Source organism: Salegentibacter tibetensis, from assembly GCF_020164485.1.
GTDB lineage: Bacteria > Bacteroidota > Bacteroidia > Flavobacteriales > Flavobacteriaceae > Salegentibacter > Salegentibacter tibetensis.
In genome coordinates this window covers 1-57671 of record NZ_JAIQZA010000027.1, presented here as the reverse complement: position 1 = coordinate 57671, position 57671 = coordinate 1, and the positions used below count along the sequence as shown (strand labels likewise).

Below are 57671 nucleotides of genomic sequence, written 5' to 3'. Positions count from 1 at the left end.
TAAATAAAGTCTGAAAGAAAGAATCCGGAACAAAGGCGGCAACAACCCCCGCAACGGTAAATCCCAGGGTCACATCTTTCCAAACCATTTTCCATTCCATTGCGTATTGCTTTGAAACCTTGGCCCAACTGGTTTCAGATTTCACTTTCTTCTTCCAGGATTTATCAGAATCTTCTTCACCATCGTCTTTTTCATCGAGCCGTTCTCGTGCTTTTTTAATTAATTTCTGCGGATTGATAAGCCTAATCAATATCCAGCTGATAAGAATAAGCAATATTCCACCTACATATTCTCCTACTACAAATTGCCAGCCTAAAAAGATCGCAATTAAAATTCCCAGCTCTATAACCAGGTTGGTCGAAGCAAGAAGGAAAGCAATAGAGGAAGAAAAACTCGCACCTTTTTTAAACAGGCTTTTGGTAGACGCTAATGCAGAGAAACTACAGGAGCTACTTATAAAACCAAAGAAAGCTCCCAATAGAAGACTCTTAGACTCATCTTTCCCCATAGTTCTTTCCATGCGCTTTTCAGTTAGGAAAATCTGGATACAACTGCTTATTACATACCCCAGAATAAAGGCCCATAAAGCCATCCAAAAAAAACCGGCACTGGTGTATGCCGCTTCTCCCCACTTACTTAAAAAATCCTGCATTTAATTAATTTTTGGCTAGGTAGATTATAGTAGCTACTGTAATTTAGTATTTTTTAACCTCAGCGCATTAGCAATCACCGAAACCGAACTAAAACTCATTGCCAAGGCAGCAATCATCGGTGATAATAAAAGCCCGAAAACCGGGTATAAAATCCCGGCAGCAATCGGCACTCCAAGCGTATTATAAATCATAGCAAAAAACAGGTTCTGCTTAATATTTCGCATCACTTTCTTACTTAAGCTTTTTGCTTTTTTCACTGCTTTTAGATCACCCTTAACCAGAGTGATCTCCGCGCTTTCTATAGCAACATCGGTCCCGGTTCCCATCGCAATCCCAATATCGGCCTGTGCCAGCGCGGGCGCGTCGTTTATTCCGTCCCCCGCCATCGCTACTTTTTTGCCTTCCTGCTGAAGTTTTTTCACTTCGCTTTGCTTGTCTTCCGGAAGCATTCCTGCTTTGAATCCGGTTAACCCCAGTTCTTCAGCAACAGATTTAGCGGTCTTCTCATTGTCACCGGTAAACATATAAACCTCTACCCCGTCATCCATTAGAGATTTCAAAGCTTCCCTACTTGTTTTTTTAATGGGATCGGTAATTGTGAAATATCCTTCTATTTTCCCTTCTACAGAAACAAAGGAGACAGTTTTGCCTTTTTCCTGTTCAGCAGTTACCTTTTCGGTAATTTCTGAAGGAATTTCAACATTTTCCGCCTGCATCAGCTTGTCATTCCCGATGGCAATTTTTTTATTATCTACCATTCCAGTCACACCTTTCCCGGTAACCGAATTGAAATCTGAAGCTTCTGTATATTTCAGCTGTTTTTCTTTAGCAAAATCTACTGTGGCTTTTGCTAATGGGTGTTCGCTTTGTGAATTTACCGAGGCTATAAGTTTTATAATTTCATCTTTATTTCCTTCGGAAATCACTTCAACTTTTTCCACTTTGGGTTTGCCTTCGGTAATGGTTCCGGTTTTATCGATAATCAAGGTATCAATATCATCCATTTGCTCCAGGGCACGGGCGTTTTTGATCAGCACCCCGTTTTGCGCACCTTTCCCAACACCCACCATAACCGACATTGGTGTGGCAAGGCCAAGAGCACATGGACATGCAATAATCAATACCGCGATAGCATTCACCAGGGCATAAACATATTGAGGTTCGGGCCCGTAAATAGCCCAGACAATATAAGTGATCACTGCAATAATCACCACCACAGGAACGAAATAAGCTGAAATCCTATCGGCTAATTTCTGAATAGGGGCCTGCGACCTACTGGCATCATTCACCATTTTTATAATTTGTGAAAGCAGGGTTTCCTCTCCTACCTTTTCGGCTTTCATTGTAAAACTCCGGTTTCCGTTAATGGTTCCCGAACTCACTTTTTCGCCTTCAGCTTTATCAACCGGGATGGGTTCTCCGGTAATCATCGACTCGTCTATGCTGGAGTTTCCTTTTTCAATAATCCCATCTACCGGAATTTTATCGCCGGGCTTTACCCTTAAAATATCTCCTTTTTGAATTTCATCTATAGAAACTTCTTTTTCTTTGCCATCAACAACCTTTATCGCTTTGTTCGGAGCGAGTTTCAGCAACTCTTTTATCGCCGAATTTGTCTTACTATGTGCTCGGGCCTCTAAAACCTGGCCCAGTAATACAAGGGTCAGAATCACCGTTGCGGCCTCAAAATAGACGTGCACGGTACCCATTTCAGTTTTAAACTGTGGCGGAAAGAAATCTGGAAACAGCATACCAAAAACGCTAAAAAGCCAGGCCACCCCGGCACCAATGCCAATAAGCGTAAACATATTGAGGTTCCAGGTTTTTATAGATCGCCAGGCGCGTTCAAAAAACATCCAGGTAGCGTAGAATACCACGGGAATTGACAGTCCAAACTGTACCCAGTTCCAGTATTTCATTTCTAAAACATCATACAAGGGATTCTCCGGAATCATCTCAGACATTGCGATAATGAAAATAGGTAAGGTAAACGCAACCGCGATTTTAAACTTTTTCAGCAGCTTTTTGTAGGATTTGCTTTCTGAAGATTCTTCGGGTTCTTTAGGCACCAGGTCCATCCCACATTTTGGGCAGGAACCGGGACCATCCTGCACCACTTCAGGATGCATGGGACAAGTGTAGGTTGTCGATTGTGCTTTTAGACTTGCTTCTTCAACCAGATCCATTCCGCAAACCGGGCAATCTCCGGGTTCGTCATAAGTTTTATCCCCTTCGCAATGCATAGGGCAATAATAAACTCCGGTGCCACTTCCTTTAGTTTTTTGCTTTTTTGATTTCGGTTCTTTTCCCGGCTCATGAATTTGGTAGTTGTCACCATCATCCTTTAAGGTCTGCTGCAATTTCTTTAAAGGGACATTCTCTTTAGAAAAAATTTTTACTTCAGATTTTTCAAGATTTACTTTTGCACTTTTTACTCCCTCAACTTTTTTTAATGTTTCTTCAACATGAGCCTTACATCCCTTGCAGGTCATTCCACTAACGGAATAAGTTTGAGACATCTCATCCTCTCGATAAATTTCATAATTACTATCCTGCAGTGTTTTCTGAAATTCTTCAATTTTAATAGGTTTCTTCATCTCAATTTCGGCCAAGGCCTTTTCGAGATTTACCTGGGCATTGGTCACCCCTTCCACATTTTTTAAGGTATTTTCAACGTGGGCCCTGCAACCCATACAGGTCATTCCGGAAATTTGATAGCTGTGTTTCATAGATTTTATTGGAGAGAAAAGGCTGTTTGAATTATTTAATTTCGTCACCCTGAATTTATTTTAGGGTCTAATATCTTTCAACTTAGATGCTGAAACAAGTTCAGCATGACGTCGAAAACAAATTCAAACAGCCTTTAAAAATTTAAATTTTAAGCCAAATATGCTTCGCAAGCTTTTGCACATTCACGGCAGGCTTTGGCGCATTCCTGGCAGTGATCGTGATCGTGCTGGCCGCATTCATCGGCACAGGCATTACAAACTTCGATACAATATTTTACGAGTCCGTCTACATTTTTGTAACCGGTAACCAACACCTGGTTAAGCGTGCTACAAACCTCTGCACAAACCCTATCGGTTCTAATGCAGTTTTTCATCATTTTCACATTGTCTTCATCCAGACAGGCATCAGCACAATAATTGCAGTGGTTAATGCAATTCCCTAGGGTGCTTAGCAATTTTTCGTTTCTCATAATATTGGTTTTTAATGGTTTAACCCAAAGTTAAGCACAATAAACCGTAATGAGTTTTAAAATTATGGTAAGAAGTTATAAGAAAACGGGGAAATATGGAGCCTGAAAATTTCCTTACAGACTTAAACTCAAAAGATATTAGATACTGAAACAAGCATGACGATTTTAATATAAATTTCGGAAAGTAAACTACCTTGGGGGCAGGCCAAGAGGCATTAATGAAAAAAATATCCTGATTTCGAGGCAAGCCCGCCTGAATGATTCGGGAAGGCCTCGGAGCATTTAAATCTCGATTATCGAGTAAACTCTCTAAAACAGAAAGAAACTAATCAATCAAACCACCATTTTCTAAAAAATGATTCGAGAATTCGTGGCAAAAAAACTAATTATAATTTATCCAGAGACTTTCGTTCTGAATGCTTGAGTTTATATTGTGAAGGATTTAAGCCCGTTTCTTTTTTAAAGAAAGTAGAAAGATAAGCAGCACTGCCAAAATCCATTTTATCGGCAATTTCTGAAATATTCAATTCATCATATTCCAGTAATTCCTTAATACGCTCTGCTCTTATTTTATTCTGAAAACTTTGAATGCTTTGTCCTTCGGCTTTGGTGAAGATACTGGTAAGATGGCTATAATCGTAATGCAGCTCTTCGCTTAAAACTTCTGAAAGCTTATAATTTCCAAAATCTTTATGTTCGTAGACCAATGCTATAATCAAAGACTTTATGTCGGTCACGATTTTGTCGTTTCTTTCGGCTACGATTTCAAATCCATTGGCCTTTAGCTCTTTTTCCAAAAGATGGAATTGATCTTTTGAAAGTTCTTTTTTAAACTCGATCCTGCCTAAACTTATGTGTTCATATTTAAGGTTTTGTTGCTCTAAAGTGTTCTTAACACTCCCAAGGCAGCGATCGCAAACCATATTTTTTATATGCAGGATGTTTTCTTTCAAAATAGTTTTTCAGTTAAAAGACCTACAGGGTTTTGAAAACCCTGTAGGATTAAATTAGTTATTGAATAGTAGCTTCTACCCTACCACATTTCAGCATTTTATCACCGTAATACGGGTTAAAAATATCTTTGGAATTAGAATACCAATAATCACCTTTTCCTTCAAAAGCCATTGGGCAATATTGCTTATAAATTTCGCCAGATTCTAAAGCATCTGTCAAAACAGGCTCCATAGCTACGGTAAGTTTAGAGAATTCTTCTCGCTGCTTTTTTACATCGTCACTCTCTGCAATAGTAGTTGCAATAGCGGCAATTTCTTCATTTTCACCGGCCTTTTCAGCAAGTTCGGCTGCTTTTTCACCTGCAGCTTCAGCATCGGTATTTACAAAAGCATCTTTAATTTCTACGTATAAATTATAGATTTCGGCAGTATTCTCATCCTTAAATTCTGCTTCTAATTTGTCACCCCCATATTCTCCAGTTGTAGTCTGGTCATCCGGCTGGTGCATTTCATTCTGCATAGGCTGCGGCGCATCATCTTTATTTTCTTCATTTTTACAGGAAAATATCACTAAACTTCCTGCGATAAGACTAAGCATTGTTAAGCTTCTAAGATTTCTTTTCATTGTTTCTGTTTTTAATCTGATTTGTGTTTAAAATTATTCTTATTTAAAATCGTTTTTGAAGTTTTCTTACTGATGGTGACGAAATATACCAAAGCACGAAACCGCTCAAAACCGTAATTAGTCCCATCAGGGAAAAGATTCGAAGTACCAGATTATTAAAATCATCCCTGCCTTCATAATCCATCGTGTGGGTCATCCATAGAAAGTCGAACCATCGCCAGTCACGATGACGCACTGACCTGAATGTGGCATCCTGAACCGAGACATAAGCTTTAAGATCGGTAGGTTCCTTATAGGAGATTACATAAGCCGGTAAAGCGCCACTTCTATATTCGTGATGGTCTCCGGTTTCTTTGATTAGTTTAATACCTGCTACCTGCAGATCTTCCCGCATGTGTTTTTTAGCAATTTTCAGGGCTTCTTCCTGGGTTATTCCCTGCCTGTTTTCTCCCGTTCTGGGATTGATCAAGCTATTACCATTAATCAGGTAAAAGGCTTCACCTCCAATATCTTTGAGCTCTAATGAACTAACCGGAGTGACAGGTAGTATTTTTCCTGGCCACTGGAGATTGGAAAAAGATGGATTTTCTACAAATTCTTTCTTAAAATGGTCTCCATGAATCTCATCAAGATCGGTCCAGCTAAAATACATACCGCTAATGGTCCACATGATGAACTGAATTCCTATAAAAAGCCCAAGGTACCTGTGAGCCTGTCTTAATTTGAGCGCTGTTTTTCGTTTAACCACTTTTAGGCTTTTAATTCAACAAACTTATATAAATTTTATTTTTCCAGCTTCTCAATCAATTTCTTCATTAGCGCGATCTCTTCTCTTTGCGCTTTAATAATATCTTCAGCTAGTTTTTTAACCTCCGGATCCTCAATATCGGCACGTTCACTTGTTAAAATAGCAATTGAGTGATGAGGAATCATGGCTTTCATCCATAGCACATCGCCTATCACCGGGCTTTGGGCCCTCACCAGACCTAAGGCACTTAAAAACAACACCAGACTGCCTATATAAATTGCAATATTTTTCTTTTTATTTTGGTACATTTTCAGCATTAGTGAAAGCATAATAACCGCCATAGCAGCAATCCCTAAACACGTCATATAAAACCGGGTTAGGCTAAAATACACATGGTCTATTTGATAAGTATTCAGGTACATTGTAATGTACATAGCTATAAAGGAAAGCCCCAGCATTAAAAAAAATCGCCCGTAATTATTTCCTTTCATTTGATCTTCCTTTGCTCCTGATTTCATAAGTGTTGGTTTTTAATTGGTTTTAGTTTTATTATTTTCTAATGATCTAATGATCTTCCAATCCACTATAAAGTTAACTTATCGGTTTCCCTAAAATGTTAAACATCAGCTAAACTTCCCATAAACCTGTTTGTAATCATAAATTATTCAATACTTTCCTGCACTTCTCCACAACTTAACATCGCACTACCGTAATAAGGATTCCTAATTTCTCTAGAAAGACTCAACCAATCGGCGCCCTTATCATTGTTGGCCATAGGGCAATGTTGCACATACAGTGTCCCTTCCCCCAATTGAAATGTTTTTACCATTCCTATCATAGTTTCAGATAATTCGTCAAAGCCGCTCCTGATATTCTGAATATTTTCTGCGGAAGAAATTCCTTGTGCAGCGGTGCTTAGCTCCTCTCTAAAGCTTTCCCATATATTTTCTTCAGCTGAAGGAAGAGTTATATTGAAAGAACCAAGGAGTGAATTTAATTCTGAAACTTTTTGTTTTGCATCGGCATAATCATCATTTACAAGGGCATCTTTTAAAGTCATGTAAGAGTTGAGAACTTTTTCCAGTTCCTTTTTAGCTTCATTTCCCACCTTAACTTCCAGATGTGACTCCTGCATATTAACCCCATGATCGTGTCTTGATCCTGCTGGCCGCCCCTGCTGTTGATCTGGATTCATCATACTGGGCCTTCCGGAAAGCTGTACTGCAGCATCTACCGTAAAGGTTCCGTTTACCACAATTTCCTCGCCTTCACTTATACCTTCTTCCACTACATAAGAATCGCCTAAAGAAGAACCTAAAACCACTTCTCTAAGCTTAAATCCTGCACCGCTTTGTACATCTTCTTTTACATAAACCACAGAGCGTTTTCCCGTCCATAAAACAGCAGATTGTGGGATTACAATTCCCTCATTTTCCGAGTCGAGCTTATTTTCTATAATTCCTGTGGCAAACATTCCCGGTTTTAAACGCCTGTTTTGATTATCAACCTCCACTCTGGCAGTGGCAACCCGGGTATTGCTGTTTAACAGAGGATCTACAAACTTCACCTCACCTTCAAAAGTTTCACCCGGTATAGATTGAATAGTATATTTAATCGTATTGCCTTCTTTAATCCAGGACATATTGCTCTCGTAGACATCAAAAAGCACCCAAAGTTTATCCAGGTTCGCGATTTCGTAAATAGGCATTCCCCGTTCCAGGTAATCGCCCTGCTCGGCCATTAAGTCGGTCACTACACCACCTACATCTGCGGTAATGGGAAAACGATCTATGGTCTCACCCCTGCTTAGCATACTGGTAATTTGAGCCTCGCTAATTTTCCAGTTTCTAAGCTTTTGTTTTGCGGCTTCAAAAAGCTCCGGCTGACTTTCCTTTATCTCGGCTGCCTGCAATAATTCTTCCTGCGCAGTTACCAGATCTGGCGAATAAACGCTGGCCAAAACCTGACCCCTATTCACTTTTTCACCCGTAAAATTCACACGCAATTGTTCAATTCTCCCCGGAATATGAGTAGACTGTGTGTAAGTGTTGCGTTCGTCTACCTCAACTTTGCCGTTAAGCCGAATTTCTTTTGAAGTTTCCCCTGTTCCAACAACCATGGTCTCTACATTTGCAAGCTTCAGTGCGTTTTCACTCATCACAAACATGTCTAAATCCAGTTGGCTTTCATCTACCGAAACCGGAATAAGATCCATTCCACAAATTGGGCAATCTCCCGGTTCATTTTGTCGTACTGAAGGGTGCATAGAACAGGTCCAGATTTGATCTTCGCTCATTTCAGAGTGATCGTGATCTTCAGCTTCTTCAACATCATTTCCACCTCCAAAAAACAGGTATCCAAGTAAAATTCCCACAATAAGAATTCCGGCAGCTTTCCATATATAATTAGTTCGTTTCATCGTAATTTTCAGTTTTAGCTGATAAATAATCCATTTTTGCCTGAGCCGTAAATCCGGCTTTCAAGGCTTCTATCTGCTGAGTTTTCAGCATTAAAATATCCTGGTTCATTCGAAGTACTTCTTCAAAATCACCATCGTTGTTACTAAAGGCTGAAATCAAAAGTCTATTTGCCTGGCCAGAACTTTCTATTTGCCTTTCATAAAGCTTTAGCAGTTTAGCAGCTTTATTTAAATCGTACACAGTTTTCTCATATTCACTTTGCAACTGATTCTCTCGCGCTTCTTTATTTTGAATTGCTGCTTCCTGCATTAATTCGGCCTCCTGTACGGCGGCTTTATATTTTTTTCTGAAAATTGGCAAACTCACAGAAAACATCGGCATTATTGCGTCCTGGCCATTCATAGGCGGATTTGCATCTGTGCGCTTTGAAATAATCGAGTAATCCACTCCAATCCCAAAATTAGGTAAACCCGATTTTTGAGCTGTTTCTGCGCGACTTTCGTAAGCCTCCCGTTCCCTATCGAATTTGGTAAGTTCAGGATGCATTTTAAAAGCTTCTTCAGGATTAATTATTTTATTCTGCATTTCAGAATTAAAAATCAAAGTATCCTGGAGTGTAACCTCAGCTTCTCGCTCTCTATTCAGTAAAAGATTAAACTGTTTCTTTAAACTTTGCAATTGTTCTTCCTCAAGTTCAATTTCGGTTAAAGCTTCTTCCCGTTCAATATCTACCCGCACTACATTAACCATTTTTGAACTTCCGCTTCTAAACTTACTAAGGGAAAGTTCGCGATATGAATCTAAAACATCCAGATTTTCCTCCTTTAGAGTAATAGTCTTCTCGATGGCAAAAAGCTCAGCATAAGCCTTTTTGATTTCGAAAAACAAATCGGCCCGCGTCGCCAGATACTCCTGAAATCGAGCTTCTGCCAGTAAATCTGCGGCTTCCCTTTTTGTTCTTAAAGTGCCAAACCACGGAAACATTTGCATAAAGCTAAACCGGGCTTCCTGGGCACCCAACCGGGTTTCTATCATCCTGCCAAATGCGCTTACCGTAAGCGTGGGATCGGGCAAAGAAGAAACCTGTGGAGATTGCTGCAATGCTGCCTCAAACTGTGTATAAGCCGATTGTAGCTTCGGGTTATTTTCTGCTGCGATTTGGAGATAATTCTCTAAATCTTGGGCAAATCCCACCGCCCCCCAAAGCGGAATTAAAAGCAAGCTTATAATTATTTTTTTTGTGTCTATTTTCATTATCTGATTCTTATTTCATTCAGAAATTCTAAGCCTGAATTGTTGTTGGTTCTTCTCCATTTTCTTCTGTGGAATTAGAAGAAGCATTTTCCCTCCAAATGGCCTGTAAAACCGGCACCACAAAAATCGTCATAATCTGAATCACCATTCCGCCCACAATTGGGATGGCCATAGGCACCATGATATCGGAACCTTTTCCGGTTGAAGTCAATACGGGGAAAAGCGCAATTATAGTTACCGCAGTGGTCATCATTGCGGGGCGCACCCTTTTTAAACCGGCTTCCATTACCGCATCACGAACTTCTGAAACTGTTTTTGGGTTTTTACGTTCAAAAACCTGGTGAATATAAGTTCCCATTAAAACGCCATCATCTGTAGCAATACCAAATAAAGCGATAAAACCTACCCAAACCGCCACACTTAAATTAATCTCGTGCATCTGGAATAGATTACGCATATTGGTACCGAACATATCAAAATCCATAAACCAGCCCTGCCCGTAAAGCCAGATCATAATAAAACCACCAGCAAAGGCAACAAACACCCCTGAAAAGTGAATTGTTGATGCAATAATGCTTTTAAACTGGAAATAGAGCAACAGGAAAATGATAAGCAAACAGATAGGAATCAGGATTGCGAGGCGCTTTACGGCCCTAACCTGGTTTTCATAATTCCCGGAGAATTTATAACTCACTCCCTGCGGCACCTGTAGTTCACCGGCATCAATTTTATCCTGAATATGCTGTTGCGCATCGTTTACCACGTTTACTTCTGCAAAACCGTCGCGTTTATCAAAAAGCACATAAGCGGTTAAAAAAGTTTCTTCACTTTTTATCATTTGCGGTCCGCGCTCATAGTTAAGCTCAGCGAGTTCTCCTAAGGGAATTTGAGCCCCATCTGAGGTCGGTATCAGAATGTTTTTAATACTTTCCGGGTCGTTCCTTAATTCGCGAGGATACCTTACCCTAACCGGAAATCGCTCCCGGCCTTCAACCGTAGAAGTAATTTCCATTCCGCCAATAGCGGTTTCAATGGTCTGCTGCACATCTTCAATGCTAAGTCCATAACGAGCAATCGCATTTCGATCTATATCGATTTCCAGATAAGGTTTTCCAACAACCCGATCGGCAAAAACAGCTTCCGATTTAACCGAAGGAACTTCTTTTAGTAAATCTTCCAGTTCCATTCCAAAATCCTGAATGGTTCTCAAATCAGGTCCGTAAACTTTTATTCCCATTGGCGCCCGCATCCCGGTTTGCAACATCACCAGACGGGTTTCTATGGGTTGTAATTTTGGTGCCGAAGTTACCCCGGGAAGTTTGGTGCGTTTGGTAATTTCGTTCCAAATATCGTCGGGACTATTAATATGCTCCCGCCAGTTTCGGTAAAACTTGCCATCTTCATCTTCTATTAAATTTACTGCCGTAACATCTCGCTGAATAGCTTCAGAATTGGTTAAAGTATCCCCGGATTTCAGAATAAAACGGTTGTCATCATCAACCTTAAAACGTTGCATTGAACCGTCTTCAGAATGAATATATTCCGGTTTGTAATTAATTATATTCTCAAACATAGAAATTGGCGCCGGATCTAAAGCGGTTTCTGCCCTTCCTAATTTACCAACGGCAACATCAACTTCCGGAATACTGGTTACTGCCATATCCAGTTGCCTCAGGGTTTTGGTGGTTTCTTCCATCCCCGCATGTGGCATTGTGGTTGGCATCAATAAAAAGCTTCCTTCGCTTAGCGAGGGCATAAACTCTTTGCCCACCCCGGGGAAAGTGTGTGTCAGCCCACTCCAAACCTGGGTTGTTCTCACATTCCAGCCTACTTTATCAAATCCGTTGGCTACAAATCCGAATAATTTTGGAAAGCCAAACCAGATCATCGCACCAAAAAATATAGTAATTATGGGCAGGCTTAGAAATTTCCCTTTATTGGTTAGACACCAATTTAAGATGGGTTCGTAGAATTTTACAACCATCATTAATATCACCAAAGTGATACTAAGCAACAGGATCACAAAGATATAATTGACAAAAGCCGATTTCTGAAAGCCAAGTGGCATCCATTCTTCAGCAAGGAAAAATATGGTAACCGCCAAAATTAAACCCGGAATCACCAAATTTGTATATTTCCCAAAAAACTGTGGATTCCTGTCTTCAACAATTTTTACAATTCCGATTAGCGTTAAGGCTAAAGGCAACCAGAAACTAAAGGCAATGGCCAAAGCGATTCCTGAAACGATCAGGATAATATTCCAAATTCGTTTGGTTTTACTTTTATCGATTTTAATGTTGAAAAAGAAATACGACAGCATTGGCAACACAAAAACACCGATAAGAAAAGCCGCTACCAATGCAAAAGTTTTGGTAAAAGCAAGTGGGCGAAATAATTTACCCTCAGCGTTTTCCATAAAGAAAACCGGGATAAAACTCACAATAGTGGTGGCAAGGGCTGTGGTTACGGCGGGAGCTACTTCAGCAGTTGCTTTGTAGATTACTCCTGCCAGTTTATTGCCACGGAGATTTTTATTTTCGGGCATTTCGAGCCATCGAATGGTATTTTCAACAAACACGATCCCAACATCTACCATAATCCCAATTGCAATAGCAATTCCCGAAAGTGCCACCACATTGGCATCTACCCCAAAATATCGCATCGCGATAAACGTCATAAGCACCGCCACCGGCAATAAACTGGAAATTAAAATAGAAGCCCGCAGGTTTAAAACCAATACAATAATTACAATGATACTGATTAACACCTCGTGGGAAAGCGCCCTCTCCAGTGTATTTATGGTTTCATTGATCAGTTGAGTTCTATCGTAGAATGGCACGATGGTTAGTTGACTTTCGGTACCATCAGAAAGCGTTTTAGAAGGTAAGCCCGATGATATTTCCTGAATTTTATCTTTAGTATTTTGAATAACCGCCAGCGGATTTGAGCCATAGCGTGCTACAACCACACCGCCAACGACCTCAGCGCCGCCTTTATCCAAAACACCACGTCGCTGAGCCGGGCCCAGACTTACCCGGCCAAGATCTTTAATAAGTACAGGTGTGTTATCATTTTCGGCAACAACGGTATTTTCAATATCTTCAATAGATTTAATATACCCGAGACCGCGAACAAGGTATTCTACCTTGTTTACTTCTAATGTTTTCGCACCTGCATCGCGGTTGGAATTCTTAACCGCCATCATTACCTGGTTGATGCCAATTCCGTAAGCTTTAAGGGCATCGGGATTTACATCAATTTGATATTCCTGCACAAATCCGCCAATAGAAGCTACTTCAGAAACTCCTTTGGCACCGCTTAAGCCAAGCTTAACATAATAATCCTGAACTTTACGTAATTCGTGCAGGTCCCAGCCACCGGTAACATTTCCGTCTTTATCGCGACCTTCTAAGGTGTACCAAAATACCTGGCCCAAGCCGGTAGCATCCGGTCCTAAAGTAGGTTGGGCATCGTTTGGCAGTAAGCCGGCAGGAAGCGAATTCAATTTTTCTAAAACCCTGCTTCTGGACCAGTAAAACTCCACATCTTCTTCAAAAATGATGTAAATACTGGAAAATCCGAACATAGAAGAACTACGAATAGATTTTACTCCGGGAATTCCCAAAAGCGAACTGGTAAGCGGATAGGTGATTTGATCCTCTATATCCTGTGGAGAACGGCCGGGCCAATCGGTAAAAACAATTTGCTGATTTTCCCCAATATCGGGAATGGCGTCTACCGGAACGGGATCACTTGGTAAAAAACCCGTATCCCAGTTAAAAGGCGCGGTTACCAATCCCCAGCCTATTAGAAGAGCCAATAACAGGACGGAAACGAGCCGATTATAAAGAAAATATTTGATAATCTTATTGAACATGAATGTGGATATACATTGTGAATTATTTGGTTTTTGCGGTCAAAAAACAGAAGATAACAATCTGATTTTGAACTATCACACAGCGTCAAGTTGAGTTTAATCTTGCGAGAATCTTTGGAGCTAAAATTGTTATTTTATTTGAAAAGATTCTCGATACAATTCCAATTTCATCGGAATCACTCGAATTGACAAATAATTAGAAAAATGTATATCAAATAAGGAAAACCTGGTCTTCGAGCTGTATGTCTTTGACCAAAAGTGGTGGGGAATAATCTTTAAACGGAATAATTTCTTTTGAAGAATCTTCAAAAATAAATATGTAAGAATAGGCAAAACCGGTAAGAAAAAGCTGCTGGCTGAGGTCTAGAGAATCAAACTGATGTTTTAACTCATCCTGGCCTTCAACCGCTATTTTTTCGTTGGTACAGCAGGAATCTTCAGTTGAAGTTTCCATTTCCATCCCGCAGGTTTTAGCTTCAGCAAAAATGGCTTTATCTACTAAAAAGCTTCCACAGAAATGTTTATCAACCGTAAAAGAAAAGGTTGAAAACAGCACTAAAAATGCCATTGCTACAGAAATGCTATGTTGAAAAGCGTTTTTCATCCGCTACAAAAATAGGTAAAATTTTGAAATAAAGCACTTTCCGGTTTTTGGGAATAACTTTCGAGATTATGGGTTTTCCCGTTTTTTCAATCGATAATAGTAAAAAGCGGGCAGCAAAATGAGAATAAATAGTGGATGAATTAAAAACCGTCGAACATAAAACAAGCCCATTACATTGTCCGAATTCAAATTAAAGTAAAGTACGCTAAAAGTGGCAATACTAATTCCAAAAAGCAGGGCAAAAAGTAAAGCTGCGAATTTCACTATATTTCTATCACGAAAAGCTACAAAAAGGATTACCAGCGAAATTAGGGTGTTGAGCCAGTAGCGTAAACTTACATTCAGCAATAATTTGGGAACGTGAATTGGAGGAACTTCCATAGCTAAATGCCCTCCGTAACGATAAAAATCTATAAATGGATCATAAAATAGCTGGTGCTCAAACAGCCTTACCAAAACCAGCAAAACAACCAAAATTCCAATTCCCGAAAGTCTTAATAGCTGTTTCATACCTTATGTTTTCGGCTGTAAATACGCACCCAAATTACCCAGAGGATAAATACAGTGCCGTAAATAATCAATGGAAAAATGATGCTATGTAGAAAATCGGTGTAATATGGGTATTCATAAATCCCGACCGCGAGAATAGCGATTCTAATAATATTCATCGCGTAAATTATTACGGTGCCTGCCAGGAAATAGAGTAAGGTTAATTTTAACCTTCCAAAAAATGAGAGAACAAAAGCCGCAAACAGAATGATTATACTAATAGCATTACACCCCTCTATAATTCTTGCCAGGTAGACTTCATTGACTATAAGTTTCATAGAAAGTTCTGATTGATGTGGCAGAATTTGGGCATTATAACCAAAACTAGTAATAAGAGCTTCACTTTGTTTTGCTACGAGATGGGTGAAATAATCAGGGAAATAAACCGGAGACCTAAAGAACTCTAAATAGAGATTATAGATTAGAGTGAAAACCAGGTAGCTTCCCAAAAACATAAAGATGAAACGAAGTACCGATTTGTATTTAACGAATAACTTAAGCAAGTTCCGAGTGGGTTTTTAACAAATTTATATAAATATGAGCCTGCGCTTACTATTATTTTTAAATACTTTTGCACCAAAATATCAACTATGCCATTTCAGAAACTAAAACCGGAAATTAAAACTATTCTTGAAAACGAACATCTATCGGTAGACCACAGGTTATTGCAGGTTTGTGAAGTTTTAAAAGAGAATATCCCCTATTATAACTGGGTAGGTTTTTATTTTAAAAATGGTGATAAAGACGAATTGAAATTACGCTCTTTCGCCGGTGAACCTACAGATCATACCATTATTCCCTTCGGAAAAGGGATTTGCGGGCAGGTAGCGGTTTCTAATAAAAACTTTGTTGTTCCCGATGTAAAAGCACAAACTAACTATATAGCCTGTAGTATTAATGTTAAAGCTGAAATTGTTGTGCCGCTATTTCTAAACGGCGAGAACATTGGCCAGATTGATATTGATTCCCACACACCAAATCCTTTTTCTAAGGAAGATGAAGAATTTCTGGAATGGGTTAATGAGAAAGTGGCTGAAGTTTTAAAGGCATAAAAAAGAAAAGAGAATAGAGAGAATAGAGAGAATAGAGAGAATAGAGAGAATAGAGAGAATAGAAAGAATAGAAAAAAGATGCAAGAATCAAGATCAGAAAAGTCTTTGTTCTAAAATCTATTTTCTATTTTCTTGAATTTTACATTCCCGTTCTAATCGCTTCTACAGGATCTAATTTTGAAGCCGAAATTGCGGGAATTATTCCCGAGATCAATCCGATTACCGCTGAAACCGCAGTACCTATAAACATATTCCAGGGTGAAAGTACAAACTGAAAATCACCTGTAAACTGTGAAGCCGCCAGCGAAACCAACCAAACCAGTCCTAATCCCACGAGTCCACCAATTATGGCCAGGATAATCGCTTCAAATAAAAACTGGAATAGGATAAATTTGTTTTTAGCCCCTAATGATTTCTGGATCCCAATAAGATTGGTTCGCTCTTTAACGCTCACAAACATAATATTAGCAATTCCAAAGCCACCAACCAGTAATGAAAACCCGCTAATAATCAGACCTATAAAATTCAGCTGCCCGGTAATATTATCTATAAAATCGGCAAAACCCTGTAACTGGTTCACAAAGAAATTATTGATATCGCCGGGTTTTATTCCGCGATAATTTCTAAGCTGTTGTTCTAAAACCGCTATATATTCAGCATTATCTACGCCCTCTTCAGGTTTTAAGATTAACTGAGGAAAAACGCCTTTGTTATTATCGCCGTAAACCCTTCTGGCTATATTAGCCGGAAGAAATACCTGGCCATCCCTCGAGCCATCAAATAAACTGGCTCCTTGTTTTTTTAGCACGCCAATAACAGTAAGCTTACGGCCATACAGCCGTACTTCTTTCCCAAGTGAGCTGAAGCCACCAAAGAGATTATTTGCAATTTCGTGTCCTAAAACAATTACCGGTGAACCACTAACCGATTCAGATTCATTGAAAAATCTACCCTCTTCCAATTCAAGGGCTTCAATATCATAATATTCGTGGGTAATCGCAGCAACACCAACGCCGGTGCTGGTTACATCCTGGTGTTTTATAGATTCATCTGGAACACCAATGCTAAAACTTATAGCTTCGGTATTAGGAAGATTTCTTTTCAGGAATTGATATTCATCATAAGAGACATCGGGAAACTGCTGGCGCTTCCATTGAGGAACTTCAGTAGGACCAAAAGAAAAACGCATTACAATTATAGTGCTGTTATCTAAAGCACTTAAACTTCCTTTAATTTCGCGTTCTAAAGAATCTACCGCGGCAAGCACCCCAATAATGGAAAAAATTCCAATAGTAACCCCAAGCAAAGACAAAAATGTTCTTAACTTGTTGTTTTTAAGTGCGTTTATCGCAAAATTAAAACTTTCTTTAAGTACGCGTAAATATATAAGCATAATTAATAAAGCCCGGGACAGAACCGCAAAGCATTTGATTGAAAAATAAAACATTTTGACTCCAGCCCGGTACATTTCAAATCTCACTTAGTGAGTAAGTAAAGCCGGGATTTTGATGTGTTTACTGGTATGACGCCAGGGTTTAAAATTCGTTACAAAATTTCTGGATAAATAAAGTAAATGCCTTTTATGTTTTTGGGTTAAATACTTACTTTTGCCACTTTAACAAACACAACACAATGAGCGACTTAAAAAAAGCAAAATCTGCTTTAATTTCTGTATTTAGTAAAGAAGGCCTGGAACCTATCGTAAAAAAACTTAACGATCTGGGAATCACTATTTATTCTACCGGAGGCACCGAAAAATTTATCAAAGATCTTGGAATTGACGTAGTACCTGTAGAAGATGTAACTTCTTATCCTTCAATTTTAGGCGGAAGGGTGAAAACGCTCCACCCAAAAGTCTTCGGCGGAATTTTAAATCGCCAGGATAATGAAGGTGATGTAAAAGAACTTGCAGAATACAAAATTCCGCAAATAGACATTGTGATTGTAGACCTTTATCCATTTGAAAAAACCGTAGCCTCGGGAGCTTCAGAGCAGGATATTGTTGAAAAAATAGATATTGGCGGGATTTCGCTAATTCGCGCCGCAGCAAAAAACTTTAAAGATGTGCTATGCGTTTCTTCGGTAGAGGATTATAAAGGTCTTAAAAATTTACTGGAAGAAAAAAATGGCGAAACCAGCCTAACCGATCGTAAACTTTTTGCCGGGAAAGCATTTAATATTTCCTCGCATTATGATACTGCAATTTTTAATTATTTTAATGCTGAAGGGGAAGTAAAAGCTTATAAAGAAAGCATCCAAACCGGAAAAGAATTGCGATATGGTGAGAACCCACATCAGCAGGGAACTTTCTACGGGGATTTTGATGCGTTTTTCGATAAACTTCATGGGAAAGAGCTTTCATACAACAATCTTTTAGATGTTGATGCAGCGGTAAACCTCATCAATGAATTTAAAGGTGAAGCACCAACTTTCGCTATCTTAAAACATAATAATGCTTGTGGCTTAGCTCAACGCGACACGATTCACCGGGCTTACGTAGATGCATTAGCAGGAGATCCTGTTTCAGCTTTTGGAGGAGTTTTGATCAGTAATGTTGAAATTGATAAAACCACGGCTGAAGAAATTCATAAACTTTTTTGTGAGGTTGTGATTGCTCCTTCATTCTCTGGTGAAGCTGAAGAAATATTGAAGGGAAAAAAGAACAGGATTTTATTAATTCAGAAGGAAACTGAGCTCCCACAGAAACAGGTTAGAACCTGTCTAAACGGGATCTTGGTTCAGGATAAAGACAATAAAACAGATGCGCTTGAAGATTTAAAAGAAGCTACAAACAATAAACCAACAGATGCCGAGTTATCTGACCTGTTGTTTGCTTCCAAAATTTGCAAACACACAAAATCTAACACTATTGTTTTGGCTAAGAACAAGCAATTGTGCGCCAGCGGAACCGGACAAACATCTCGTGTAGATGCTTTAACCCATAGCATAGAGAAAGCAAGATCTTTTAAATTCGATTTAAATGGAGCGGTAATGGCCAGTGATGCATTTTTCCCGTTTCCTGATTGTGTAGAAATTGCCGGAAACGAAGGAATTTCAGCAGTAATCCAACCTGGCGGATCTATAAAAGATCAGCTTAGTATAGATTATTGCAACGAAAATAATATAGCTATGGTGATGACGGGAACACGCCATTTTAAACATTAATTTTATTACATTTACCAAACCTCAATACCAAACAAAGCATGGGATTTTTTGACTTTCTCATTGAAGAAATAGCAATAGATTTAGGAACTGCCAATACACTAATAATCCACAACGATAAAGTAGTTGTAGACAGCCCCTCTATTGTTGCACGAGACCGCACTACGGGAAAAATAACCGCAGTAGGGAAAGAAGCTGCTATGATGCAGGGAAAAACCCATGAAAACATAAAAACCATTCGCCCTTTGAAAGACGGGGTAATTGCCGATTTTGACGCCAGTGAAAAGATGCTCACGATGTTCATTAAGGAAATTCCCGCGCTTAAAAAGAAAATGTTTACTCCGGCGCTTAGAATGGTAATTTGTATACCTTCAGGAATTACAGAAGTTGAAATGCGTGCAGTAAAAGAAAGTGCGGAGCGTGTTAACGGGAAAGAGGTTTACCTTATTCACGAACCTATGGCTGCGGCGATTGGTATTGGGGTAGATATTATGCAGCCAAAAGGAAATATGATCGTAGATATAGGTGGTGGTACTACCGAAATTGCGGTGATTGCCCTTGGCGGAATTGTATGTGATAAATCGGTTAAAATTGCGGGTGATGTATTCACTAACGATATTGTTTACTATATGCGTACCCAGCATAACCTTTATGTGGGAGAGCGTACTGCTGAAAAAATAAAAATCCAGATTGGTGCAGCGACTGAAGATTTAGAAGTTCCACCAGAAGAAATGAGCGTGCAGGGGCGTGACCTTTTAACAGGAAAACCCAAGCAGGTGAATATTTCTTATCGTGAAATTGCCAAAGCTTTGGATAAGTCGATTTTAAGGATCGAAGACGCAGTGATGGAAACCTTATCGCAAACTCCGCCTGAACTTGCTGCCGATATTTATAATACCGGTATTTACCTTGCCGGCGGTGGATCTATGTTACGGGGACTGGACAAAAGGTTATCCCAAAAAACCGATCTTCCGGTTTATATCGCTGAAGATCCACTAAGGGCAGTGGTAAGAGGAACTGGAATATGCTTAAAAACCCTAAATCGTTATAAGGGAATTTTGATAAAGTAGGAGAAGTAGTTTTATGCAGCAAATTTTCAATTTTCTTATTCGGAATAAGAATAATATTCTATTCTTGTTTCTGCTTGCTTTAGCTGTATTTTTCACGATTCAAACCCACTCTTTTCACAAGAGCAGCTTTATAAGTTCGGCCAATGTGCTTACCGGTGGTATTTATTCCTGGGCCAACGATTTCGACAAGTATATGCATTTGGATGAGTACAACGAGCGCTTAATGGAAGAAAACAAGCAGCTACGCAACGTGCTCACAAACTTAAACGATACTATTTCTGTAGAAAATTATACCGATACTACCAGCTTTGATGGGACTTATTATTTTAGAACGGCAAGGGTTATTAATAACAACTACGCCAAACCTAATAACTTTCTCACCCTGAACCAGGGGAAAGAGGCAGGAATAAAATCTGAATTCGGAGTAATTACCAGCAAAGGAGTAATTGGAATTGTGGACAGGGTTAACAACAGGTTCTCACGGGTAATTTCTATATTAAATTCAGATTCTAAAATTAATGCGCAGTTAAATAAAACCAACCATTTTGGGAGTTTGATCTGGAATGGCAAAAACCCTAATATCGTCCAATTAATAGACGTACCCAGGCAAGCTCCTGTAAAAAAAGGAGACACCATAGTTACGGGAGGTCGATCCTTAATTTTTCCGGAAGGAATTCCTATAGGTAGTATTGAAGATTTTAAACTGGATCAAAGCGAGAGTTATTACACTATTAATGTTAAGCTCTTTAATGATATGACCAATATTGGCTATGTATATGTTATTGAAAACCTGGATAAGGAAGAAATACAGGAATTAGAGCGGGAAGATGAACAATAGTATTCTAAAAAATATCATTAGATTTGTAGGATTTGTGTTTATACAGGTGCTTATCCTAAATAACATTAATTTCCTGGGTTACATAAACCCATATTTATATGTGTTATTTATTTTGCTTTACCCGTTTAACGGCAATCAAAGTGTTTTTTTAATACTGGCTTTTCTCCTGGGTTTCAGCATAGACCTTTTTGAAGATAGCGGCGGGGTTCATGCCGCGGCCTGTGTAGTGATTGCTTTTATAAGACCTAATTTGCTGCGTTTTTCTTTCGGAATAAGCTATGACCATCAAAATCTAAGACTTTCCACAACCCCATTTGGTGCAAGGTTGAGCTATATTTTTATCAGTATTATAATTCATCATTTTATATTATTTTTCTTGGAAATGTTCAGCTTAAGTCATATAATAATAGTCCTTAAAAAAACGTTATTTTCAGGGATTTTCAGTGTTATTATGATCATACTAAGTCTGGCAGTTTTCAGCAAAAAATATAGATGAGAAAATTACTCCTTTACATTATTATCCTTACCACCGGCATTATTTTTCTTGCCCGGTTATTCTATTTGCAAATAATGGACGATTCTTTTACGGTAAGATCTCAGGATAATGCTATAGAAGTGGTTTACGATTATCCGCAGCGCGGTTATATTTCAGACCGAAACGGGAAGTTAATGGTTTCTAACCAACCATCTTATGATGTCATGGCTATTCCGCGAAACCTGAAGCCTTTTGATACTACAGAATTCTGTGAAATTCTAAGCATAGAACCTGAAGAATTGGGTCGCCGATTAGATAAGGCCAAAATCTATTCCCCTATTCTTCCATCGGTAATTATTCCCCAGCTCACCAAATCAGAATACGCCTATCTACAGGAAAAAATGCGCAAATATGAAGGTTTTTATATCCAAAAGCGTTCTTTAAGGGATTACCAGGTAGACCATAGCGCAAATGTGCTGGGATATATTACTCAGGTAAATCAGAAGAAAGTTAATGAGGATCCTTATTATATTTCCGGGGATCTTATTGGGCGAAGTGGAGTAGAATCAGTCTACGAAGAACTATTACGTGGCGAAAAAGGCGTGAAATATATTCAGAAAGATAGATTTAACCGGAATATTGGTCCGTATAAAGACGGTATTTACGATACACTCCCTACCAAAGGGAAAGATATTAGCATAACCATAGATGCCGAACTTCAGGCCTATGGAGAAAAATTGATGAAAAACAAACGAGGAGGTATTGTTGCTATAGAACCCGGAAGCGGTGAAATTTTATCGTTGGTAACTGCCCCCAATTACGATCCTGCATTACTGGTAGGGCGAAAAAGATCCCCTAATTACACCAGACTTTATTACGATTCTATTGCCCAGCCACTTTACGACCGGGGACTCTTAGCTGAGTATCCTCCAGGATCTCCTTTTAAAGCTTTAACCGCCTTAATCGGGCTTCAGGAAGGGGTGGTAGATACCGATGACAGGTTTTCCTGCAATAACGGATATAACTACGGAGCAAGACGTCCTTTAGGTTGCCATGCACATCCCAGTCCACTGGATATGGTTCCGGGAATAGCACATTCCTGCAACGCGTATTTTGCCCAGGTTTACCGCAAAACTATTGAAAAGCACCCAACTCCACAGGAAGGAATCGATACCTGGAACAAACATTTAAAAAGTTTTGGACTTGGACAGTTTATGGGGAATGACCTCAGTACAGGAAGACCGGGAAAAATACCTGATGCCGAATACTATAACCGAATTTACAATTACCCAACTTATAAGTGGTACTCTACCGCAACGATTTCTAATGCCATTGGCCAGGGTGAGGTTTTGATGACGCCCATTCAGTTAGCAAATATGACCGCTACTATAGCGAATCGCGGCTGGTATTATACGCCCCATATTTTGAAGAAAGTTGAAGGTGATCCTATTAAGGAAGAAAAGTTTACTGTCAAGAACAAAACCACTGTAGATACAAAACATTTTGACCCGGTAGTTGAAGGAATGCACCAGGTTTATAAAAGTGGTACTGCTAGAAGCCTTCAAATACCAGGTATTGAAATCGCCGGGAAAACGGGAACTGCAGAAAACTTTACAAAAATAGACGGAAAACGAACCCAACTTACCGACCACTCGATCTTTGTAGCTTTTGCACCTGTAGACAATCCCAAAATAGCAATAGCAGTATTTGTTGAAAATGGATATTGGGGAAGCCGGTATGCAGGAAGAATTGCAAGCCTGATGGTAGAAAAATATATTAAAAGAGAAATAACCCGAACAGATATGGAAGACTGGATTTTAAATCACAGTCTTGAAGATGAATATGCAAAACCATTAAGCGGAGAACCTTTTATAATAAATCGATAAATGGGGAAAGGCGTAACAGGTTTCGATTGGATTACTATTTTAATTTATCTCTTATTAGTAGGTTTTGGTTGGGCTAATATTTACTCAGCTTCCTTAACAGAAAGTCATACCAGTTTTCTGGAATTCAATCAAATATACAGCAAACAGGGACTTTGGATAATCTTAAGCTTCCTTCTAATAATTATATTGTTATCTATTGAAGCGAAATTTTATCAGCGTTTCTCCAGTGTTATTTATGCAATAAGCCTCTTAAGCCTGGCAGGCCTATTTATTTTTGGAAGTACTATTGCAGGGCAAACGGCATGGTATCAAATAGGCTCTATTAGTATTCAACCTGCAGAATTTGCCAAGGCCGCCACTGCACTAGCTGTGGCAAAATACCTTAGCGGCATACAAACCAATATCAAGGATTTTAAGCATCAATTAAGGGTTTTTCTAATTATCGCCCTTCCACTGATCTTAGTACTATTGCAGCCGGACGCAGGAAGTGCTGTGGTGTATTTTTCATTTGCTTTTGCGCTGTACCGGGAGGGACTTCATTTTGCTTATTTATTATTGGGCTTTTTTGCAGCAACCTTATTTGTGGCTACCCTGGCTTTTGGTCCTTTATGGGTAATTGGCGGTGTTTTATTAATTGCAATATTAGTTTATCTTAAAAACCTTAAAAGAAGGCCTAATATTCTTAAATACCTCTTCTTTGCCGCAGTGGCCATCGGGTTTTCGCTTTCGGTAAATTATGTATTTGAAAATGTCTTTAAACAACATCACCGGGATAGGTTCAATATCGTGTTAGGGAAGGAAGTGGATGCCCGTGGAATAGGCTATAATACTAATCAGAGTGAAATTGCCATAGGCAGCGGCGGATTATTCGGAAAAGGCTGGACTGAAGGCACCCAAACCAAAGGACATTTTGTACCAGAACAGCACACTGATTATATTTTTAGCACGGTTGGTGAAGAATGGGGCTTTCTAGGTAGCACCTTTATTCTTGCCCTTTTTGTCCTGCTGATGCTACGTTTACTCTACCTTGCAGAAAGGCAACGATCCACTTTTAACAGGGTATATGGTTACGGCGTAATTGGAATTATCTTTATGCACTTCCTGGTGAATATTGGGATGGTAATTGGTGTTTTTCCCACCGTGGGTATCCCCCTACCCTTTTTAAGCTACGGTGGCTCCGGGCTTTGGGCCTTTACAATCCTCCTCTTTATTTTTATTAAGTTGGATTCAGATAGGATGTCATTTTAATTACAGCCTTCTACTACTAACAAGAATGCTGCAACAACCAGAATAATTAACGGATAAATATATTTTCTTTTAAGCATACGGCAAATTTATGTTTTTTCTGAATTAAAATTCTTTCTATAAAAATTCAAAATAATTAAATTGAAAAATTAGAGCTTCATGATAAGCATTTCTTAGGACAAATAAATCTAAAGGATTTTGTGAATCTTGCAAGTGCAAATTTCTGTTTGGTTCAATAAGACTTCAAGATAAATTAATTTTATTACGCATAAAAAAAGCGCTCCATTAACTGAAGCGCTTTTCTATTTTCTATAGAGTTATTAGTCTCTCACTTTTGCCAGCTTATCCTCTCTAATATTATTCTTACGCATATCAGATAGTACGTGAATTGCTTCCTCAACGTAAACATCCTTACTTAGATTAGTATGCCAACGATCTCTTTTCTCCTTTAGGATTGTATCGTTCTTAAACATTTCCTCTTCATAAGGTAAAGAGGTAAAAGTAAGGTTTGTCTTGTAGTTATTTATAGAATCAAAACTTTTTGCCATTTCCTGGTTTCGCTCTGCCGTTGCAGCATACTCTTCAAAATTCAGGGAGTGAAAATTATTTTCACTCTGGTCTTTAATCCATTTTGCATGTTGCTCTATAAGCTTTAATTGCTCATTAGAGCTCATTCGTTCTTTACTTTCAGAAATAGTTTTTTCAAAATCTACGTAGCCATCCCAAACATCATATTTAGCTGGATCGATTTTATCCCAGGGTAAAGGATTGTCCTGGTCTTTCTCCCCGATATCAACAAAACTGTAACGATCTGGCACCACTACATCACTTTTAACGCCTTCTAATTGGGTAGACCCCCCATTTACCCTGTAAAACTTTTGGGTAGTTAATTTAAGGGCTCCAACATCTCCAAATTCATTGCTTCTTAACCATCTATTCAGATCTATTACATTTTGAACAGTACCTTTTCCATAGGTTTGTTTACTTCCAATAATAATGGCTCGTTTATAATCCTGCATTGCAGCAGCCAGAATTTCTGAAGCCGAAGCTGAAAGTTCGTTTACCAATATCACAAGAGGTCCATCCCAAAGTACAGATGGATCTTCGTCTGAAAGGATCTCTTTCCTTTGTCCGCTAGACTTGACCTGAACAATTGGCCCTTCTTCAATAAAAAGACCTGCAATATCAACCACTGTTTTCAAAGATCCTCCTCCATTATTTCTAAGGTCGAGGACAAGACCGTCCATATCTTTTTCCTTTAAACGAATAATATCTTTCTTGATATCTGAAGCAGCATTTCGCTCTTCATAATCTTCCATATTAAAATAGAACTTAGGTAAATTAATTACACCAAAATTCTTTCCTTCCTGCTCTACCATGGCGGTTTTAGCATAGGTTTCTTCAATTTCAACAATATCCCTGGTTATAGTGATTTCCTGAATGTTACCCATTAATTTTTTACGAACCGTTAAGGTAACTTTAGAGTCTTTTGGACCTTTAATTAGATCTACCGCATCTTCCAGACGCATACCTACAATACTCACCGCATCATCTTCATCTTCCTGTTGTACTTTTAGAATCTCATCCCCTTCAGATAGCTCTTCACTTCTCCAGGCAGGTCCGCCAGAGATTACTTCGGTAACTGTAATATTGTCGCTCTTCTTTTGCAGTCGTGCGCCAATTCCTTCCAATTTCCCAGACATAGCGATATCAAACCTATCTTTGTCCTGAGGTGCAAAATAAAAGGTGTGAGGATCAAAAGCCTCCACGATTGAATTTAAATAAACTGAAAAGTAATCTTTACGCTCCAGATCATCGGTAAAATCATAATATTCATCTAAAGAATTTAAAGTAACCTCGCGAGCTTCTTTTTCAAGCTCTTCTTTAGACTTCATTTCGTAATCTGGATCTTCTTCTTTTTTCTGTTCTTCTTCTTCCACTTTATCGTGATAAGTGATTAGTGCAGAAAATTTAAGCTGTTTTCTCCAACGCTCTTTTAATTCCTTTTTCGAAGTAACATATTCAGCTTCAGAAAAATCTGTATCGATGTCTTCAACTTCAGAAAAATCAAAGGGTTTTTCAAGGATTTCTTTGTAGATATCCCGCGCTTCACCAGAACGTTTTAAAAGTCGGTTATACGTAAGATCAAAAAAGTCAATTTCCTTGTCTTTAATCTGATCGTCTATCTTATCCCTGTATTCATTAAACTCTTTAATATCACTGGCATAAAAGAAACGCTTAGACCCGTCTAAACCTTCAAGATATTTATCATAGACTCCTTCAGAAAATTCGTCATTAATATCTCTGGCATCATAGTGTCCTTCATTAAGAACATAGGTAATAAGATCTATAAGAAGCTTATCTTTATTAGGGTCGTCGAATTTTTTAGTAGTAAAACTACAGGATGTGGCGGCCATTAAAAGCATCACCACTAAGATTTTCAAATTCCTTTTCATAAATAGCATAAATTTCATCATTAACAGCTCTCCAAAATACATTAAAAATTGTGCCAATAAAGCTAACAGGTAATAATAATTTGTTAAACTACTAAGATAAGGTTTCTTACTGAAATTACTATTTTAGCTTATATAAAAAATATACTATGACGAAGAAAAAACCTTTAATCTTAGTAACCAACGACGATGGTATAACCGCACCCGGAATTAGAACTTTAATTGAAGTGATGAAAGAGCTGGGTGATGTGGTGGTGGTAGCGCCAGACAGTCCACAAAGCGGAATGGGTCACGCCATTACCATTAGCGACACTTTATTTTGTGAGCGGGTTACTATTAAAGAGAATTATAAACATAAAGAATACAGCTGCTCTGGCACCCCGGCAGATTGCGTGAAAATTGCCACGCAGGAAATCCTGCACCGCAAACCAGATTTATGTGTGAGCGGCATCAACCATGGCTCTAATTCTTCTATTAACGTGATCTACTCGGGAACAATGAGCGCAGCGGTAGAAGCCGGTGTAGAAGGAATTCCCGCCATAGGATTTTCATTATTAGATTATTCATTAAATGCCAATTTTGAACCTGCCCGAAAATATGTGAAGGAAATTACCCGAAATGTTATTAAAAACGGCCTTCCAAAAGGAGTAGTTTTAAATGTAAATATCCCGAAACTTCCTGCTTCCGAAATTAAAGGAATGAGAGTTTGCAGGCAGGCAAATGCGCATTGGGAAGAAGAATTCGACAAAAGAACAAATCCTCAGGGACGCGAATATTACTGGCTTACCGGAAAATTCGTAAATAAAGATAAAGGTGAAGACACAGATGAATGGGCCCTGGAAAAAGGTTATGTATCGGTTGTACCTGTTCAATTTGATTTAACGGCACATCACTTTTTAGACGATCTAAATAATTGGGAACTTAATGATTAAGCAAAACATCTTTATAGGATTCTTAACCGGAATTTCTGCCAATATAGGCGGCATTTTCCTTTATATCCTGCTTTTTTCTGAAATGGGAATAGACGAAACCCTGGACGATGCAATGGCTGAAGCTTATATCGGGAAGCTAATTGCCCTCGGAGCTATTTTAAACTTTTTGCCTTTCTTTGTCTTTCTTCGGAAGAAACAAATTTATCACGCAAGAGGTGTACTATTGGCTACCATTATTGCCGCCATTACCATTTTTATCTCAAAAATAGTTTAAAATGAAATATTACATAATAGCAGGTGAAGCTTCTGGAGATCTTCACGCATCTAACCTGATGCGTGCTTTGAAAAAAAACGATTCCCAGGCTGAATTCAGGTTTTGGGGTGGCGACCTTATGCAGGAACAAGGCGGACAGCTGGTAAAACATTACCGGGAACTGGCTTTTATGGGATTTGTTGAAGTGCTTTTTAACCTGAAAACCATTCTTCAGAATATTTCATTTTGCAAAGATGATATTACCGAATTTAAGCCCGATGCCATTATTTTTATAGATTATCCCGGCTTTAATTTAAGGATTGCCAAGTGGGCTAAAGAAGAAGGCTATCAAACACATTATTACATTTCCCCGCAAATTTGGGCCTGGAAAGAAAACAGGATTGATTCGATAAAGCGGGACATAGACCATATGTACGTGATCCTGCCATTTGAAAAGGAATTTTATGAAGAAAAACATAACTTTCCGGTACATTTTGTAGGGCATCCCCTTATAGATGCTATTGGCCAAAAAGGGCTACCTAATGTGGCGGCTATTAAAAAAGAAAACCAGCTAGACCACAGGCCCATAATTGCAGTGCTGCCCGGAAGCCGTAAACAGGAGATTTCAAAAATGCTGGAAGTAATGCTGAGCATTACACCAGATTTCCCCGAATATCAGTTTGTGATTGCAGGCGCACCTAGCCAGGACGCTGAGTTTTATGCTCCCTTTATCAAGCATAAAAACATCAAACTGGTAATGAACAAAACTTATGATGTGCTAAGCCTTTCCCACGCGGCGATGGTAACCTCGGGGACTGCAACTTTAGAAACCGCATTGTTTAAAATCCCCGAAGTGGTTTGCTATAAAGGCAGTTATGTTTCTTACCAAATTGCCAGGCGGGTTGTGAACCTGGATTATATTTCTTTGGTAAATCTTATTATGGACCGGGAGGTAGTAAAAGAGCTAATTCAGAACGATTTTAATACGAAAACGCTCAAAAAAGAGTTTAAGAAGATACTGGAAGAGGAAAATCGCACCAGGATTTTTAAAGACTATTTTGAATTGGAAAGAAAACTGGGTGGAAAAGGAGCCAGTGAAAAAACGGCTCAGCTTATTGTGAATGCGATTAAAAATTGATCTATGCAGCAGGTTTTTAAATTACTTTTTTTAGGCTTTTTTATGCTAAGTCTTATTTCCTGCGGAAGCTCGCGTTCAAAGGTGATTACCACTAAAAGTGACGATAAACGCTCTGAAAGGGTTTCTCATTCAAGAAATGCTGAAATTGAACCCACCGATAAAAAAGTCTATAACATTATTTCTAAAGCCAAAAGTTTTGAAGGCACGCGTTACAAATATGGCGGGACTACCAGGCGGGGGATGGATTGCTCCGGACTTATTTACACCGCATTTTTAGAAGAAGATATCGCTATTCCCAGAACTTCCCGCGCATTGTCTTTAGAGGGGGAACGCCTGTACTTAAAAAAGGTAGCTCCGGGTGATCTCCTATTTTTTGAAACTAACAAAAACCGAAAAGTGATTAACCACGTAGGTTTAGTGGTAGAAATAGAACCCGAAAATATTTATTTTATCCACTCCTCTACCTCCCGGGGTGTGATAATTTCTTCTCTTTCTGAACCTTACTGGAATGGATCTTTTGTAATGGCCCGCAGAATTTTATAATTTTTAGTATCTTCAATTTTGCCGCCCCAGTAATTAATATAAAGGGGATGCAATTTCTTAATTTAACGATCATCAAACTTTCTATATTCCTGATTCTGGGAATAATCACCGGTTTTTGCCTGGAAATTCCCGGCTTCCCACTTTTTATATTCTTAGGCTTTCTATTTGTTATTTTCTGTCTAGGTTATTTGAGAGCACGTGAACAATTATTTGACGATATTTTCTTCGGAATATGCACCTGGAGTTTAATTTTTACCCTGGGAGTTGCCACAGCATATCTTCAGCAGCCAAAGAACCAGCCAAAACATTATGTAAATCTTGAAAATACTGAAGCTGAACTAATGCAACTTCGCATTAAAGAAAGCCTGAAACCTAACCTTTACACCCGCCCCTTCATAGCTGAAGTTGAAAAGATTCTTTCAAAAGAAAATTCCATACCGGTAACTGGAAAAGTCTTACTAAATATCTCAAAAGATTCCCTTGGTAAAGAGTTAGCACCCGGAATGAAACTGCTTGTTCCATATAAACTCACCAATATTACTGAACCGCTAAATCCATATCGCTTTAATTACCGAAACTATATGCAAAAACAGCGGGTAGAAAAGCAGTTACAAATCAGTAATTCTGAATTCTATCTTTTACCTGTAAAAGCAGAATCCCCTATTAGCATGGCTTCAAATTTTAGGGAAAGGATTATTAGAAAACTTTCAGATACTAAGATTGAGAAAAACGAACTAGCTATAATGCAGGCTTTATTGCTGGGACAAAGGCAGGATATTTCAAAAGAGATTTATGAAGAATATGCCGCCGCGGGAGCTATTCATATTCTGGCCGTATCCGGACTTCACGTGGGTATTATTTTACTCATTTTAAACTGGCTTTTTAAACCGCTTAATTATTTTAAAAATGGACTTATATTAAAAACCCTGCTGTTAATTTTATTAATGTGGGGTTTTGCAATCTTAGCAGGGCTTTCTCCCTCGGTGGTGCGAGCGGTGACTATGTTTTCTTTTATCGCTATTGGGATGCAAATGCGAAGAAAAACGAGTATTTTAAACAGTTTATTTATTTCGCTGTTCATTTTACTTCTTGTAAATCCGTATTTCATTTTTCAGGTAGGTTTTCAGCTAAGTTACCTCGCAGTCTTTGCCATTGTTACCATTCAGCCTAAATTATTTAAGCTATGGGAACCCCGATTTAAAATCACAAAATACTTTTGGGGACTATTAAGCGTAAGTATTTCTGCACAAATTGGGGTTTTACCTTTAAGTTTATTCTATTTTCATCAATTTCCGGGCTTGTTCTTTATTTCAAACCTGGTGGTTTTACCGGCTTTGGGACTTATTTTGGGACTGGGGTTTTTAGTAATTTTATTCACCTTACTAAATTTTCTCCCAGATTTTTTAGCAGAAACCTACGGAAAGCTTATAGCTTATATGAATCAATTCATCGGTTGGGTTGCGGGACAAGAAGAGTTTGTTTTTACTGACATCCATTTTAATATATGGCAAAATTTAAGTGCGTATTTATTGATTTTCTTTTTCATTCTTTTAATCTATCAGAAAAGCTTCAGAAACCTGGTTTTCTTTCTCTGCGGAATTGTTTTATTTCAGTGGAGTATGCTTTACAGCAAAGTGCAAAATTGCTCTTCAGAAAGTATTGTATTTCATAAACCCAGGAAGACTATGATTGGTATCCAGAAAGATGAAAAGCTAATGCTTTATCATAATTTAGAAGATGATTTTTATAAGGAAATAAGGGTCAAAGATTACAAAACGGGCAGGAATATTAATCAAATCGAAGATAAAAAACTACCCGATGTTTTAGCTTTAACTGAAGCCAGTATATTAATTGTAGACAGCAGCGCAGTTTACCAGCTTAAAGATTTTCGACCTGACCTGGTATTACTTCGGGATTCACCTAAAGTTAACTTAGAGAGGCTTATTCAGCATTTAAACCCTGAAATAATTATTGCCGATGGCAGCAATTATCATACTTATGTAGCGCGCTGGGCAGAAACAGCCAGAAAACAAAAAACCCGTTTTCACCATACTGGCAAAAACGGAGCTTTCCGCATCTCTACTGAACCTTAGGATCCACTATCAACTAAAACTTAAATTTTACTCGATAATCAAGATTAAATACACTACCGATGGTCTCGAAACTGAAGTTTTTCATTCTCAACTTCGTCAAATTTTGCTAAGGTATTTTATTTAAAAGAACCTTTAAAATTCTCCTGGTATTCTGAAAAGGCTTCTTTTGAAGTCATTTTTTTATATTCATCTTCAGCAAAAAGTTTTAGATATAATTCCAGCTGCTGAGGCGTTCTATATCCCGGAATAGGCGCTAATAAATTAGCTTCCTCATCAAAGAAAACAAGGCTGGGATAACCCGTGATTTTTAAAGCCCTGGCCAGCTGGTGCGAAGAGTTTCTACCAGTCTTATCAGGATCATATTGCGGGTTTGTAAACACCTGCCCCTTAAAGTCAATTTCCTCGGGACCTTCAGCATTAAATTTTACCGGATAGTAATTCTCATTTAAAAATTCAATCACATCACCGTTTGTAAAGGTATTCTTATCGAGCATCTTACAGGGACCACACCAAACGGTGTAGGCATCCATAAAAATCTTTTTAGGCTCTTCTTTTTGAGCCGCCAAAGCCTCATTCATACTCATCCATTTAATTTCCTGAGCCTGAGTGCTTATTCCTACAAATAGAAAAACTATGGTAATTATTCGAATCATTTATTCCTTTTAGGGTTTTAAAACAAAAAACGTTCCTAAAATTAAAGAACGTTTTTTGTTTTAAATACTTTTTTTAGATTATTTACTATCCCTTTCAGTATCTGCAATTTCATATTGCTCTGTCTCCAGCATTTCCCGTTCTTCATCTTCAACCCCGTGGGTAAGTCGTTTTAGAGGTTTCAGCATTATTAAAACAATAATAGAAAAAGCTATGGTAAATATGGTTATCCCCGAAAATATTGCCAGGTCACCCGCATCTGCCGCAAATTCTCCTAAAACTCCAGCTAATTTATTTCCTAAACCTGTTGCAGCAAAGTAAACTCCCATCATTAAAGAGGCATATTTCACAGGCGCTAATTTTGTGATAAAAGAAAGCGCCACCGGCGAAGAACTTAATTCTCCAATGGTATGGAATAAGTAAGCTAATACCAGCCAATACATCGCTGAAGATCCATTAGCTTCAAACTGAACCGAAGCTGCGGCCATAAACACAAAACCAAGCCCCATAATTATAACTCCTATTGCCATTTTAAAAATAGAAGAAGCTTCTTTGTTTTTTAATTTTCTACGTGCCCAAAAATTAGCTACCAGCACCCCAAAAGAGATGATAAATAAAGCATTTAGAGATTGAAACCAGGAAGCCGGAACTTCATCTCCAATAAAAGGAATTGCAAAAGGCAAAGACCTATTGGTTTTATCTAATGCATAGATATTCATCAAACCGCCGGCTTGCTCGAAGGCTCCCCAGAAAACGATTACAAGAATAAAGGATAACAGCATTACAACATAACGATCTTTCATTACTTGCGTAGTAAGGTCCTTATAAACCATGAGCATCATAGCGATCACCAGGGTTAAAAAGATACATAAAAAGCCATAAGGAATAGATTCAGCAATAAGTACATAAATAGAGCCTATCATTAAGATTGCAGATACGACTAATTGAATAGGAGAGTTAAATAAATCACCAAACAGCCCGCTTAAAGATGCTCCTTCGCTTCGCTCTACTTTAGATAGTAAGTTACCTACGTTCACCAGGTATTTTTGTCCCCATAAATAAACAATAAGCCCAAAAGCCATGGCTATTCCAGCAAGCCCAAAGCCCCAATGCCAACCTATAAACTCTCCAACTCCGCCTACGATAAGGCTGGAAAGAAAAGCACCAAGGTTAATTCCAATATAAAAAATGGTAAATCCTTTATCTCTTCTTATATCGCCGGGCTTATAGAGACCTCCTACCATTGTGGAAATATTGGGCTTAAGCATCCCTACCCCAATAATAATTAATCCCAGTCCTGTATAAAAAGCCCACATTTCTTCTACAGCCAAAATACCGTGACCTGCTACAAGGATAATCCCACCCCATAACACCGTTTTCTTCTGGCCTAATAATTTATCGGCTATAATCCCTCCCGGAATCGAAGCCACATAAACTAACATGGTATACCAACCGTAAAGGGCTAAAGCTTCACCTTGTGTCCATCCAAGTCCGGCATTACCATCTGTAGTGGCACTTACTAAATATAAAACCAGGATAGCACGCATTCCATAATAAGAAAAGCGTTCCCACATCTCAGTGAAAAATAAAATATATAAGCCTACCGGATGCCCAAATAATTCCTTTTGAGGAGCTCTGTTAGTTGCTGTTGCCATCTAGATTATAGTTTTTCTTTTATAAAATCTGTCATCATTGTATAAAGGTGCAATCTTGTATTACCACCGTAAATTCCATGGTTCCTGTCAGGATAAATCGCCCAGTCAAATTGCTTATTGGCCTGCACCAAAGCTTCAACCATTCTCATAGTATTCTGTAGGTGTACATTGTCATCTCCTCCACCGTGAATTAAAAGGTAATCTCCCTTTAATTTTTCAACGTGGTTTATAGGAGAATTCTCATCATAACCAGAAGGGTTTTCCTGCGGGGTAGTCATATATCTTTCAGTATAGATACTATCGTAAAATCTCCAGCTAATTACCGGTGCTACGGCTATAGCCATGGAGAAAGTATCGTTTCCTTTTAAGATGGCGTTAGACGACATAAAGCCACCATAACTCCATCCCCAAATTCCAATTCGGTCTTCATCTATATAATCTCTTGCTCCCAGTTTCTTCGCAGCAGAAATTTGGTCTTCCACTTCGTATTTACCAAGTTCATTTTGAGTGACCTTTTTAAAAGCAGCTCCTTTATACCCGGTACCACGACCATCTACAGTAACGACGATATAACCTTCATTGGCAAGTAATTGATACCAGTAATCGTTAGTTTCAAAATAAGAATTGGAAACCTTTTGAGAACCGGGACCCGAGTATTGGAACATCAATAATGGATATTCTTTATTCTCGTCAAAATCATTTGGTTTGATAGTCCACATATTAAGCTCATTGCCATTAATTTCAATGGTGCTTAATTCTTTTGGAGCGAAATCATACGCCTCTTCTTTTTCAAGTAAAGCAGAGTTGTCTTTAATCTTTCTAACCAGCTTTCCGTTTTTGGCGTTGTGCAATGTGAATTTGTAAGGAGTTTCAGTACTGGTATAAGAGTTGATAAAGTAAGTATAATCGGCACTAAAATCGGCGCTGTTCATTCCTTCTTTTTCGGTTAAACGGGTTTTGCTTCTCCCGTTAATTTTAATGGAATACACATCGCGATTTACACTTCCGTTCTCTGTACTTTGATAAAAAATTCTCTTAGAATCTTCATCATAACCATAATAACTGGTTACTTCCCATTCTCCTTCAGTAACCTGGTTTTCCAATTCACCATCTTCATCATAAAGGTAAATATGGTTCCACCCGTCTTTTTCGCTGGTCCAGATAAAACTGTTGTCTTTAAGGAAAGTCAGGTTATTAGTGATATCAATATAAGCTTCATCGGTTTCATTCATTACCACTTCAGCTTCATTATCTTCAGCATCAACAAAAATAAGGTCTAAATTGTTTTGGTGCCTGTTTAGAACCTGAACGCTTAAAATTTCAGGATCCTGCGTCCATTTAATTCTTGGAATATAAAAATCTTCATAATCTCCTAATTCCACTTTTTCGCTTTCTTCTGTAGCTAACTCGTATGTATAAAGGGAAACTTCAGAATTTGCTTCTCCCGCTTTAGGATATTTAAAAACATGCTGACTTGGGTATAGATTCTGCCCAAACATATCCATTGAAAATTCCGGAACTTCGGTTTCATCAAATTTCAGGTAAGCTAAATGAGTCCCGGTTTTATTCCAATCGAAAGCTCTTACAAAAGCAAATTCTTCCTCATAAACCCAATCGGTCACCCCGTTGATAATGATATTTTTCTTACCATCTGTGGTTACCTGCGTTTCTTCAGCTGAAGCGATATCATAGGTATAAATATTATTCTCAAAAACATAAGCCACTTTTGAAGCGTCAGGAGAAAAAGTAGGCTCCTGCACTTTATTATCACTTAATTTGGTAAGGATTTTATCTTCTACATCGTAGATATAATAAATTCCACGGGAAGAACGTCGGTAAATTTGTTCCAGCTCTGTAGAAAGCAAAATCTTATCTTCATTTTCACTAAGCTCAAATCCCTGAAATCCGGAAATCTCACTAAGATCTTCACTGTTTAATAGGCTTCTAACTTTCTCCCCACTCTTGTAAGAATAAACATCTATGCTAGTAGTATTGGCATCGCGGTCGCGATTTAAAACCAGGTATTCCTTACCATTATCTAAAGATTGTAGGGATTGTAAACGTTCCTGTCTAAAGGTGCCATCGTAAATTTCTTCGAGGCTAATTTCTTTATCCTGAGCGTAAATTGTTGAGGTTGCCGCTATTAACAACCCAACCAGTATTTTAGAGAACTTCATAAAATTTATAGAATGAATTTTGATTGCCAAGTTTACTAAATTTTCAGCAAAAAAAGTAGGATTTGAGTGTTAAATACTAAGGATTTGTTAAAGATATATTTCCCTGAATTTTCTAAAAACTGAAAGACTACTCTCCTTAAATAACAATTGTATCTTTGCTCACTATAAATTTGCTTAAAAATGATAAAACCTATCAGCGGCTTTTCTAAACTTAATAAGAAGGAAAAAATAGACTGGCTGGCCGAAACCTACCTTAAAGATCGCCCCGAAGACGTGGCTATACTTAGACAATACTGGAATGAAGATTCCCGGTTACAACAGCTCCACGACGAATTTACTGAAAATACTTTATCAAATTTTTACCTGCCGTTCGGGCTGGCACCAAATTTTCTAATTAATGGAGATTTACTAGCCATTCCCATGGCAATTGAAGAAAGCTCGGTGATCGCTGCAGCAAGTAAAGCGGCAAAATTCTGGAGAACCCGGGGCGGATTTAAAGCTGAAGTTATAGACACTAAAAAGATAGGCCAGGTTCATTTTAATTTCTTCGGAAATAATGAAAAGCTCGAGCACTTCTTTGAAACTACAAAACCAAAGCTTCTGAAAGCAGTAAAACCCATTACCCGTAATATGGAAAAACGCGGCGGAGGGATTTTAGATATAAAACTGAAGGATAAAACAGCTGAAATCGCCAATTACTATCAGTTGCATTGCGAATTTGAGACTAAAGATTCTATGGGTGCGAATTTTATAAATTCCTGCCTCGAAAAATTCGCTGAAGTTTTTCAAAATGAAGCTCAGCAGTACACCGATTTTTCTTCTGAAGAAAAGGATATCGAAATTATTATGAGTATTCTTTCTAATTATGTGCCTGAATGTTTAGTGAGAGCTGAAGTTTCCTGCCCGGTGGAAGACCTCGATGAAAATAAAGATTTATCTGGTGAAGATTTCGCAAAGAAATTTATCCAGGCAGTGAATATTGCTGAAGTTGAACCTTATCGTGCCGTGACCCACAACAAAGGGATCATGAACGGAATTGACGCTGTTGTTCTTGCTACCGGAAACGATTTTAGGGCAGTAGAGGCAGGAATTCACGCTTATGCCGCCAGAAATGGAAAATATTCCAGCTTAACCCACGCCAGCATCAAAGATGGTATTTTTAAGTTCTGGATCGAAATTCCATTAGCGCTGGGAACCGTTGGCGGATTAACAAGTTTACATCCTTTAGTAAAACTGGCTTTAGATATTTTACAGCAACCTACGGCGAGGGAATTAATGAAAGTTGTGGCCGTGGCCGGACTTGCACAAAACTTTGCTGCGATTAATTCCTTAACTACCACTGGAATTCAGCAAGGGCACATGAAAATGCATTTAATGAATATTTTAAATCAGTATAATGCCACTGCAGCCGAGAAGAAAACGCTAACCCAATATTTCACAAAACATACCGTAACCCACAGCAGCGCGGTTGAAGAATTGAAAAAATTAAGAAGTTCATGAAAGAGTTTTACAGTAACGGAAAACTTTTAATAACCGGAGAATATGCTGTTTTAGATGGCGCCAAGGCCCTGGCCCTTCCTACAAAATTTGGTCAGTCGCTGGAGGTAAAAGCTTCTGAAGGAAAAAATATTCAATGGAATAGTTTTGATGAAAACGATAGACTTTGGTTTCAGGGAGAGTTTGAGTTCAAAAATGATGAATTTCAACTTGTTTCTGAAAAAGACGGAGTTTCAGAAAAACTGTTGCAAATCTTAAACGCAGCCCATTCTTTAAACCGAGAATTATTTTCAAAAGAAAAATCTGGATTTGAAGTTAACACCCGATTAAATTTCAATAAAAACTGGGGCTTAGGGACGTCTTCAACTTTAATTAACAACATTGCTACATGGTTCAAAATTGACGCGCATAAACTGCTTAAAAACAGTTTTGGCGGCAGTGGTTATGATATTGCGGCAGCGAAAAACAACCAGCCGATAACTTATCAACTTACCGAAAATGGACCTTCCATTTTAAAGACTCATTTTAATCCTGAGTTTTCAGAAAATATTTTTTTTGTTTATCTGAATGAGAAAAAAAACAGTCGTGAGGCTATCGCTCATTATAAGGCATTACCGAAAGCCAATAAAACCGGGTTAACTGAGAAAATATCTTCGCTAACAGAACAGTTTGCTAGTTGCACAACGCTGACTGAATTTGAACTTTTAATCAACATTCATGAAACATTATTATCAAAAGCACTTCAAACGCCAAAAATAAAACAAGAACGCTTTCCAGATTTCCCGGGAGCGGTTAAAAGCCTTGGTGGCTGGGGTGGTGATTTTGTAATGGTTACAGGGAGAAAAGAAGAGGTTTTTGAGTATTTCAGTAAAAAAGGTTTTGAAACGATTTTTGCGTTTGAGGATATTGTTCTTTAACAAAACATTTTTTAAAATCCTCATTCTAAGGACGAAGCAATCTCTAAGTTTTAGTTACGGATCTAAAGATTACTTCACTCCGTTCGTAATGACGTTTCCTTTTTTGAATCCTGAAACAACTTTATCTAAATGTTTACAAGTTAGGCCTCCGAATAAATTACGGAGCAGGCTCTGAAACGAGTTCAGGGTGACGTAGGATCATCATTGGCAATCGAGTTAGAGATTACTTCACTTCGTTCGTAATGACATCTCTTTTTTAATTTTGGTTTTACAGACCTAAGCAAAAAAAAAGCCCCGGTAAAAATTACCGGGGCTTTGTATATCTAAAGGCTTATTCTACTAGTAGAATCTCGCACGATTATCTTCAATATCTGCTTTTTTACGAAGTGCTTCAAAAAGCCTTACAGAAGCATTTTGTCTTCTTTGTGCAGTTTCCTGCTCTGCAATTCCGCGGTAAGAATTCATTTCTGCCGCTTCGTTTTTACTCTCTAGCTCCACTACATAAACTCCTTTGTCTCCGGCAATAGGATTACTCACACTTCCCGGTTCTAAAGCGAATACAGATCCTACAACTTCCGGCTCTCTTCCTGCACCCGGTAGTGTTGGGCTGGAAAGATTAACTGCACTTGCAGTCTGTACTATTGTATTGTTAGCAGAAGCAATTTCCTGAAGATCTTTACTTTTAATTTTTTCCTTAAGAATTTCAGCTTTCTTCTGTTTTGTAAGAACAGGTATTACTTTAGAAGAAGCGTTTTCAGCAGTCATTAAGCCTTCTTTGTTCCTGGCCGTTAATTGCGCCACAACATATCCTGAAGGAATATCAAAACGCCTAATATCTCCAACACTTGCCTCATCTTCGAAAGCCCATTGAACAATTCTTCTTTGACTTCCAACTCCCGGAATATTCTCATCCAGTGCTTTTACGTTATTAACAGTCCTAACATTATATTCACTTGCTTTAGCAACTTCAGAAAAATCTCCTTCTTTTGCAGCAATCTCGAATTTAGTAGTTTCGTTAAATAGGTTGTTTCTGGAACGTTCTGAAGCTTCTAATTCTCTGGCGATAGTAGCAATTTTCACTGCTTTTTCTCTTTCGGTTTGCTCTTCAATATGAATAACGTGGTAACCAAAATCGGTTTCTACAACCCCTATATCTCCCGGATTGTTATCTAACACATAGCTATCGAATTCCGGAACCATCATTCCAGGCCCAAAATAACCAAGGTCTCCCCCATCCTGATTGTTAGAACGGTCTGAAGAAAATTCAGCAGCCAGTTCAGCAAATTTATCTTTATCTCCTCTTATCACATTTGTAAGGCTATCGGCTAAAGCTTCAGCTTCTGCTTTAGTTCTAGTTACATCTGGAGCAAATTGCTGCCCCTGGTAAGCCACAAGAATATGACTTGCTTTTGTTGAATCTGGAATTTGTTTGGTCTCAACTAATTTTGATAGTTTGAAATATCCATTATGCTGGTATGGTCCAAAAATCTCTCCTTCTTCTAAATTAAACAGCTCGTCGGCAAATTCTGAAGGCAATTGATTTTTGAACACAAACCTATCCTCATAAGGCAGGTCTGAATTTGCTTCTACAAAATCTTCATAATCATTAGTAGTATTAAAACCTGGAAGCGTATCGTTACTATTGGTTACCGCATTATATTCTACACGGCTTTCAATTAAAGAAGTTAGAGCTTCTTCAGCTTCCTGTACATCTTCATCTGAAGCTTTTTCTTCAAAATAAACATACCTGATATTTCTTGATGCTTCGGTCTCAAATTGCGACGGATTCTTTTTAATATAATCTCTAATTTCATCCTTACTTACATCAACTTCATCATCTGAAACCGAAGAATAAGGCAACTGAACAAAACGAAGGTCTACGCTGTTATTTGCGAAACGATAAGCCTGTTCAGCTTCGGTAATGGTAGCGCCAATCCCGGCGGTTACCATAGAGTAATACATGTTTTGGCGAGCCATATCACCCATATTACTCTCCATTTGTAACCATTGTTGGTAAGCTTCCGGCTGAGTAGATCTCATACTGGAAATATATTCACGAACACGGTTTTCATCAAACATACCGGCTTCGTTTTTAAAGGCAGGATTGTTCCCCATTTGGGTGCGCATCACTTCTCTAATTTGAGCTTTCCCGGCTCTTATCCCAAGTTTCTCCATTTCTTCTTTAAGAATGGTTTCACGAAGGGTTTGTTCCCAAACCTGACTTACAGCCTGGGTGGTGCTCGCATTAGAGCCCATGTTACGCTGGTAAGCTTCTACCTGACGGGCAAAATCTTCCCTGCTCACCTCTTCACCATTTATGGTTGCGATTGTATTTTGGTCTTTTTGCGAAGAAAAGCCTCCGTTACGAATTACATCGGCAAGGACAAAAGAGAAAAGTGCCAATGCAATGATGATGATCAAGAAAACAGAACGCTGTCTGATTTTATTTAATACTGCCATTTGTAGTTGTTATTTATCGAAATATAGTGGGCGAAAATAATGTTTTTAAGCTAATTATAAAACTTATAATTAGCAAATTATTAACTATTCGCCATTTAATCTGCAGGTTTAATTTTTAACTCTACCAATTCTATTTTAGTATTGGAAACTTCCAGGATTTTAAATGAAAAATTATCTATCTGTAATTCTTCGTTCTGCTGCGGAATTTCCTCGGTATGGTTTACAATATACCCCCCAAGGGTTTCATAATTTTCCCCTTCCGGGATATTGAGTTTATAGGTTTCATTTAAATAATCTACTTCTAAACGGGCGGAATATTTATAATGGTTTTCTCCTAATTCTTCTTCAGTAAGCACCACAGGATCATGTTCATCCTGAATTTCACCAAAAAGTTCTTCTACAATATCCTCAACGGTTATCATGCCGCTGGTGCCTCCATACTCATCTATAACCACCGCGATACTTTTACGCTTTTTAGTGAGGTTGCTTAACACATCTTTCACCCACATGGTTTCCGGCACAAAAACAACCGGAAGGAGTATAGATTTTATAGATTCGGGCTTTTTAAAAAGTTCGAACGAATGTACGTAGCCAATTACATCATCTATAGTTTCATTATAGATAAGCAATTTAGAAAGGCCGGTTTCAGTAAAAGTATTCACCAGATCCCGAGGTGCCTGGTGTTGATCTACCGCTATAATTTCGGTTCTTGGCACCATTACTTCCCTTGCTTTTATATCTGAAAACTCCAATGCATTTTGGAAAATCTGAATTTCAGAATCTACTTCCACATCGTCTTCAACGGTCTCCATCTGTTCATTGATGAAATTTCCGAGCTCAACTTTACTAAACGCCAGTTGCACTTCATCTCCTTCAGTCTTAAAAAATCTTTTCAGTATAAAATCTGAAATCCATATTATAAAAGTAGAGATTAGACCAAATAGTACATAGAACATATAGGCAGGCACTGCGAAAAATTTAAGCATTGAATTTGCATAAATCTGAAAAAATACCTTAGGAAGAAATTCTGCGGTAAGTAAAATTACCAGGGTAGAGATTACCGTTTGTGTAAAAAGATTTAAATCTAATATAAGATACTCCAGAAACGCATTATCTATAGGCTGAAGCCCCTGAAGCCAGTTCATTAGTAAATCTCCCATGAAAAAACCATAAACCACCAGGGCAATATTATTACCCACCAACATGGTAGCAATGAATTTTGAAGGTTTTTTGGTTAATCTTTTAAGAACGGTAGCCAGAAAATCGTTTTGACGTTTTTCTATTTCAATATAAATCTTATTGGAAGAAATATAGGCAATTTCCATCCCGGAAAAGAAGGCAGAGAGAATCAAGGAAAGGACAATTATAAGAATTTCAGTCTCCATTATTCCTGCTTGTTACGCTCCTCAATCTTACGCCTAAAACGTCTTTTAAAAAAGAACATAAAGATAGATATAACAACGAAAAAAATGAATAAATATGCCCTGCTGCGCTCGGAATTCCAGATTCTAACACTCTCAAACAGGAAGAAAGCAGCTATAAATAAATAAGCGAATTCAAAATATTTAAAATATTTACTCATCGGGTTTATTGTCTTTTATTATTTGAACCCCAACATTGGTTCGTGATCGAAAATTACCGAAATTTTGATTAGCATCAAAACCTTCACCTTCGTTAATTGCCCCATTCGGGAATTTAATAGTGTTAGGCTTGTCGGTAAAAACCCAGTTTATATTCTGGTCCCAAAATAATTGTGAAGCTTCCAGGCGCATACTATCGGCAGTATAGATTACTACGTTACCCTGCAGATCTATTAGGTTAGTCCCATCGTAAATTATTCCGTAATCGGAGGTAACTGTACTTTTCTCGTTGTTTTCATCGAATATCTCCAATTCCAAACCATCGGGAAACTCCCGGTAAGGAAATTCTTTATTGGTAAAATCCATCATTTTGGGGCTTTTTAAATTGGCCACCATTCTGCCAGAATCGGTATACTTAAGGTTAATCCCCTGCGCAATAGCCTGAGGTGCATCGCCCTCCATGTCTAAGGCCCGAATTTCATCAAGATTACCCTGACATGAAAAAAGCATTGTCACGCCTATGAGCGTGACAATGCCTGTTATTATTTCCTTATATGTTATTCTCATATTACATTTGTGGGATACGCACGGTTTCCCCAATCCAACATCCAATGTTTATAGCTTCACCGGTACTTTTACCCAATTGAAACACATCAGATTTTTGTGGCGCTCTACCTCTATAAGCAGTAGCAGTTTGATTCGCATTAGATGCAATAGAAGGATCTACTCTTGCAGCTCTTGCTGCATAATCTGCAGCTAACCAATAAACAGCTCTTTTATTAAAAGTATTATCACCACAGTCATTAGCACTTTGCGCAATCATATTAGAGATTTGCAAATATGCATTACCTAAAGACGGCTTGGCATCAATTGCTCTTCTATAGTAATTTCTTGCTTGAGAAAAACTACCTCTCTCTTTATAGTTAGAAGCGATTCTATAGTAAATTCTAGCCTTATCGTTAGGATCTTCTTCTAACTCCGCAGCTTCATTATAATATCCTAAAGCTTTAGTTCTATCGCCATCAGCTTCAGCCAACTGACCTAAAGAGTAAGCAGAACTTGCAGAAGGCTCTAATTGGTGCAAAGCTTCAGAAACCTGGAAGAACAATGGGTCTTCAGTACAATCTTTAGCAGATAATCTCGCGTTAGCATTCTGCAACCAATCTACATCAGATTTTTTGGCATCAAAATCTTTCTTATATAAAGGGATAAGATTATCACAATCTGCCCTTGCGCCAAGTTTTGCATTTAAAGCATTTTTTACACTGTTGTAGTTATTCAAGTTAATTTCAGCATTGCTAATTTGCTTTTTCTCTTTTGCAGTAAGATCTTCACCGTCTTCCTGTTTTTTCAACAACGGCGCTAATTTTTCAGCAGCATCATTTTCTTCTTCTTCAATCTTCTGCATTACCTTATCGTAATTATCAAAAACATCCTGAAGCTCTCTCTCACCGGCATCCTGCATATCTACCATTAATTGAAAATAAGCATACAAACCTTTTGGACTGGTAAAATTTTCACGATCTTCAATATATACTTTATCAAATGCTTTATAAAGCTCCTCTGTTGTTCCTATTTTGTTGTCAAATCTTAACTGCGCGATATCAGAATAAATTTTCCCTTTAGAAGTTTTATTGGGAAACAACTCCAAACGTTCTTCCCAAAGACTGATAAGCTCTTCGATAAATTGCTCTTTTTCGGCACCTTCAGCGTTTTCAATTTTATAGTTAAGAGCTCGTTCTCCATACTGGAATGTAGCCAAACTATATTTTGGACATTCTTCCCTTACTTTCATCAAAGGTTCGTAAGCGGCATCGTAATTTTTCGCTTTAGCATCATCATATGCTAAAGCAGCCATTGTTGCACAATCGTTAGACTGTGCGCTTAAAACACTTGAACCTAGAACGGCTCCCGTAATCAATGCTATAAATCTCGCTTTCATTTTTCTTGTTTTATTATTGTGGTTAATTAAATTTTCTTCTTTCAAACCATCTCCTGGCTTCGGTTAGGGAAAGCCCCACTGAAAGCCTGAAAAAATCTTCCTGAATTAAACCTGAATCGGTTGTACCGCGCTGTCCATACTCGAATCCAAGGTTTATATTAGAAAATCCCGGTCCTACAGGTAGTCCAACTCCAAAAGTGATGCCAAACTCATTAATATCCTGATTATTGATACTCAAACCAGTCTCTTCAAACCTGAATCCTGCCCTGTAAACAACACGATTGAAGTAATTTGTAATTGAGTTATATTGGGGAATATAATATCCGCCAAATTTATATTGAAAAGCATTTGAAAAGTTTGCATTTCCACCACCTGCATTACTAATACTCAAAAAAGAATTATCATCAGTACTCACATATTCTCCACCAAAAAACCACTTATTAGGCCTCCCCAGCCCTAAACCAAGAGTATATTTAGCCGGAAGTGTCAATTCTGAATCTGCCACCTCTATATTTCTTTCTTCCACCACTGATTCTCCACCTCTACCAGAAAAAGCTATTGTAGCCAATTGTCTGGAATTTTCAGCATTTATAGTAGTAGTTGGGGAATACGTCGCAGCTGCGTGTAAATTGAGTCCGTTTTTAAGTCTTTGCTGAAAATCGGCCCCAAAATTATAATTAAAACCCATAAGATCTGATCTACTCACATCCCTTGAACCTATCTGTACCTGTTGCCGTATAAGTGTTCTTCGATTCTGAAGATTTCCAAAATTATAATTTACATCCATCCCAATACTCAAAGAAGGAAGAATTTGGTATCCGGCTGAAAGAAAAGCTTTATTCATTCCGCCACGGCCTTCCAGCCTGCTCGCTACTTCTTCTCTAATATCCAGAATTTGATATCCCACAGAAGTATATGGTAATACCCCAAAAGCGAAACCAAGGTTTCCTCCTACCGGTATACCAATCGCCAAATAATCTAAAGAAGTTACTTTAGCGTTATCTTCAGCGGTATTCGAGCTTAAATTAAGTCTTTCGTGTGACCCCCCAATGGCATAGGTAGTCCTTCTTAACCTTCCGTAACCTGCAGGATTTCTAAGGTTAAGATGAATACTGTCTGAAAACATACTCAATCCCCCCATAGACCTGTTCTCTACCGTTCCTTTAAACGTGGTAAGTCCAATTCCGTAGTAAGAATAGGGTGATGATACATTTTCCTGAGCTGTAGTAACCACCGTAAAAAAAACAGCTACGATTACTATAAATCGTTTAATCATTGAGTCTTGTTAAATTCTAAAATGTAGTTTAAACCCTCTAAAAGAAAATTCGGGTTGGCAAATATGCCATTTTTTACCCGCTTTGACAAAATTTGCGTATCCCCTCCTGTTAAAATAATTGTTAAATATTTATAATCAGTCTTATAGCGGTCTATAATTCCATCGAGCTCTGCAGCTACACCATTCAAGACTCCAGATAAGATACTATTTCGTGTAGAATTGCCTATTAAACCAATGTTTTCCTCTAAATCTACCAGAGGAAGTTTGGCCGTAAAATGATGAAGGGCCTTTAAGCGCATTTGCAATCCGGGAGAGATTGCACCTCCCAAATATTCGTTCTTATTATTCTTAAAATCAAAAGTAATGCAGGTCCCGGCATCTATAATCAATAAATCTTCATTTTCATACTTTAAAGACCCGGCGGCCACCAGTGCCAAACGATCTTTTCCTAATGTTTGGGGAGAAGCATATTTATTTTTGAAAGGCAACTCAGTATTTTCGTTTAAAATAAAGAGTTTAGTCTCCTTTTTAAGGATTTTTTCCATCTCTAAAGTATTTTTCACTACCGAAGAAAGTATGGAAAAGGTGATTTGAGGATAATCTTTCTTTATTTCCTGAATTTTTTTTAAAAAATTTTCAAGCGGACTTATATAAGTTTCTAAAAGTTTAGCCTCCTGAAAAACAGCAGCTTTTACCGAAGAATTACCTACATCAATAATTAAATTCATAGCAAATTAGTTGTGCCGGCTAAATTACAAAAGCATTTTTTTAAATTTTCCTTTGTGAGATTATAAAAATGGATATATATTTGCAACCGCTTATAACAAAGCAACTGGTGCCTTAGCTCAGTTGGTAGAGCAAAGGACTGAAAATCCTTGTGTCCCTGGTTCGATTCCTGGAGGCACCACTTGAAAACCCGAGACGAAAGTCTTGGGTTTTTTTGTTTATGTATTTCCTACTGGGAATCGAACCTAAGGATTGTTGAGTGGAGGATGAATTTTGCTCTCAAGCCCCTGGCAGCTTCTCTTGGCACCTCAAGATTTTCGACTTATGCGAGAAATATTGCGACCTGTCAGAACACTATTTTTTTATGGCTCCAGAAAATGCTCTACATTTTAGGAAATTTGACCATTCTCCATGTACGATTGCCATGTTACCAGTACAAATTTTTTCATTCCATTTTCTTTCCTGCTCAGAAATCCATATTCATATACAAAAAGATAAACATCTCCCTGAGCATTTTTCCAGTAATGGGTAAAAAACTTTGGGTTGAATCCCTGTTCTATTAATACTTCAGATTTAACCGTGGCTTTTCCTGCCTTATTAAACCTTTTCAGAATCCTTCTATTGGTTTTAAGATGCCTGTCAACCCGAACATAAAATCCGCTGCCTTCTTCCTGGAGGGCCTGGTAATGATAAGCGCTTTTGCAAGAACATGTGGAGGTTTGTATATCCCGCTTTTGAAGAAGATTATAAAATAGTATTGTTCGACCATACCGGGCTGAGATATTTCCTGGAGTGATCAGGCTAAAAACAGGAGCCGTTAATTTTTGAATATCCACTTATTTATTAGGAATCTGTCGCATTGACCAATTCTCCTTTAACTTCAATATATTCTTTGAGATTCGAATGAAGGATCCGGTCAATCTCTTCATTTTTTCCCACTACCGTTTCTGTGAAAAGCATTCCGAAGAGGGGGTAAACTTTGTAATTTATCTTTCTCAGATCGAGCGGCTTTTCAAAATTCTTCAAAAGTGCCTCATAATCAAAACTTTCTATTTCCTTCACTTTAATGCCTGAGTTGTTGTCTAGTGCGATAAGATTAAACTGTTTTCCTCTTCTCGTTAAAAAAATTTTATCCCAGTCGGGTTTTTTTGAATTAAAGAAGTACTCATACGAATTGATTCCATAGGCGTAAAATGACAGGTCCCCAGTTGTACAAAAGCCTCCAAACCTTAAAGGATTTACTTCTATAGGGTTAATCCTGCCTTCTTTTGTGATACGTAACTCCAGGTGTGCCGGAAAATTTTTTAGAAGTGCTTTTCTCCCTACCATCTGCAGAAAATCCTGAACCTTATCTTTATGTTTTTCGATAATTTCAGGGGAAGTGTAATACACCCGGTCGCTTACATCCTTGGCAGATGAGAAAATGTGGTGAAGAATATTCAAAATCACCGGTTCTCCCTCTTTATCAAAATAGCAATCGACCGCATACTCTTCCCCATCTATGAATTCTTCAATAATAAACTCTGTAAGTTCTATTACTTCCTTAGGAAACATATCCTGAGCATCTTCAATTTCTATTTCAATATCATCCAAAACTTGATGCCATTCAAGGGAATTATCAACTTTATGAACTGCAATACTAGAAAAGCCAACTGAAGGTTTTATAATAAATGGAAATTTCAAGTTTTCAGGATCAATATCCCGAAGATCAGCATATTTTACTCCTATAAAAAAGTAATCGGGAAAAGAGGTCCTTATCAATTCCCTGAACCGAATCTTATTCTTGAAAAGTGCAATCTGTCCCGGGAGCAACGAACCGGAAGCATTTTCCTGAAGCCACTGTATGTTGTTTTCTGAATTTGAATAGATGACACTTTCTTTATTTTTCATAATTTGTGCAACGGCATCCTCCTCAGATATCCAGTTCAGGTTTTCTTCCTGAACCATTTCCCTTGCATGTTTGGTTGCTATTACCGGAAATTTGTTCTCCCTGATTGTTTTCACCAAAAAATCTGAAACGTAAGGTTTACCCAATAAAATCATACTTGTACTTTTAGAGCAGCAAATTTACTGTTGTAAATATTGTTTCACAGAATATACAGAAGATTTTTTTCCTCAATTTGTGGATTTTGTTCTTTTTTTCTTTTATAGATTTCTTGATCAACAGTTAACACCAGCTTTTGACCTTCGATTACACAAGGTTCGGAATTATCAATTCCAATGGGCTTTGATTTGTGTTCTAAAATCTTGATTTGTGCGTTTATATATTCTTTCCAAATTCTTTTCTGATCCATTGGCCGTTATTTCTTCGAACATTAATAAGTTTTATTGATCGCTAACAACTAGGTTGCTGAATAAGCCCAAGATGATTTTTCCCGGTACTCTCTGATACTATATTCAAAATCAGAAATTTCAAAGCGAGTAGTGAGAAGCTGCCATTTTAAGTACATCATTGGCCAGTTAACATGAAGCAGATTGTAGCTTGTAGCGAAAGTGAAGCTGCCAAATGACCTGGGAGATAAATCTATAAAATTATCTTAATATTTTATAAATTTATTCCTAAAATCTCATAGCCTCTATTCGATAATAATGTAGCTACGAAAGAATGATAAGCGCAATAAGTAAAACAAAGACCAGTGGCTCAAAATTGTAAAGCTCTTGATAATGCTCAATATTTTTCTAGTGCAGAATACTTTTTATAAGATTAAAATTTGATATTGATATCCCTTAAGCTACCCATTCAAGTACGAATAAGTCTTTGGACTACTATTTTAATTTCAGAACAACTAAGCCATTTGAGAAAGGAAAGCCCTTAGAGGGAATCAAAATTAAGAGCGCTTTCACGATAAGATAGCGATATTTTTGTCTTTTTATAATTTATAAGTCACCAGTTATGAATTGTTTAGATATATTCATATCTCCAATTTAACTTCTAACAACTTGTTATTATGAAAAAATTACTACTATTATTGATCTTTACTATCTATACAATCTCTGTTTTTTCACAAGATACACTAATTCGAAAAACAGGAAATTACATCGATAGCTGGAATGAAAGAATCCATTTTTTTGCAGGTGGCGGGATTTCTGTCATAGCGAATGGGAACGTATACGAACTTCCTAAGGTCGATAAATCGAATAAAAGTGTTTTTATTGATGACGCTTCAAGACTTAAGCCTAACATTAGTACTGGGATTGTATTTACACCTTTCGTAAGTACAATTACAAATTATTACAGTGATGTTGACCAAAATGGCGATGAGGTAACTGTTAAACATTTTACATATCGCCCTGGATTATTTTCGGTTGCTTTATTTGTAAATCCAATTAGTTTTACTTCCTCCGATAGTAATTTAAGTAACACTGTAGATTTAGGACTTGGGTTAGGGCTACGTTCTGGTGGTTTTTCTGGGTTTTTAACATTCGAATTTTTTCAATTAAAGCAACCAACTGACTTTTTTGTAGACAGATATTATGGGAGTAATTATGATCCGGATAATCCATCAGCCTCGCAATATATTATAGATGGTCAAGTACAAAGTTCCCTAGATTACAGTGATAATAGCATTATAAAAAACCGTATCATGAGTGCTATCGGTTTGAAGTTTGCTTATTCATTTGACATTATATCTGCCTCTAAAACTCAATATGATGAATTCAGAGAACCTAAATCAAACTCTGTTCCTGCTAATTCTAAAAATGAGACTGATACAAATCCTGCACCTAGTCCCCTTGAGGAAAATTAAGTTACAACTACATTAAAAGATCTTTTAGTAATCAAAAGTTTGAGAAGAGATTTCCAGGTTCTAACGGAAATTCCTTTCTAAGTTCACTGGTCTATTTTACTACAGCTGTAGAATATGCTCAAGTTTTTTCCAGTGTAGATTATCGTCACACAGTTCAAAATCTGGATTAGAGTACTCTTGGAACATGTATTACTGTGTAAACTAGTCCATGGATGGTTTAAGAGGTGAGCTTCTGGAGGCACCACCTTAAAACCCTGAAAACAGCAATGTTTTCGGGGTTTTTTAATTTTAGGGTGTTACATAGGGTGCAAAATAATGGATCAAGGATCAAGCCCAATTGTTGTGTTTATGCAAAAATTGTAGTTAATCTGTAGAGGAAGAATTCTACATTTTTTACTCCTCTAAACTGAGCCCTAAACGCTTTTATCTTTGCATTGAAAGATTCTGCTGATGCGTTTGTACTTCTGTTGATAAAGTAATTTTCATTACAAGTTCTCTATGAAAACTATTGAATAACCGCTTTCCAGAAAAGTTTTCTCGCAGTGACTATATCTGAGTTTGAGGTAAATACTGAAAATTATAATCCTGTAATATCTTCAGTACCAAAATTAGTAGGAGGGAAATTTTCCATGGTTTCGTCCAGAATTTCAACCTTTCCTGTATCGAGACTGTAAACGGCCCCAATAATAAGAAGATTCCCTTTGCTATAAGCATCGCTCAACACCGATTCCAGCTCCCGCAAATCATTTACCTGGTTTATTACGTTCTGCCGCACTGCATTATTTATTTCATCACCTTCCATATTTTTTACGGCAAGGGCGGCAGGCTTTATGGCATTGATCAATGTTACAATATGACCAGGTGGATCTGCAGGTATTTTAACCGCGGCACTCACAGCACCACAACTGGTATGGCCCAACACAACAATTAATTTTGTACCCAGATTGAGATAAGCATATTCAATTGTTGCGTATGACGCCTGAGCCATTACCTGTCCCGCAGTCCTGGCCACAAAAAGATCTCCAAATCCCTGATCGAATAAGGCTTCAGAAGAAACCCGAGAATCTGAACATCCTACAATAATAGCAAAGGGTGCCTGGCCCTCCGATAAACTTTGAATAAGAGCAGGATCCTGGCGGGGATGTATACTTGTCCCCTCTTCAAACCTTTTGTTGCCACCTTTTAATTTTTGTAAGGCGTAATACGGATTTGCAAAGGCTGAATCTCTATTTACTATATAATTATCTTTTCTCCATTGAGGATTCTGCATATTTTTCTCCCTTTTGATTTTTTCCTTTTCCTGGGAGCTTAAAGCTTCCTGGGTCTGTGCACAGGAAGTTTGCACGAACATTAAAAATAACACACAGTATAAGGCGAACGGTGATTTTTTTATAATCATCTCTCTAGGTTTTATAATTTATATTTGAACAGTAAATATTAATATGTATAACTAAAACATTACCTAAATTATATGATGTAAATGTTCCAATGGAAATTTAAAATCAATTATTATATTTTCATCTAAAACTATTCTAAACAATTTCATAAATAAAAGATAAAGTATTAATGCCCGTTGAATTTTACTTCCCTGTAAATCATACCTGTCAAATTGAAAAGCCTTGTAGATTATTGGTTCTAATCAAAAACCTCGGAGCAAGACCACGAGGTATGCATTGGAAAATACTTTTAAAACATTCGAGGCAAGCCCGCCTGAATGATTCGGGCAGGCGGGTTAAACCCTCAATGAGGGATTAAAACAGGGAATAAAATAAACTTTATGGATCTTCATAAGCTTTAAATACTCCGTAAAACTCTTGTCTGAAACTGCATCATTTTGATGTCGTGACCCCTTTTTATTTTATTTCAGATCGAACATCCTTCAAGTTGGCTTGCTTTTCTTGATGCGCAGGGTTTATTGTTGTCAGCTTTATTTGTTCAGCCACTTTTGCTTCAGTCTGGCTGCACTTTCCGACAAAGCTCTAATTGTAAGCCACAATTTGTACCTGAAATAAATTCTCTTCAAAATTCACCTGATCTTTTAAAACCTATAAATAAAGTTAGAGTTTCACTAAATGACTGTTAACTATAATTCGCTATTAATGAACAAGTTGTAATTTGATAAGTAATTTAAAATATGACTATGAAAAGTTTAAAACTGAATCAAAAACAGGATTCCCGCAGTGAAATTTTTAATATTAGAATAGTACTGATGCGTTAATTTTAGTTGTTAAATAAGTTCAGTTGTTCTTTGTCATTTTGATTTGTTTGATAGTCGGTTAAGATTTCGTTTAAAGGAGTTTTATCGAATACTGAGATCCCTAATATTTACACGATTTCATAGATTGATAGATTACTTTTCATTTCATGTTTGACACGTGCTACAATGAGGTAGGTGCATATGGCAACCCAAATGTGGATATTGACTGCATTTTCTGAATGTCCCCATAATTTTTTTATGGATAGGTTTTGTTTTATCCATTTAAAGAAAGTCTCAACTTGCCATCTATTGCGGTAAAGGTTGGCTATTTCCAGAGCTAATACTTCATGATTATTAGACAGAAAAGTAAGCAGGATATCGTTTTGATCATCGTAATATTCAACCAAGCGTAGCGGTTCGGGATAAAGTTTACTTGATTTAACCCGGCTAATAGGATTGTCTTATCGCTTTTCAGCCCAAATCTTAGATCGATGTTGTAATTATTTTCACTAACAGTATAATCCATCGTAGTCTTTGCTCTGGAAATGAAAAAAGCACCCATTTCATGCATGTGGTATAATGCGGCAAAATCTATATATGCTTTATCCATCAGATATATTGCTCCAGTTACAGGGGCAATTACATCCAATATATTGCTGTCATGATATTTACCATCGGTAATCATTACAAAAGAGGGAATACTCCCTCTTAGATCCAACAATGTGTGCATTTTTATAGCGCCACGAGAATATTTTCCCGGAGCCCAACTAAAAAGTTTTAAGCTCAATGAGATTGTTGTTGAATCTAATGCAAACACCTCATTTTTAAGATCGATGTTGGGAATTGGAAAATCAGCGTACATTGGCCTGACTTGGTCTATCAAATACTGACCGAATTCTGCAAATATTCTCCAATCCCTACTTTCATTGGCTCGTGAAATGCTTGATTGATTAACTTGCTTTTTAATACCGAGATGGTATAGCTTGTTTTGATGGGCTTTCAGGCAGGTACAAATATCGCGTAACGAGTTTCGGGCAGTTAGCTGACCAAAGAATAATTGAATAAATTGGTTCCAACAATTGAACTCCCTTATTCCGTGGTCTCCATTGTATTTGGAAACGCACTTTTCAAACTCATAGCGGTTAATAAACTGCAAAAGTTGAGCGAAAATATATTTACCTGTATTCATAGCTTGCCATAAAAAAAGGGCAAAGCTACTGATCAATTCAAATCAAAAAATCAAAGAACGCATATAAGTATTTTATTATCAGATAATTATAAACATATTAAAAAAATCAACGCATCACTAGTAATATTAGAATGTTAATTGCAGTACTTCTCTTTGTCTTCATTTCATCTCCCTTGCGGGCACAGGACATGAAAACAGGACCAGTGATAAATACTAATAATCCTATGGAAATCCAACCTATGGGTCCTAATCCTGACTGGGCTCCAAACATTGATCCTCAAATGCTGGCAGTCATAGAACAATTCATGGCTTTTGAAAATCCAAAGGTTTCAGAAATAAGTCCGTTTCAGTTTAGAAATGCAAAATTGCCGGTAGAAGCGGTAATGGCTTTGCTTACAAAGACGGGAATAGAGGCATCAAAGCCAAAAGTGGATATTTCTCATAAGATACTTCCTGTAGGACCTGAAGAAGGTATCCTCGTTAGAATATATAAGCCAGTTTCAGCAAATAGTCAGGAACAAAATTTACCGGTGATTGTTTATTATCACGGCGGAGGCTGGGTTATAGCAGATCTTAATACCTACGAGCCTTCAGCTATCGCACTTTCTGATCTCACAAATGCCATAGTAGTATCTGTAGCATACAGGTTAGGACCGGAACACGTTTTTCCGGCGGCTCATGATGATTCTTATGCTGCCTACAAATGGGTAGTGGAAAATGCAGCAGAATTGGGTAGTGATCCAAATAACATAGCTACTGCCGGTGAGAGTGCGGGAGGAAATTTAGCTGTTGCCGTGCCTTTAATGGCAAAAGAGCAGGGTTTAAAAATGCCTGTGCATATTCTTGCCATTTACCCAATCGCAGATGGAGATGTACAATCACCAACTTATGATCAATATGAAAAGGCAGTTCCCCTAAACAGGGGTCTTATGAAGTGGTTTTTCAATAAATATGTTCCAGATTGGGAAACTAAGGAGGAACCGCTAGTAAATTTAATAGATGCTGATTTGAGTCAATTGCCACCAACAACTATTATCAATGCAGAAATTGATCCATTGCAATATGAAGGTGGAGAGCTGGCAGAAAAACTAAAAGAAGCAGGCATTGATGTTAAAAGAGAGGTTTTTTCAGGTGTAACTCATGAATTTTTCGGAATGGCAGCCGTATTGGAACAGGCTGTTGAGGCACAAAAAATGGCAGCAGAACGACTTAAGGAAAGTTTTAATGACAAATAATTCCATATTGAATAGAGAAAATATATTTATGATATACAGGCAGGTCACGAAAGAATGCAAAGTACGTAGTGAAAAGCTGGGGATCCTAGCTATTAAAGAGGCGAGTACGGTGTTTGGTTCTTTTCTTACATCTTCGAAAATAAAAAAACCCGCTCAAAAAAGCAGGTTCTTTATCTATAGTTCTTCTAAAATTACTCCGGAATTACCGGTGGCAATTTGTCTGTATACATCTTTTGGTAAGTGGGACTGTTCATACCGCTCTCACCTACGGTTCTAAATTTTTCCGCAGCCATCTTTGCAGAGGCGCTTTTCGTTTGCTGAGCTTTCCCAAGGAGATGGTTCAGAGAAGCCTTTAAAAGAGGCTCTGAAGTTTCTCCCAAAACACCCATGTCACTAAGGTCTTCTGCATAAACTACATCCGGCTCCAATCCACTAATATAATCTGATTTTCCTGCAGCATTGGAAGATTTAAAAACTAGCGGCTGAATCGCATACTTATGATTTTCATTGGCACCATCACGGGAAAAATCTGAACTATCATAAAGCGTTACCGAAGCCTGAAATTTTCCTGTGGTAGTCTCTCCTACCTGAACAACGTTAACATAAGGTTCAAGACCGTTAATCACTAGCTCACTCGCCGAGGCTGTCTTTCCTGAAGTCAAGACATAAACTCTCGAAAGATTAAGGCTATTAATAGCTTCTGTAGTTCTAATCTCTGAATTGAAACGATTGATTAATCTTTCAGGATTGTTCATTTCAAAATGGTCCTGGTATTTTTTATTCCATTGTTCTTTCATAAAGATCTCTCCCTCGAACTGACCTGTGATCATACTGGCAAGGTCCACTGCCGATTCTACAGAACCTCCTCCATTGTATCTTAGATCCAGTATAAGATCTGTCACAGCTTCGGCTTTGAATTGACCGAAAGCAGCATTCAATTCACCATCAAAATCGGCGATAAAACTATTGTACATGATATATCCTACTTTTTGACCCTCAACATCAAGAGTCTTAGCGATATGCACCGGATTGGCAATATATTGTGAATGCTGTAACGTAGTAGTTTCATCACTCATTACGATCGACCCGTTTTGAATTTCCCCAATATTGATCGTCAAAGAGTTCTTATCGAGTAAGGCTGAAAAATTATCCGTAGTCAATTTCACCCCGTCTACCTCAGTAAAAACAGTTCCCCTGGTGAGTCCGGCTTCGTCGGCAGAGGTTCCGGGTATAATATATTGAAGAAATGCAAAAATATTGTTAGTTCCGCCTATACGTCCCAGTCCATATTTCATCCCAGCTGTGCTACTGCTGGTTCCTTCAAATTTTTCCTCAAGCGCTATATAATCATCTGTAAGAAAGCTAAATCTATCCTGTGAGGAAACAATAGCATCAAAAAGTTTTTCGGGAGATCCAAAACCGGACAGAAACTCGTTCTTCTCTGTATCGTCTATAAAATAAGAGTCAGCAAGCTCGGGTACATCAGCCTTATATAGATAAATGTCGTTCATGCCTTTATAGATGAAATGTTCCACTTCAATTTCATTGGCTTGTTCTGTTTTAGAATTTTTCTCGGTTTCCGAGAGGGCATTTTGTAGCTCTTCGTCATCCTTCTCACAAGAGATAAGAAAGAATCCCGATAAAGCGAGCATCGCAAATAATTTATTAATTCTCATATGTTTTCCTGATTTTTATTTACACAGCAGTAATTGAGAGTCCTGCCTCTATAATTTCAACTGCATAAGATTTGGTGTATCCTGTATAGTGCATCAACTGTGCCAAAATAAAGATTCTCCCATAACATACTGTATAGGTTTATTTCCAAGAACATTGGGATAATCCTGGGTTATTAAGAAGATTTACGACAACAGACCCTTAAAATTTGCTTCCTGGTAATCGCCTGTCTATTTCTCCTTCAACATCTTATTAACCAACTGATTGCCGGAAAAAACTGCTCCTTCCATATACCCACCGTAAACGGGTGATGTTTCAGAATTTGAAATCAATACTTTTCCACCATAAAGTGACTCCTTAAAAATGCTGTTTCCATTGTTTTGATGGGGCAGAAAAGTTTCTCCCGTATTGGCATTTGTAAACTTTTCATTTTGCCACACAACCTCTTCGTAACTGGTGTATTCTCCTGCTTCTCTCCCAAACAGACGTTTTAACTGAGTAATGACCTTTTCTTCCCGTTCTACTCTTTTCAGATTTCCAGAAGCGGGATGTAAGAATCCACACAGGGCGAATCTAGAATTCGTAGAATCGCTATGGTCATAATATTCTATAACAGGACCCTGGTTACTTACAATGATTGAAACTTTATGGTCTTTCCAAAAAGGCTCTTTGTAAACAACACCAGCTTTAATTGATTCCTGCATCCAGGTATGGGTGTTTCTGGCTT

General features: G+C 37.9%; 47 protein-coding genes, 1 tRNA gene and 1 pseudogene (1 of these 49 running past the window's edge). 16 read left to right on the top strand and 33 right to left on the bottom strand.

The window, feature by feature from the left end:
* From LB467_RS13710 to xrtF, 13 genes are all read right to left on the bottom strand, one after another.
* Nucleotides 1–652: the 5' portion of a permease gene (locus tag LB467_RS13710; protein WP_224474615.1), read on the bottom strand. It extends 569 nt beyond the left edge of the window; 652 of the gene's 1221 nt are visible here — the first part of the coding sequence; it begins with the start codon at nt 650–652; its stop codon lies off the left edge, out of view.
* A gap of 33 nt (nt 653–685) precedes the next feature.
* Nucleotides 686–3382 carry a heavy metal translocating P-type ATPase gene (locus LB467_RS13705; protein ID WP_224474614.1) on the bottom strand — a complete coding sequence of 899 codons (2697 nt, stop codon included), beginning with the start codon at nt 3380–3382 and terminating at the stop codon, nt 686–688.
* Between the two features lie 149 nt (nt 3383–3531).
* Nucleotides 3532–3852: a four-helix bundle copper-binding protein gene (locus LB467_RS13700; RefSeq protein WP_224474613.1), complete on the bottom strand. Its 321-nt coding sequence runs from the start codon at nt 3850–3852 to the stop codon at nt 3532–3534.
* Between the two features lie 386 nt (nt 3853–4238).
* Nucleotides 4239–4805: a helix-turn-helix domain-containing protein gene (locus tag LB467_RS13695; RefSeq protein WP_224474612.1), complete on the bottom strand. Its 567-nt coding sequence runs from the start codon at nt 4803–4805 to the stop codon at nt 4239–4241.
* A 58-nt stretch (nt 4806–4863) separates the two neighbouring features.
* Complete coding sequence (locus tag LB467_RS13690; protein ID WP_224474611.1) at nt 4864–5430, bottom strand: DUF3347 domain-containing protein; 567 nt, start codon at nt 5428–5430, stop codon at nt 4864–4866.
* A 43-nt stretch (nt 5431–5473) separates the two neighbouring features.
* The gene (locus tag LB467_RS13685) at nt 5474–6178 is read right to left on the bottom strand and encodes a PepSY domain-containing protein (protein WP_224474610.1); all 705 of its coding nucleotides are present in this window, start codon (nt 6176–6178) and stop codon (nt 5474–5476) included.
* Nucleotides 6179–6213: 35 nt separating this feature from the next.
* Nucleotides 6214–6696, bottom strand: a complete 483-nt coding sequence (locus tag LB467_RS13680) for a DUF305 domain-containing protein (RefSeq protein WP_224474609.1) — start codon at nt 6694–6696, stop codon at nt 6214–6216.
* 143 nt (nt 6697–6839) lie between these two features.
* Nucleotides 6840–8597: an efflux RND transporter periplasmic adaptor subunit gene (locus tag LB467_RS13675; RefSeq protein ID WP_224474608.1), complete on the bottom strand. Its 1758-nt coding sequence runs from the start codon at nt 8595–8597 to the stop codon at nt 6840–6842.
* Nucleotides 8584–9852, bottom strand: a complete 1269-nt coding sequence (locus tag LB467_RS13670; protein WP_224474607.1) for a TolC family protein — start codon at nt 9850–9852, stop codon at nt 8584–8586. Before LB467_RS13670 ends, LB467_RS13675 begins: the two co-directional genes overlap by 14 nt.
* Nucleotides 9853–9880: 28 nt before the next feature.
* The gene (locus tag LB467_RS13665) at nt 9881–13729 is read right to left on the bottom strand and encodes an efflux RND transporter permease subunit (protein WP_224474606.1); all 3849 of its coding nucleotides are present in this window, start codon (nt 13727–13729) and stop codon (nt 9881–9883) included.
* A 211-nt stretch (nt 13730–13940) separates the two neighbouring features.
* Nucleotides 13941–14333 carry an HYC_CC_PP family protein gene (locus tag LB467_RS13660; protein ID WP_224474605.1) on the bottom strand — a complete coding sequence of 131 codons (393 nt, stop codon included), beginning with the start codon at nt 14331–14333 and terminating at the stop codon, nt 13941–13943.
* Nucleotides 14334–14399: 66 nt separating this feature from the next.
* Nucleotides 14400–14843, bottom strand: coding sequence for an exosortase F system-associated membrane protein (locus tag LB467_RS13655; protein ID WP_224474604.1), 444 nt, complete (start codon nt 14841–14843; stop codon nt 14400–14402).
* Nucleotides 14840–15385 (bottom strand): exosortase family protein XrtF, encoded by a 546-nt coding sequence (gene xrtF / locus LB467_RS13650; RefSeq protein WP_224474603.1) that lies wholly within the window; start codon nt 15383–15385, stop codon nt 14840–14842. The genes LB467_RS13655 and xrtF overlap by 4 nt, the downstream gene beginning before the upstream one ends.
* Nucleotides 15386–15472: 87 nt before the next feature.
* On the opposite strand from xrtF, the gene LB467_RS13645 reads away from it, so the two are divergent.
* A complete protein-coding gene (locus LB467_RS13645) occupies nt 15473–15934 on the top strand; it encodes a GAF domain-containing protein (protein ID WP_224474602.1) in 462 nt (153 codons plus the stop codon).
* Nucleotides 15935–16073: 139 nt separating this feature from the next.
* Here the strand turns inward: LB467_RS13645 and LB467_RS13640 are convergent, their stop codons facing one another.
* Entirely contained in the window at nt 16074–17327 is a 1254-nt protein-coding gene (locus LB467_RS13640; RefSeq protein WP_224474601.1) for an ABC transporter permease, read from the bottom strand.
* 239 nt (nt 17328–17566) lie between these two features.
* Between LB467_RS13640 and purH the strand changes: the two genes are divergently transcribed.
* The 5 genes from purH (at nt 17567) to rodA (ending at nt 24613) form a co-directional block, all read left to right on the top strand.
* The gene (gene purH / locus LB467_RS13635; protein ID WP_224474600.1) at nt 17567–19099 is read left to right on the top strand and encodes a bifunctional phosphoribosylaminoimidazolecarboxamide formyltransferase/IMP cyclohydrolase; all 1533 of its coding nucleotides are present in this window, start codon (nt 17567–17569) and stop codon (nt 19097–19099) included.
* 38 nt (nt 19100–19137) lie between these two features.
* Nucleotides 19138–20166: a rod shape-determining protein gene (locus tag LB467_RS13630; protein ID WP_057482684.1), complete on the top strand. Its 1029-nt coding sequence runs from the start codon at nt 19138–19140 to the stop codon at nt 20164–20166.
* A 13-nt stretch (nt 20167–20179) separates the two neighbouring features.
* Entirely contained in the window at nt 20180–21004 is an 825-nt protein-coding gene (gene mreC / locus LB467_RS13625) for a rod shape-determining protein MreC (protein ID WP_224474599.1), read from the top strand.
* A 492-nt stretch (nt 21005–21496) separates the two neighbouring features.
* Entirely contained in the window at nt 21497–23365 is a 1869-nt protein-coding gene (mrdA, locus tag LB467_RS13615) for a penicillin-binding protein 2 (RefSeq protein WP_224474597.1), read from the top strand.
* Nucleotides 23366–24613, top strand: coding sequence for a rod shape-determining protein RodA (rodA, locus tag LB467_RS13610; RefSeq protein ID WP_224474596.1), 1248 nt, complete (start codon nt 23366–23368; stop codon nt 24611–24613).
* A gap of 317 nt (nt 24614–24930) precedes the next feature.
* On the opposite strand, the gene LB467_RS13605 is transcribed toward rodA, so the two are convergent.
* Nucleotides 24931–27066, bottom strand: a complete 2136-nt coding sequence (locus tag LB467_RS13605) for a carboxy terminal-processing peptidase (protein ID WP_224474595.1) — start codon at nt 27064–27066, stop codon at nt 24931–24933.
* Nucleotides 27067–27212: 146 nt separating this feature from the next.
* On the opposite strand from LB467_RS13605, the gene surE reads away from it, so the two are divergent.
* Genes surE through LB467_RS13580 form a run of 5 tightly spaced genes read left to right on the top strand, consistent with a single transcriptional unit; the run spans nt 27213 to nt 32022 of the window.
* Complete coding sequence (surE, locus tag LB467_RS13600) at nt 27213–27995, top strand: 5'/3'-nucleotidase SurE (protein ID WP_224474594.1); 783 nt, start codon at nt 27213–27215, stop codon at nt 27993–27995.
* On the top strand, nt 27988–28269 hold the full coding sequence (locus tag LB467_RS13595) for a hypothetical protein (protein ID WP_224474593.1): 282 nt from the start codon (nt 27988–27990) through the stop codon (nt 28267–28269). The genes surE and LB467_RS13595 overlap by 8 nt, the downstream gene beginning before the upstream one ends.
* A 1-nt stretch (nt 28270) precedes the next feature.
* Nucleotides 28271–29386, top strand: coding sequence for a lipid-A-disaccharide synthase (gene lpxB, locus LB467_RS13590; protein ID WP_224474592.1), 1116 nt, complete (start codon nt 28271–28273; stop codon nt 29384–29386).
* 3 nt (nt 29387–29389) lie between these two features.
* A complete protein-coding gene (locus tag LB467_RS13585; protein WP_224474591.1) occupies nt 29390–29929 on the top strand; it encodes a C40 family peptidase in 540 nt (179 codons plus the stop codon).
* Between the two features lie 47 nt (nt 29930–29976).
* The gene (locus LB467_RS13580; protein WP_224474590.1) at nt 29977–32022 is read left to right on the top strand and encodes a ComEC/Rec2 family competence protein; all 2046 of its coding nucleotides are present in this window, start codon (nt 29977–29979) and stop codon (nt 32020–32022) included.
* A 116-nt stretch (nt 32023–32138) separates the two neighbouring features.
* Here LB467_RS13580 and LB467_RS13575 read toward each other — a convergent pair whose 3' ends face one another.
* The 3 genes from LB467_RS13575 to LB467_RS13565 form a co-directional block, all read right to left on the bottom strand.
* Entirely contained in the window at nt 32139–32675 is a 537-nt protein-coding gene (locus LB467_RS13575) for a thioredoxin family protein (protein ID WP_224474589.1), read from the bottom strand.
* A 78-nt stretch (nt 32676–32753) separates the two neighbouring features.
* Complete coding sequence (locus tag LB467_RS13570) at nt 32754–34328, bottom strand: peptide MFS transporter (RefSeq protein WP_224474588.1); 1575 nt, start codon at nt 34326–34328, stop codon at nt 32754–32756.
* 5 nt (nt 34329–34333) lie between these two features.
* A complete protein-coding gene (locus LB467_RS13565) occupies nt 34334–36505 on the bottom strand; it encodes a S9 family peptidase (RefSeq protein ID WP_224474587.1) in 2172 nt (723 codons plus the stop codon).
* A gap of 180 nt (nt 36506–36685) precedes the next feature.
* On the opposite strand from LB467_RS13565, the gene LB467_RS13560 reads away from it, so the two are divergent.
* Both LB467_RS13560 and LB467_RS13555 read left to right on the top strand, forming a co-directional pair.
* Nucleotides 36686–38005 (top strand): hydroxymethylglutaryl-CoA reductase, degradative, encoded by a 1320-nt coding sequence (locus LB467_RS13560; RefSeq protein WP_224474586.1) that lies wholly within the window; start codon nt 36686–36688, stop codon nt 38003–38005.
* Nucleotides 38002–38919 carry a GYDIA family GHMP kinase gene (locus tag LB467_RS13555; protein WP_224474585.1) on the top strand — a complete coding sequence of 306 codons (918 nt, stop codon included), beginning with the start codon at nt 38002–38004 and terminating at the stop codon, nt 38917–38919. The genes LB467_RS13560 and LB467_RS13555 overlap by 4 nt, the downstream gene beginning before the upstream one ends.
* A gap of 339 nt (nt 38920–39258) precedes the next feature.
* On the opposite strand, the gene LB467_RS13550 is transcribed toward LB467_RS13555, so the two are convergent.
* The 6 genes from LB467_RS13550 to LB467_RS13520 form a co-directional block, all read right to left on the bottom strand.
* Entirely contained in the window at nt 39259–41379 is a 2121-nt protein-coding gene (locus tag LB467_RS13550; protein ID WP_224474584.1) for a peptidylprolyl isomerase, read from the bottom strand.
* Nucleotides 41380–41474: 95 nt separating this feature from the next.
* Nucleotides 41475–42764: a hemolysin family protein gene (locus tag LB467_RS13545; protein ID WP_224474583.1), complete on the bottom strand. Its 1290-nt coding sequence runs from the start codon at nt 42762–42764 to the stop codon at nt 41475–41477.
* A gap of 189 nt (nt 42765–42953) precedes the next feature.
* On the bottom strand, nt 42954–43526 hold the full coding sequence (lptC, locus tag LB467_RS13535; protein WP_224474581.1) for an LPS export ABC transporter periplasmic protein LptC: 573 nt from the start codon (nt 43524–43526) through the stop codon (nt 42954–42956).
* A 1-nt stretch (nt 43527) separates the two neighbouring features.
* A complete protein-coding gene (locus LB467_RS13530) occupies nt 43528–44901 on the bottom strand; it encodes a tetratricopeptide repeat protein (protein WP_224474580.1) in 1374 nt (457 codons plus the stop codon).
* 22 nt (nt 44902–44923) lie between these two features.
* Nucleotides 44924–46177, bottom strand: a complete 1254-nt coding sequence (locus LB467_RS13525) for an outer membrane protein transport protein (protein WP_224474579.1) — start codon at nt 46175–46177, stop codon at nt 44924–44926.
* Complete coding sequence (locus LB467_RS13520; RefSeq protein ID WP_224474578.1) at nt 46174–46905, bottom strand: type III pantothenate kinase; 732 nt, start codon at nt 46903–46905, stop codon at nt 46174–46176. Before LB467_RS13520 ends, LB467_RS13525 begins: the two co-directional genes overlap by 4 nt.
* Nucleotides 46906–47011: 106 nt before the next feature.
* Between LB467_RS13520 and LB467_RS13515 the strand changes: the two genes are divergently transcribed.
* Nucleotides 47012–47084: transfer RNA gene (locus LB467_RS13515), tRNA-Phe, on the top strand.
* A gap of 208 nt (nt 47085–47292) precedes the next feature.
* Here the strand turns inward: LB467_RS13515 and LB467_RS13510 are convergent.
* The 3 genes from LB467_RS13510 to LB467_RS13500 are packed head-to-tail and all read right to left on the bottom strand — an operon-like array spanning nt 47293 to nt 49197.
* Nucleotides 47293–47739 carry a hypothetical protein gene (locus tag LB467_RS13510; RefSeq protein ID WP_224474577.1) on the bottom strand — a complete coding sequence of 149 codons (447 nt, stop codon included), beginning with the start codon at nt 47737–47739 and terminating at the stop codon, nt 47293–47295.
* A 7-nt stretch (nt 47740–47746) separates the two neighbouring features.
* Complete coding sequence (locus tag LB467_RS13505) at nt 47747–48946, bottom strand: ATP-grasp domain-containing protein (RefSeq protein ID WP_224474576.1); 1200 nt, start codon at nt 48944–48946, stop codon at nt 47747–47749.
* 44 nt (nt 48947–48990) lie between these two features.
* Nucleotides 48991–49197, bottom strand: a complete 207-nt coding sequence (locus tag LB467_RS13500; protein ID WP_224474575.1) for a hypothetical protein — start codon at nt 49195–49197, stop codon at nt 48991–48993.
* A gap of 654 nt (nt 49198–49851) precedes the next feature.
* Between LB467_RS13500 and LB467_RS13495 the strand changes: the two genes are divergently transcribed.
* Nucleotides 49852–50649, top strand: a complete 798-nt coding sequence (locus LB467_RS13495) for a hypothetical protein (protein WP_224474574.1) — start codon at nt 49852–49854, stop codon at nt 50647–50649.
* Nucleotides 50650–50995: 346 nt separating this feature from the next.
* Here LB467_RS13495 and LB467_RS19085 read toward each other — a convergent pair.
* From LB467_RS19085 to LB467_RS13475, 4 genes and pseudogenes are all read right to left on the bottom strand, one after another.
* A pseudogene (locus LB467_RS19085) lies at nt 50996–51130 on the bottom strand (transposase); the annotation flags it as partial.
* 96 nt (nt 51131–51226) lie between these two features.
* Nucleotides 51227–52048 (bottom strand): carbonic anhydrase, encoded by an 822-nt coding sequence (locus LB467_RS13485; protein WP_224474573.1) that lies wholly within the window; start codon nt 52046–52048, stop codon nt 51227–51229.
* Between the two features lie 926 nt (nt 52049–52974).
* On the bottom strand, nt 52975–53253 hold the full coding sequence (locus tag LB467_RS19215) for a transposase (protein WP_224474572.1): 279 nt from the start codon (nt 53251–53253) through the stop codon (nt 52975–52977).
* A complete protein-coding gene (locus tag LB467_RS13475; RefSeq protein ID WP_224474571.1) occupies nt 53184–54035 on the bottom strand; it encodes an IS4 family transposase in 852 nt (283 codons plus the stop codon). Before LB467_RS13475 ends, LB467_RS19215 begins: the two co-directional genes overlap by 70 nt.
* Nucleotides 54036–54223: 188 nt before the next feature.
* Here LB467_RS13475 and LB467_RS13470 point away from each other — a divergent pair, with 188 nt between their 5' ends.
* Entirely contained in the window at nt 54224–55270 is a 1047-nt protein-coding gene (locus tag LB467_RS13470; RefSeq protein WP_224474570.1) for an alpha/beta hydrolase, read from the top strand.
* Nucleotides 55271–55461: 191 nt separating this feature from the next.
* Here the strand turns inward: LB467_RS13470 and LB467_RS13465 are convergent, their stop codons facing one another.
* Both LB467_RS13465 and LB467_RS13460 read right to left on the bottom strand, forming a co-directional pair.
* Entirely contained in the window at nt 55462–56946 is a 1485-nt protein-coding gene (locus LB467_RS13465) for a S41 family peptidase (RefSeq protein ID WP_224474569.1), read from the bottom strand.
* 228 nt (nt 56947–57174) lie between these two features.
* The coding region (locus LB467_RS13460; RefSeq protein ID WP_224474568.1) for an FAD-dependent oxidoreductase at nt 57175–57671 on the bottom strand (497 nt) is incomplete at its 5' end.

Bases quoted from the DNA above. Each gene is read 5' to 3' on its own strand.
- LB467_RS13675 (WP_224474608.1), bottom strand. From the start codon at position 8,597: ATGAAACGAACTAATTATATATGGAAAGCTGCCGGAATTCTTATTGTG.
- LB467_RS13705 (WP_224474614.1), bottom strand. From the start codon at position 3,382: ATGAAACACAGCTATCAAATTTCCGGAATGACCTGTATGGGTTGCAGG.
- surE (WP_224474594.1), top strand. From the start codon at position 27,213: ATGACGAAGAAAAAACCTTTAATCTTAGTAACCAACGACGATGGTATA.
- LB467_RS13575 (WP_224474589.1), bottom strand. From the start codon at position 32,675: ATGATTCGAATAATTACCATAGTTTTTCTATTTGTAGGAATAAGCACT.
- LB467_RS13495 (WP_224474574.1), top strand. From the start codon at position 49,852: ATGAAAAAATTACTACTATTATTGATCTTTACTATCTATACAATCTCT.
- purH (WP_224474600.1), top strand. From the start codon at position 17,567: ATGAGCGACTTAAAAAAAGCAAAATCTGCTTTAATTTCTGTATTTAGT.
- mreC (WP_224474599.1), top strand. From the start codon at position 20,180: ATGCAGCAAATTTTCAATTTTCTTATTCGGAATAAGAATAATATTCTA.
- LB467_RS13545 (WP_224474583.1), bottom strand. From the start codon at position 42,764: ATGGAGACTGAAATTCTTATAATTGTCCTTTCCTTGATTCTCTCTGCC.
- LB467_RS13665 (WP_224474606.1), bottom strand. From the start codon at position 13,729: ATGTTCAATAAGATTATCAAATATTTTCTTTATAATCGGCTCGTTTCC.
- LB467_RS13585 (WP_224474591.1), top strand. From the start codon at position 29,390: ATGCAGCAGGTTTTTAAATTACTTTTTTTAGGCTTTTTTATGCTAAGT.
- LB467_RS13565 (WP_224474587.1), bottom strand. From the start codon at position 36,505: ATGAAGTTCTCTAAAATACTGGTTGGGTTGTTAATAGCGGCAACCTCA.
- LB467_RS13465 (WP_224474569.1), bottom strand. From the start codon at position 56,946: ATGAGAATTAATAAATTATTTGCGATGCTCGCTTTATCGGGATTCTTT.
- LB467_RS13605 (WP_224474595.1), bottom strand. From the start codon at position 27,066: ATGAAAAGGAATTTGAAAATCTTAGTGGTGATGCTTTTAATGGCCGCC.
- LB467_RS13690 (WP_224474611.1), bottom strand. From the start codon at position 5,430: ATGAAAAGAAATCTTAGAAGCTTAACAATGCTTAGTCTTATCGCAGGA.
- LB467_RS13470 (WP_224474570.1), top strand. From the start codon at position 54,224: ATGAAAACAGGACCAGTGATAAATACTAATAATCCTATGGAAATCCAA.
- lptC (WP_224474581.1), bottom strand. From the start codon at position 43,526: ATGAGAATAACATATAAGGAAATAATAACAGGCATTGTCACGCTCATA.
- LB467_RS13655 (WP_224474604.1), bottom strand. From the start codon at position 14,843: ATGAAACAGCTATTAAGACTTTCGGGAATTGGAATTTTGGTTGTTTTG.
- LB467_RS13560 (WP_224474586.1), top strand. From the start codon at position 36,686: ATGATAAAACCTATCAGCGGCTTTTCTAAACTTAATAAGAAGGAAAAA.
- LB467_RS13630 (WP_057482684.1), top strand. From the start codon at position 19,138: ATGGGATTTTTTGACTTTCTCATTGAAGAAATAGCAATAGATTTAGGA.
- mrdA (WP_224474597.1), top strand. From the start codon at position 21,497: ATGAGAAAATTACTCCTTTACATTATTATCCTTACCACCGGCATTATT.
- LB467_RS13520 (WP_224474578.1), bottom strand. From the start codon at position 46,905: ATGAATTTAATTATTGATGTAGGTAATTCTTCGGTAAAAGCTGCTGTT.
- LB467_RS13530 (WP_224474580.1), bottom strand. From the start codon at position 44,901: ATGAAAGCGAGATTTATAGCATTGATTACGGGAGCCGTTCTAGGTTCA.
- LB467_RS13505 (WP_224474576.1), bottom strand. From the start codon at position 48,946: ATGATTTTATTGGGTAAACCTTACGTTTCAGATTTTTTGGTGAAAACA.
- LB467_RS13680 (WP_224474609.1), bottom strand. From the start codon at position 6,696: ATGAAATCAGGAGCAAAGGAAGATCAAATGAAAGGAAATAATTACGGG.
- LB467_RS13670 (WP_224474607.1), bottom strand. From the start codon at position 9,852: ATGAAAATAGACACAAAAAAAATAATTATAAGCTTGCTTTTAATTCCG.
- LB467_RS13550 (WP_224474584.1), bottom strand. From the start codon at position 41,379: ATGGCAGTATTAAATAAAATCAGACAGCGTTCTGTTTTCTTGATCATC.
- LB467_RS13570 (WP_224474588.1), bottom strand. From the start codon at position 34,328: ATGGCAACAGCAACTAACAGAGCTCCTCAAAAGGAATTATTTGGGCAT.
- LB467_RS13485 (WP_224474573.1), bottom strand. From the start codon at position 52,048: ATGATTATAAAAAAATCACCGTTCGCCTTATACTGTGTGTTATTTTTA.
- LB467_RS13475 (WP_224474571.1), bottom strand. From the start codon at position 54,035: ATGAATACAGGTAAATATATTTTCGCTCAACTTTTGCAGTTTATTAAC.
- LB467_RS13640 (WP_224474601.1), bottom strand. From the start codon at position 17,327: ATGCTTATATATTTACGCGTACTTAAAGAAAGTTTTAATTTTGCGATA.
- LB467_RS13525 (WP_224474579.1), bottom strand. From the start codon at position 46,177: ATGATTAAACGATTTATAGTAATCGTAGCTGTTTTTTTTACGGTGGTT.
- LB467_RS13660 (WP_224474605.1), bottom strand. From the start codon at position 14,333: ATGAAAAACGCTTTTCAACATAGCATTTCTGTAGCAATGGCATTTTTA.
- LB467_RS13500 (WP_224474575.1), bottom strand. From the start codon at position 49,197: ATGGATCAGAAAAGAATTTGGAAAGAATATATAAACGCACAAATCAAG.
- LB467_RS13555 (WP_224474585.1), top strand. From the start codon at position 38,002: ATGAAAGAGTTTTACAGTAACGGAAAACTTTTAATAACCGGAGAATAT.
- lpxB (WP_224474592.1), top strand. From the start codon at position 28,271: ATGAAATATTACATAATAGCAGGTGAAGCTTCTGGAGATCTTCACGCA.
- LB467_RS13580 (WP_224474590.1), top strand. From the start codon at position 29,977: ATGCAATTTCTTAATTTAACGATCATCAAACTTTCTATATTCCTGATT.
- LB467_RS13595 (WP_224474593.1), top strand. From the start codon at position 27,988: ATGATTAAGCAAAACATCTTTATAGGATTCTTAACCGGAATTTCTGCC.
- rodA (WP_224474596.1), top strand. From the start codon at position 23,366: ATGGGGAAAGGCGTAACAGGTTTCGATTGGATTACTATTTTAATTTAT.
- LB467_RS13645 (WP_224474602.1), top strand. From the start codon at position 15,473: ATGCCATTTCAGAAACTAAAACCGGAAATTAAAACTATTCTTGAAAAC.
- LB467_RS13700 (WP_224474613.1), bottom strand. From the start codon at position 3,852: ATGAGAAACGAAAAATTGCTAAGCACCCTAGGGAATTGCATTAACCAC.